The organism is Pseudomonas costantinii (assembly GCF_001870435.1).
In the GTDB taxonomy this organism is placed as follows: domain Bacteria; phylum Pseudomonadota; class Gammaproteobacteria; order Pseudomonadales; family Pseudomonadaceae; genus Aquipseudomonas; species Aquipseudomonas costantinii.
On the sequence record NZ_MDDR01000035.1, the window covers coordinates 110,547 to 165,674 of the forward strand.

The following is a 55,128-nucleotide window of genomic DNA, read 5'->3' on the forward strand; positions in this document are numbered from 1 at the left end:
TTTTATATGACGAACAAAGACGTAAGCAAAGTTAAGCGCAAAGGCACCTTCAAAAGCGCCCCGCTGCCGGTAGAAGCCCATGTTGGCCCTGAACTGGCCGGCGAAGAGCTGGTAAAAGTGGCCGTGGCTGCCCTGGAAGACGTTAAAGCCCAGGACATCCAGGTGCTGGACGTGCGCGACAAGCAAAGCATCACCGACTTCATGATCATCGCTACCGGTACTTCGAACCGCCAGATCGGCGCGATGCTGGACAAGGTTCGCGAAGCCGTCAAAGCCCAAGGCGTGAAGCCGCTGGGTGAAGAAGGCAAAGGCGACAGCGACTGGGTACTGCTGGACATGGACGACGTGATCGTTCACATGATGACCTCCAACGCCCGTCAGTTCTACGACCTGGAGCGTCTGTGGAAAGGCGCCGAGCAGAGCCGTGCGGCTGATGGCAAACACCACAGCCCGGAAGTGGGCCACGCGCACTTCGACAAGCTCAACAAAGACCAGGAATAAGGAACGGCTGTGCGCCTGCGTCTGATCGCTGTCGGTTCACGCATGCCCAAGTGGGTGGAAGAAGGCTGGCATGAATATGCCAAGCGTCTGCCCGCTGAGCTGTCGCTGGAATTGGTGGAAATACCGCTCAACACCCGAGGCAAGAATGCCGACGTGGCGCGCTTTATCCGTCAGGAAGGCGAAGCGATGCTGGCCAAGGTCGGCCCCAACGAGCGCATCGTCACTCTTGAAGTGCACGGCAAGCCCTGGAGCACCGAGCAACTGGCGGTGGAACTGGATCGCTGGCGCCTGGACTCGCGTACGGTCAACTTCATGGTCGGCGGCCCCGAAGGGCTGGCGCCGGAAGTCTGTGCACGGGCGGACCAGCGCTGGTCGCTGTCGGCGCTGACGTTGCCGCACCCGTTGGTAAGGATTCTGATCGGTGAACAGCTGTATCGCGCCTGGACAGTTCTGTCCGGGCACCCTTACCACAAATAGTCTGCGCCCCTCCCGATGACTCAGCCGATCCGCATCAAGGACCACGAGAAAGACGCACGTCTGGTACGCGCTCGAGTCGTGTTCGGCGCCTTTCTGGTGGTGGCTCTGATCGCGGTGCTGATTGCCCGCCTGTATTTCCTGCAGGTGATCCAGTACGACTATCACTCCACGTTGTCGGAGAACAATCGGGTGCATGTGCAGCCGATTCCGCCAACCCGTGGGCTGATTTTCGACCGTAATGGCGTGGTCGTTGCGGATAACCGGCCCAGCTTCAGCTTGAGCATGACCCGCGAGCGCTCCGGAGATTGGCAGCAGATCCTCGATGTGATCGTCGAAGTACTGCAGTTGACCCCGGAAGACCGGGTGATCTTCGAGAAGCGTATGAAGCAGGGGCGACGGCCGTTCGAGCCGGTGCCGATCCTGTTTGAGCTGACTGAAGAGCAGATCGCGCGGATCGCGGTGAATCAGTTCCGTTTGCCGGGTGTGGAAGTGGTGGCGCAGTTGGTGCGGCATTACCCGCAAGGGCCGCACTTTGCCCACTCCGTCGGCTACATGGGGCGGATCAACGAAAAAGAGCTGAAAACCCTCGATCCGGTGAATTACAGCGGCACCCACCATATCGGCAAAACCGGCATCGAACGTTTCTACGAGCCCCAGTTACACGGCCAAGTGGGTTACGAAGAGGTTGAGACCAACGCCCGTGGTCGCGTGCTGCGGGTGCTCAAACGGACCGATCCGGTGCCGGGCAAGGACATTGTGCTGAGCCTGGATATCAAGTTGCAGGAAGCCGCCGAGATGGCGCTGGGCGGGCGACGTGGTGCGGTGGTGGCGCTGGACCCGACGACGGGCGAAGTGCTGGCGATGGTCAGTCAGCCGAGCTTTGACCCCAACCTGTTCGTGACCGGCATCAGCTTCAAGGCCTACGCCGAGCTACGTGACTCCATCGATCGGCCGCTGTTCAACCGGGTGCTGCGCGGCCTGTATCCGCCGGGTTCGACCATCAAACCGGCAGTGGCGATTGCCGGCCTGGATGCGGGCGTGGTTACGGCTTCCAGTCGGGTATTCGACCCCGGCTACTACATGCTGCCTAACTACGATCACAAATACCGTAACTGGAACCGCACCGGTGACGGCTATGTCGATTTGGACACCGCAATCATGCGTTCCAACGACACCTATTTTTATGACCTGGCCCACAAGCTGGGTATCGACCGCCTTTCTGCCTATATGGGCAAGTTCGGCCTCGGTCAGAAAGTCTCCCTGGATATGTTCGAAGAATCCCCCGGCCTGATGCCGTCGCGGGAGTGGAAGCGCGCGACCCGTCGTCAGGCGTGGTTCCCGGGCGAAACCCTGATCCTGGGTATTGGCCAGGGCTATATGCAGGCCACACCACTGCAACTGGCCCAGGCTACGGCGTTGGTGGCCAACAAAGGCATCTGGAACCGTCCGCACTTGGCCAAGACCATCGAAGGCGAAAAGCCTGTGGATGAAAACCCGATCCCCGACATCGTACTGCGCGACCCGTCGGACTGGACCAAGGTCAACCACGGCATGCAGCAAGTGATGCACGGCGCCCGTGGCACCGCGCGCAAGGCGGCGGTCGGCGCGCAGTACCGGATTGCCGGCAAGAGCGGTACCGCCCAAGTCGTTGCGATCAAGCAGGGCGAGAAATACGACCGCTCCAAGGTTCAAGAACGTCACCGCGACCACGCCTTGTTTGTTGGCTTCGCACCGGCCGATGCCCCGAAAATCGTCGTGGCGGTAATGGTCGAAAACGGCGAGTCCGGCTCCGGCGTTGCGGCGCCCGTGGTGCGCCAGATCATGGACGCCTGGCTGTTGGCCGACGACGGCAGGCTCAAACCCGAATATGGCGGCCCCCCTTCAAGCACCGAGGTTACGGCCCGTGAAGAGTAATTTTGACCGCATCCTCTCCAGCGAAGATGTGATGCGTCGTCGTGCGACGTTGTTGCAGCGCATGCACATTGATGGCCCGCTGCTGATCCTGCTGCTGACCTTGGCAGCCGGCAGCCTGTTCGTCCTTTATTCGGCCAGCGGCAAGAACTGGGACTTGCTGATCAAGCAAGCGTCTTCGTTCGGCCTGGGCCTGTTGTCGATGGTGGTGATCGCCCAACTGGAGCCGCGCTTCATGGCGCGTTGGGTGCCGCTGGGTTATGTCGCCGGCGTGTTGCTGTTGGTGGTGGTGGACGTGATGGGTCACAACGCCATGGGCGCGACCCGCTGGATTAACATTCCGGGGGTGATTCGCTTCCAGCCGTCGGAATTCATGAAGATTCTGATGCCGGCGACGATCGCCTGGTACCTGTCCAAGCGCACCTTGCCGCCCCAGCTCAAGCATGTGGGGATCAGCCTGATCCTGATCGGCGTGCCGTTTATCCTGATCGTGCGCCAGCCCGACCTTGGTACTTCGCTGTTGATCCTCGCGGGCGGCGCGTTCGTGCTGTTTATGGGTGGTTTGCGCTGGCGCTGGATCCTCAGCGTACTGGCCGCAGCTGTGCCCGTGGCTGTGGCCATGTGGTTCTTCTTTATGCACGACTACCAGAAGCAGCGGATCCTGACCTTCCTCGACCCGGAGAGCGACCCGCTGGGCACCGGCTGGAACATTATTCAGTCGAAGGCGGCTATCGGTTCCGGCGGGGTATTTGGTAAGGGCTGGTTACTGGGCACCCAGTCGCACCTGGACTTTTTGCCCGAGAGCCACACCGATTTCATTATCGCGGTGATGGGCGAAGAGTTCGGCTTGGTGGGCATTTGCGCGCTGTTGCTGATTTATTTGCTGTTGATTGGTCGCGGCCTGGTAATTACCGCGCAGGCGCAGACGTTGTTCGGCAAATTGCTCGCCGGCAGCCTGACCATGACTTTTTTTGTTTATGTTTTCGTCAACATCGGTATGGTCAGTGGCCTGCTGCCGGTGGTTGGGGTGCCGTTGCCATTCATTAGCTACGGCGGAACTTCGCTGGTGACATTGCTGTCAGCGTTTGGGGTTTTGATGTCGATTCATACGCATCGCAAGTGGATCGCGCAGGTTTGAATAAGGTGAAGATGTCAATGCAAGTAATGCGCGGCTGGGTGACTCGGCATGCGTCCTGGATGGGCCTGATTGGGCTGCTGGGCGCGACGCAAGAGGCGCAGGCCGGTGACTACGATGGCTCGCCCCAGGTCGCCGAATTTGTCGGTGAAATGACCCGTGACTACGGTTTTGCGGGTGAGCAACTGATGGGCGTATTCCGTGAAGCCCAGCGCAAGCAGGCGATTCTCGACGCCATCTCCCGTCCAGCCGAACGTGTGAAACAGTGGAAGGAATATCGCCCGATGTTCCTCACCGACGCGCGTATTGCCCGTGGTGTGGACTTCTGGCGTCAGCATGAAGCAGTGCTGGCTCGCGCCGAGCAGGAATACGGCGTGCCGGCCCAGGTTATCGTCGCGATCATTGGCATTGAAACCTTTTATGGGCGCAATACCGGCAGTTACCGGGTGATCGACGCCTTGTCGACGCTGGGTTTCGATTACCCGCCGCGCGCCGAGTTCTTCCGCAAGGAACTGCGCGAATTCCTGTTGCTGGCCCGCGAAGAGCAGGTCGACCCGCTGACCCTCAAGGGCTCTTACGCCGGTGCGATGGGCTTGCCGCAGTTCATGCCGAGCAGCTTTCGCGCCTATGCGGTGGATTTCGACGGCGACGGCCACATCAATATCTGGAGCAATCCGGACGATGCCATCGGCAGCGTGGCCAGCTACTTCAAGCGCCATGGCTGGGTAGCCGGTGAGCCGGTGGTGGTGCGCGCCGATGTGACCGGGGATCGCGCCGACGAAGGCCTGACCCAGGGCATTGAGCCGGCCAAGACGGTCGGGGAGTTGCGGGCGCTGGGCTGGTCGAGTCAGAATGCGCCACGCGATGATATGCCGGTGACGGCGTTCCGCCTGGAAGGCGAAAACGGCCCGGAATACTGGATGGGCCTGAAGAACTTTTACGCAATCACGCGTTATAACCGCAGTGTGATGTACGCCATGGCCGTGCATCAGCTGTCAGACATGCTGGTCCAAGCACGGGGCAACAAGTAATGCGGGTATCGCCGTTCAATAAACCGCTCAAGCTGGTGGCGTTCGCCGCATTGTCCTTGCTGGTCGTCAGTTGCTCCACCAGTCGCGGTCCGGCGCAGAAGTCCGGCGGCGCTGTCGTCCGTTCTCAGCCGGGCCTGGACATCAACCGCGCGCACAAAGACGGCGCGCCGTGGTGGGACGTCGACGTTTCAAAAATCCCGGACGCCACGCCAACCTTGCACACTGGCCCATACAAGGCCAACCCGTATACGGTGCTGGGCAAGAATTACTTCCCGCTGCAAGAATCCAAGACCTACGTGCAATCGGGCACGGCGTCCTGGTACGGCACCAAATTCCATGGCCAGAACACCGCCAACGGCGAAGTGTATGACCTCTACGGCATGAGCGCGGCTCACAAAACCCTGCCGCTGCCCAGCTATGTGCGTGTCACCAACCTCGACAACAACCGCACGGTAATCCTGCGGGTCAACGACCGTGGGCCGTTCTATTCGGACCGGATCATCGACTTGTCCTACGCCGCCGCCAAGAAACTCGGCTATGCCGAAATCGGCACCGCGCGCGTGAAGGTTGAAGGTATCGACCCTGCGCAATACTGGGCCCAGCGTGGCAAACCGGCACCGTTGATGCTCAACGAGCCGCAAACGCAGCAGCCGCAAGTGACCGCGTCGGCCGGTAAAATTGAACAATGGACGCCACCACCGGCGCAGCACGCACCGGACACCGTGGTCGTGCCTCACGCCGCACCTGGGGCTTCGACCGTGGGAGGGCAGTACTTGCAAGTGGGCGCTTTCGCCAACCCGGATGCGGCAGAACTGTTAAGGTCCAAGCTCAGCGGCATGGTCAATGCGCCAGTGTTTATCAGCTCCATCGTGCGCAACCAACAGACCCTGCACCGTGTGCGCATGGGCCCGATCGGCTCGCCGAGTGAAGTGGCGCAAGTACAGAACAGCGTGCGCCTGGCCAACCTGGGGCAACCCAGCGTGGTCACCGCCGAATAAGTAATAAAGGATTGATGGTTCAGGTTCGAATACGGGCTTGAGCCTTGGTTGTTGGCTCGTTGAACAATAAAAACCCAGGGGCAAGGGGTGAGCAGGCAATCGAACACGCGACAGTCTGGCAACGGGCTGTCTGAATAAGTTTTGCCCGCGCGGGCAAGTTTCCATAAGTAATTTCGAGAGACGGATGAACATCACCACCTTAGCCAAACGCACGTGCCTGCTTATCTCGCTGATCATCACACCGGCCGCCTGGGCGGTTGAAATGGTGCCGGCTTCCCCGCAACTGGCCGCCAAGGCCTGGGTCCTCATGGATGCCGCCAGCGGCAACGTGCTGGTCGAGAACAACGGTGACCAGCGTCTGCCCCCAGCCAGCTTGACCAAGCTGATGACGGCTTACATCGCGACCCTGGAAATCCGTCGCGGCCAGATCGGCGAGAATGACCCGGTCACCGTCAGCGAAAACGCCTGGCGCACCGGCGGTTCGCGGATGTTCATCAAGGTTGGTTCGCAGGTGACTGTGAGCGACCTGTTGCACGGCATCATCATCCAGTCCGGTAACGACGCCAGCGTGGCTCTGTCCGAGCACATCGCCGGCAGCGAAGACGCGTTCGCCGACATGATGAACAAAACCGTGACTGACCTGGGCATGACCAACAGTCACTTCATGAACCCGACCGGTCTGCCGAACCCTGAGCACTACTCGTCTGCCCACGACATGGCGATCCTGGCGCGCGCGATCATTCGTGTCGACCCGGTGCACTACGCGATCTACTCCCAGAAGGAATTCTTCTGGAACAACATCAAACAGCCTAACCGTAACCTGTTGCTGTGGCGTGACAAGACCGTCGACGGTCTGAAAACCGGTCACACCGACGAAGCCGGCTACTGCATGGTGTCGTCCGCTGTACGTGATGGCCAGCGCCTGATCGCTGTCGTCTTCGGTACCAACAGCGAGCAGGCTCGTGCGGCCGAGACGCAAAAGTTGCTGACCTACGGTTTCCGTTTCTTCGAAACCCAGACCTTCTACCAGAAGGGCACTGAACTGGCGCAGGCGCCGGTATGGAAAGGCGCTACCCATCAAGTCAAGGCCGGCCTGGCTGAAGACCTGACCCTGACCATGCCTAAAGGCCAGCTGAAAAAGCTCGCGGCCAGCATGACCATGAACCCGCAATTGGTTGCGCCAATCGCCAAGGGTGACGTGATCGGTAAGGTCGAAGTGAAACTGGACGACAAGGTCGTGCACAGCGCTGACCTGATCGCCCTGGACGCCGTCGACGAAGGTGGTATCTTCCGCCGCGTGTGGGATAGCATCCGTCTATTCTTCTACAGCTTGTTCAACTGATAAGTGTGCACCTGCAAAGCCCCGTGTTGATCCGACACGGGGCTTTGCCCGTCGCCACGGCTTACGCTTACGAGGCCGTTACGCCATGACCGATACCGAAGTAAAGGCGCCAAAGATCGAATTCCCAGTGACGGATTATCCTGTCAAGGTGATCAGCGATACCGGCGTGGGCAACAAAGACAAGATCCTCGAGATCGTGCGCAAACACGCGACGATCAACGACAACCGTGTGGACGAGCGTTCCAGTACCAACGGTAAGTACACCACGATCCAGTTGCACATCGTTGCGACAGGTCAAGACCAGCTCTATGACATCAACAGCGAACTGCGGGCCACCGGCTTCGTGCACATGGTGCTGTGATGTCACAGGTTCTGGGCTTTCGCGAGCTCGGCCGGATGGCCTACGAGCCGGTCTGGCACGCCATGCAGCGGTTCACCAACGAGCGCGGTACTTCGGCCCCTGACGAGATCTGGCTGGTGGAGCACCCGCCGGTGTTCACCCAGGGCCAGGCCGGCAAGGCTGAGCACTTGCTGCTGCCGGGGGATATTCCGGTGGTGCAGGTCGACCGAGGTGGCCAAGTGACTTACCATGGCCCGGGTCAACTTGTCGCATACCTATTGCTGGATGTGCGCAAGCTGGGGTTTGGCGTACGCGACCTGGTCAGCCGCATGGAGACATGCCTGATCGAGCTGCTGGCCAGCTACGGCGTGACCGCCGCGGCCAAGCCCGATGCACCTGGCGTGTACGTGGATGGCGCGAAAATCGCCTCCCTGGGCCTGCGCATCCGCCACGGCTGTTCCTTTCACGGCCTGGCCCTGAACGTGGACATGGACCTGGCGCCGTTTCGTCGGATCAACCCGTGCGGCTATGCCGGGCTGGCGATGACCCAACTGAGCGACCACGCCACACCGATTAAATTTGCCGAGGTAAGTGCCCGGCTGCGTGCGCAGCTCGTCAAACACCTCGACTATGCTGAGCAGACGACCCTCACGGGCGGAATCGACTGATTATGACTACTGATGCAGTGCAAACCATGATCCCGACGGTGGACGTTACTGACCGTCCGGCCCCGGCCCCGCGTGCCAAGGTGGAAGCCGGCGTCAAGCTGCGCGGCGCCGAGAAGGTTGCACGCATCCCGGTGAAGATCATTCCGACCACCGAACTGCCGAAGAAACCTGACTGGATCCGCGTGCGCATCCCGGTTTCGCCGGAAGTTGACCGTATCAAGGCCTTGCTGCGTAAGCACAAGCTGCACAGCGTGTGCGAAGAGGCCTCCTGCCCGAACCTGGGCGAGTGTTTCTCCGGTGGCACCGCGACCTTCATGATCATGGGTGACATCTGCACCCGTCGTTGCCCGTTCTGTGACGTCGGCCATGGCCGGCCGAAGCCATTGGACGTCAACGAACCGGAAAGCCTGGCCATCGCCATCGCCGATTTGAAACTCAAATACGTGGTGATCACTTCGGTTGACCGCGACGACCTGCGTGACGGCGGTGCCCAGCACTTTGCCGACTGCATCCGCGAGATCCGCAAGCTGTCGCCGAACGTGATGCTCGAAACCCTGGTGCCCGACTACCGTGGCCGCATGGACGTCGCGCTGGAAATCACCGCGGCCGAGCCACCGGATGTGTTTAACCACAACCTGGAAACCGTGCCACGTCTGTACAAGGCCGCGCGTCCGGGTTCGGACTACCAGTGGTCGCTGACCCTGCTGCAGAAATTCAAGCAGATGATGCCGCACATTCCGACCAAATCCGGCCTGATGCTGGGCCTGGGTGAAACCGACGAAGAAGTCATCGAAGTCATGAAGCGCATGCGCGAACACGACATCGACATGCTCACCTTGGGCCAATACCTGCAACCGTCTCGCAGCCACTTGCCGGTACAGCGTTTTGTGCACCCGGACACCTTCGCCTGGTTCGCCGAGGAAGGTTACAAGATGGGCTTCAAGAACGTGGCGTCGGGCCCGCTGGTACGTTCCTCGTACCACGCGGACGAGCAGGCCAAGCTGGTTAAGGCGAGCCTGGTTTCCTAACGACGGCGCTGCTCAACTGTGGGAGCTGGCTTGCCTGCGATAGCATCACTTCGGTACAACTGATGTACCGAGGCGTCTGCATCGCAGGCAAGCCAGCTCCCACAGTTCGTTGTGCAACACCGATACGGAGAACATGGATGACGACTCAACTCGCGGCTGCCGTACCTGCCCTGCGCGCCGAAGGCGTGATCGGCCTGATCGCCCCCGCCGGCCCTGTCGCGTTGGACGTTGAAAAAGCCGGGCAATGGATGCGTGCCCGTGGCTACGAACTACGGATCTACCCTGGCGTGTACGAACGTGACGGCTATCTGGCCGGTAGCGACGACGTGCGCCTGCGCGATCTCCACGCCGCTTTTGCCGACCCCGAAATCGATGCCATCTTCTGCCTGCGCGGCGGCTATGGCACGCCGCGCTTGCTCGATCGCCTGGACTTCGACCTGCTGCGCGCCAATCCAAAGCCTTTCGTCGGTTACAGCGACCTCACCGCCGTACATCTGGCAATCAGCCGTTACGCCGGCTTTGTGACCTTTCACGGGCCGATGTTCAATGCCGACTTGCTCGGCGATAAGCAGCAACCCACCGAGTCATCACTGTTCAGCATGCTACGTGGGCAGCTTGGCGCGGGCAGCGTGCTGGCGCACCCGGCGGCTTATCCGTTGACTACGATCGAGCCTGGTATCGCCTGTGGACGCTTGTTGGGCGGCAATCTGTCGATGATTGCGGCGGTGATGGGCACGGCATACGAAATTGATGCCGAGGGCATCATCCTGCTGATTGAAGACGTCAACGAGCCGATCTACCGCATTGACCGCCTGCTGACCCATTTGCGCCTGGCAGGCAAGCTGGCCCAGGTTGCCGGTGTGCTGGTGGGGGACGTGGCGGGTGTGGATAACGTTGCGTTGGAGCGACTGCTCAAGCAGACCTTCGAGCCACTGCGTATCCCGGTGTTATCCGGTTGGCGCAGCGGGCATTGCGATCCGAACCTGACGCTGCCGATGGGCGCGTTGGTGCGGTTGGATGCGGGGGAGCAGCGGCTGGTGTTGGAGCAGGATGTGGTGTTCAAGTCCTGAGAAGTTGTCGCCTGTAATGCCGCCATCGCAGGCAAGCCAGCTCCCACAGGGGAAATGCATTCCAAATGTGGGAGCTGGCTTGCCTGCGATGGCGGTAGTTGCCATAAGCCGATTTATTGGCTCTGCAACGACTCCAGCAGTTTCACCGTCGGATAACCATCCGCCGGCCAGCCCAGCGACTGCTGTGCGGCTCGAATCGCCTTACGCGTATTGGCACCAATAATCCCGTCCGGGTTACCTGCGTCATACCCTTTAGCGCTGAGCGCTGTCTGCAAATCGATGCGCTGGGAGCGACTCAGCGGCAGTTCGTCTTTCGGCCAATCGCCACGAATCACACCACCCCCGCCAAACCGCTCCGACAGCAGGCCCACTGCCAACGCATAGGACGACGAGTTGTTGTACTTGAGGATCGCGCGGAAGTTGTCCAACACCAGGAAGGCCGGTCCCCGGTAGCCTGCCGGCAACAGCAGGGCGGCTGACAGTTGGTCGACATTGGCCGGCATGCTCGCGCCAGGCGGCAGTTGGATGCCCAGTTTCAACCAATCGGCGACGGTCTTGCGCACGCCGCCATCCGCCAGGGCGTAGTCGAAGTTCGTCGGCAGTTGTTTCACCTCAAAGCCCCACGGTTGGCCTTTCTGCCAGCCGGAGCTTTGCAGGTAGTGCGCGGTGGAGGCGAGGGCGTCGCCCGGGCTGTTCCAGATGTCGCGGCGGCCGTTGCCATCAAAGTCGACGGCGTGGGTGTTGTAGGTGGTCGGGATGAACTGGGTCTGGCCCATGGCCCCGGCCCAGGACCCTTTCATCTGGTCGGCGGAGATATCGCCATGCTGGATGATCTGCAGCGCCGCCAGCAGTTGCGCCTGGGCGAATGCCGGGCGACGGCCTTCGTAGGCCAAGGTCGCCAAGGAGCGGATCACCGAGTTATTGCCCTGGAACTGACCAAAGTTGCTTTCCATGCCCCACACCGAAACCAGCGCCTGGCGATCAACGCCGTAGCGGTCTTCAATGCGCTGCAGGATATCGGCGTACTTGATCAGCAAGGCTTGGCCATTACGCACGCGCACCGGTGACAGGGCGCCGTCGAGGTATTCCCAAACTGGCCGGGAAAATTCCGGTTGGCTGCGATCGGCGCGAATCACCGCCATATCGGGGGTGACGCCGGCAAAGGCGTTATCGAAGACGGCGGGCGTGATCCCGGCTTTGAGCGCTTCAACGCGAAAGCCCGCCATCCATTCGGCAAAGGTCTGGGTCGGTTGGATATCAAGATTGTCCACGGCCAATGGGGCAACCACGGCAGGCGCTACGGCCGGTGCGGTCTGGAGTTTTGGCAGAGGTTGGGCGTCCGCGGCGGTGGGTTTTTCCGCGCAGGCGACAAGCAGAATGAGGCTGGAGGCAGCGATCAATTGGCGAAGGTGCCAACGACGGGAAAGACTAGAGGGCATGCACAGGTCCAGGGATTACAAATCAGGTGCAGACCTTATCATGCCGGAGGGGCACTTGCCTTCAGGCAGCCAGAAAGTAAGAAGCCTCCCAGCTATTAGACTGGAAGGCTTCGCGGCGGTAGCTGCCTTTGCCCTTGCCGGCGCGTTCCTGACGGCTGCGGAACAGTGGCTGGGCGATGATGGATTTGGCCTTGTTGGGGCCATGCTTGGATGGCTTTTTGCTCATGATCGGTACTCTCGGTAGGGGATGGAGCGGTGCAAATCATCTGCCGAAGTTGCGCCGCTGTAAAGCCCGGCGAGAGGTAGGGCTATTCCGCAGGCAGTGACAGGCGCTGCCCAGACATCAAAAGTGACAAACGACTCAGGCTCATCCACGGCGAACCCGCCGCCTGGCCCTTGATCTGCGCATCGATGCGTTGCGCTTCCAGCAACAGTTGCGCCCAGCGTTGCGCGGAGTGTCGTTGCAAGGCTTTGCTCATCAGGGGTTTGCGCTTGTCCCACACAGGTGGCTTGGCCTGGCTGAAGGCTTTGTCCAGCGGCGTGCCCTGGCTGTATTGCAGGGCAATATTGGCCAGCACCCGCAACTCCCGAGCCAGCGCCCAGAGAATCACCGGTGGCTCAACACCTTCGCCACGCAGCCCTTCGAGCATGCGTAGCGCGTGGGCGGGTTCGCCATTGAGGATCGCATCCACCAACCCGAACACGTCAAAGCGAGCGCTGTCCGCCACTGCACCTTGAACGGTTTCGACGGTAATTTGTCCGTCTTCGGCCATCAGTTTGAGCTTTTCGATCTCCTGGGCGGCGGCCAGCAGGTTGCCTTCTACCCGGGCGGCGATCAGCTCTACGGCGTCTTGCGTCGCTGACAGCCCCGATTGGGACAGGCGCTGACGGATCCATTGCGGCAACTGGTTGCTGTCCACTGGCCAGATCTGGATGAACTGGGTGTGTGGGCCCTCGACCAACGCCTTGCCCCACTTGGTTTTCTGCGCGCTGCCGTCAAGCTTGGGCAGGCTGATCAGCAACACCGTGTCTTCAGCAGGCCGCGAGCAGTATTCCATCAAGGCCGCCGCGCCCTTGTCACCCGGTTTGCCCGAAGGCAGGCGCAGTTCCAGCAGGCGTTTCTCGGCGAACAGCGACATGCTCGCGCCGGCTTGCAACAGCGTACCCCAGTCGAAACTGGCATCGGCACTGAACACTTGGCGTTCATCGAAGCCTTGCTGGCGGGCGGCGGTGCGAATGGCATCGGCTGCTTCCTGGCACAGCAGCGGGTCATCACCGCTGACGATATAGACAGGCGCGAGGCCACCTTGCAGGTGTTTGGCGAGTTGGGCGGGGGCGAGTTTCATAGGCGGGTCGAACGGGGCGCTTGGGGCGCCCCGTCTGGCTTACTCGGCAGGGACTTCAACAGGCGATTGTTTCGGCGTGTTGTTTTCGTACTCTTGCGCGGCTTTCAGGGCGTCGGCGTCAGCCTTGGCCTTGTTGTCGGCGGTCTGCTGCAGTGTTTCCAGTTTTTCTGGAGTCAGTTGCTGCAGGCGGACCATCAGGCGCTGGATCAGCTCACGACGCATTTCCTTGCGGACCTGGGTGACTTCCGAGTCCGAACCCACGAGGTTGTTACCGTCGTGGCTGACGACCTTCTGCACTTCAACCTTGTCACCCATCAATGGCAATTGGTCGCGGCCACGCAGTTCATAGACAAGCTTCGTGTTCAGCTCAATGTCCGACGAACGGCCGGCACTGGCGTAGCTGAGGTTACGCTGGGTTTCTTGCTCGTCCGCCAGGAACAGTTTGTAGGTCGCGCCGGTGTAAACGTGCACTCCGCTGTTTTCCAGGGTCTGGCGCAGTTGAATCACCGTCTCGCCATAGGCGTTGCGGGCGCTGACGTCCAGTTCCTTGATAGTCAGTTCATTGGTGCCGGTACCGCGCAGCTGGAAGCCGCAAGCGCTCAGCAGCACAGCAAGGCCCATCACCAGCAAATTGCGTTTGATCATTTTGTTGCTCCCCTTGAAACCATGTCGGCCTTATCGAGGCCTTGGAGGTTTTGTTCGGCGCAGGGCTCAAGCCCTGCGCCCGATCCGATTTAGCTGGCGACGATGTTGACCAGTTTGCCGGGCACTACGATCACTTTGCGGATCGTCAGGCCTTCGGTAAAACGCAGCACGTTTTCGTTGATGCGCGCGGCGGCTTCGACGTCTTCACGGCTGGCACTGGCTGGCATGTCGATCTGGCCACGCAGTTTGCCGTTGACCTGGATCACCAGTTGCAGCGTGTCCTGTACCAGGGCGCTGTCATCCTGTACCGGCCAGCGGGCATCAATGACCGCGCCGCTGTGGCCCAAGCGGCTCCACAGGTCGTGGCTGATGTGCGGCGTGATCGGTGCCAGCAGCAAGGTGACCGTTTCCAGGCCTTCCTGTACCAGCGCGCGGTCCTGTTCGGAGGTTTGCGGTGCTTTTTCCAGCACGTTCATCAGCGTCATCACCTGGGCGATGGCGGTGTTGAATTTGTGGTTCTGCCCCACGTCCTGGCTGGCTTGGCGGATGGCCAGGTGAGTGCTGCGACGAATGGCTTTCTGCTCATCGTTCAGGCCTGCCACGTCCAGTTTGCCCGGCAGACCCTGGCTGACATGGGCGTGGGCCAGGCGCCAGACGCGCTTGAGGAAACGGTGCGAGCCTTCGACGCCGGAGTCGGACCATTCCGCGCTCATGTCAGGCGGCGAGGCAAACATCATGAACAGGCGGCAGGTGTCGGCACCGAACTGGTCGATCATCGACTGAGGGTCGACACCGTTGTTCTTCGACTTGGCCATCTTCTCGGTGCCGCCGATTTCCACCGGCAGGCCGTCGGCGATCAGCTTGGCGCTGATGACCTTGGCTTTGCTGTCACGCTCGAGCTCGACGTCGGCTGGGTTGAACCAGGTGTAGGCGCCATTGGCTTCGCGGCGATAGTAAGTCTCGGCGATCACCATGCCTTGGGTCAGCAGGTTCTTGAACGGCTCATCGGAGCTCACCAAGCCTTCGTCGCGCATCAGCTTGTGGAAGAAGCGCGCGTAGAGCAGGTGAAGAATGGCGTGTTCGATACCACCGATGTACTGATCCACCGGCAACCAATGGTCGGCCGCTGATTTTTCCACCAGGCCGCCCTCGTAGTGTGGCGAGGCGTAGCGGGCGTAGTACCACGAGGACTCGACGAAGGTGTCCATGGTGTCGGTTTCACGCTTGGCAGGCTGGCCGCATTTCGGGCAGCTGCATTCGTAGAACTCGGGCATGCGTGCCAGTGGCGAACCTGCGCCATCCGGTACCACATCTTCCGGCAGGACTACCGGCAATTGGTCTTCCGGCACCGGCACGTCACCGCAGGTTTTGCAGTGGATGATCGGGATCGGGCAGCCCCAGTAGCGCTGACGGCTGATGCCCCAGTCGCGCAGGCGGAACTGGGTGCGCGAGGCACCGAGGTTTTTCTTGATCAGCGCGACTTCGATGGCGTCAAAAGCGCCTTGGAAATCCAGTCCATCGAACTCACCGGAGTTGATCAGGGTGCCGTGCTCGCCGTAGGCGTCTTGCCACGGGGCCGGGTTGGTGTCACCTGAGCTGGTGCGTACCACGGACTTGATCGGCAGGCTGTACTTGGTGGCGAACTCGAAGTCGCGCTCGTCGTGGGCCGGTACTGCCATTACTGCGCCATCGCCGTAATGCATCAGCACGTAGTTGGCGACCCATACCGGCAACTTCTCGCCAGTCAGCGGGTGCTCGACGAACAGACCGGTCGGCAGGCCTTTTTTCTCTTGTGTGGCAACGTCGGCTTCGGCCACGCTGCCGCCTTTGCATTCGGCGATGAACGCCTGCAGCTCAGGGTTGTTCTGTGCGGCTTGGGTGGCCAGTGGGTGTTCGGCGGCCACGGCGACGTAAGTCGCTCCCATTAAAGTATCCGGACGGGTGGTAAAGACTTTCAGTGCGCCCGCTTCGCCGATCGAATCGACGTTGTACGGGAACTGCACTTCCATGCCCTTGGATTTACCAATCCAGTTACGCTGCATGGTCTTGACCTGTTCAGGCCAGCCCGGCAGGTCGTCGAGGCTCGACAAGAGTTCATCCGCGTAGGCGGTGATCTTGAAGTAGTACATCGGGATTTCGCGCTTTTCGATCAGCGCGCCGGAACGCCAGCCGCGACCGTCGATGACCTGTTCGTTGGCCAGAACGGTCTGGTCGATCGGGTCCCAGTTCACGGTGCCGCTCTTTTTGTAGATCACACCTTTTTCGAACAGGCGAGTGAACAGCCATTGTTCCCAGCGGTAGTAATCCGGCTTGCAGGTGGTCACTTCGCGGGACCAGTCAACCGCCAGGCCCAGGCTGCGCAGTTGGGTCTTCATGTAGGCGATGTTTTCGTAGGTCCACTTGGCGGGCGCTACGTTGTTTTTCATCGCGGCGTTTTCCGCCGGCATGCCGAAGGCGTCCCAACCCATAGGTTGCAGGACGTTCTTGCCGAGCATGCGCTGGTAGCGGGAAATCACGTCACCGATGGTGTAGTTACGCACGTGCCCCATGTGTAGCTTGCCGCTGGGGTAAGGGAACATCGATAGGCAATAGAAAGTCTCCTTGCCTGGCTGTTCACTGACTTCAAAGGACTTTTGCTCGTCCCAGAAGGTTTGGGCGGCATTTTCTATTTCACGGGGCTGATATTGTTCGTGCATGGCTACTTTTGAACTGAATAGGGGTGGCCTAATCCTCTTCGGTGCAGCGTTCAGGATGATCGACACCAAAAAGTGGCGCGTCCGTGCCCAAACCCTGCGGGAAGTGGAGTTACAGGAAGCGCCGTAGCATACATGACCCCACTCTATCGAGGGAAACCCTGATTACGCGGCCGAGGCCGTCTGTCGCGGCGTCAGGCAGGCGCAGCCACGGGGACTACGCTGTTTATTGGGGAGCAAGTCTTTCTTCAATGAGGTGAGGGGATGGTTGAATCGCAGCGAACTTTAACGAAACCGCAGTTGTACGAAGGACTGATCGACCGTTTGGGTCTGGCATTGGATGCAGCAAGAACCGCTGGCCGATTGCGTGATGAGCGGCCTGTGGAATTGGAGTTGCGAGGCTTGAGCCAGGCAGAACTTGAATTGATCAAGGGTTATCTGGCGTTGAATCACTACCGTGCCTCTTATGGGCAGGCTTCCCCGCCAGCCCAAGAGCTCTCGCGTTCGGCCAAGGTTATATGGCTGAAGGATGTGGCTGCTGGCCGCGGGCCTGAAAAACTTCGGGCCGTACGGTGCAAGTGAAGCACAGTGTTATCCATTAGCCTTCTCGATATGTGCTGGTAAAGATTGTCGCTAAATCACGTTGCATTTAGGCTTCGGGCATCTTTGGAGATGCCCGATGCCTTTTCGTTATTTCATTAAACAATTGCTGTTGCCGCCCGGCATTTTCTTGCTGTTGCTCGCGTTTGCCTGGTGGTTTCGTAAAAGCCGTCCCCGCCTGGCCGGGTTCTGCTTTGCCGCAGGCTTCGGTGGTATGTGGCTGATGAGCTTGCCGGTGATGGTGCAGTGGGGCGCGCATGCCCTGGAAACGGAGCCGCCCTTGACCCGCGAAGAGTGGGCAACGCTGGCTCAGCGTGCCGACGCGATTGTGGTGCTGGGCTCTGGGCGAGAGCGTGGTGACCCCGCGTGGGGCTCGGACCAACCCACCGGGGTTGGGCTTGAACGTCAGCGTTATGCCGCGCGACTGGCCAAGGCGTCTGGGTTGCCAGTGTTGACCAGCGGCGGCCTGCACTATGGCACCCCGCCGAGTGAGGCCGAACTGATGGCTGTGTCGATGCAGGATGACTTCGGCGTCACGGTGCGCTGGAAGGAAGAACGCAGCCGTACCACCTGGGAAAACGCGCAGATGAGTGCCGAGATTCTGTTGCCGCAAGGCATCAAGCGTGTGGTGGTGGTGACCCAGGCCTGGCATATGCCTCGCTCGGTGTGGAGCTTTGAAAAGGCCGGTTTCACCGTGGTGCCAGGGCCGGTGGGCTTTCTGGGCGTGGACAATGCCCGGCCATTGGGCGGCTGGATGCCCGAGTTCGTGTCGGTGTGGCGCAGCGGGCAACTGATCAATGAGGCGGTGGGGCAGGTGGGGTATCGGTTGTTTTACCGGTAAGTCGCAGCACAGTAGACCCAATGTGGAAGCAGGCAAGCCAGTTCCCACATTGGGTTTTGTGTTTGCCTGCTAGACGGTTTTAGACATCCGACCTGCCAGCAACGCCCAGCCAAACAACACCAGGCACACAATGATCAATGGCCACGAGCGCCATTGCAGGTACGGCGTCAGGTTGTGCATCGGTACGACTTCGCCGTAGAGAATTCCGCGCTCGAACTGCGGGATTTGCTCGGTGATCTGTCCAAACGGGTTGATCAGGCCAGTCACGCCATTGTTGGTCGCGCGGATCATCCAGCGGCCAGCTTCCAGCGCGCGCATTTGCGCCATTTGCAGGTGTTGCAGTGGGCCGATTGAACGGCCGAACCAGGTGTCGTTGCTGATGGTCAGCAACAGATCGCTCTGGGCCGACAGGCCGGCAGCGAATTCCGGGTACACCACTTCATAGCAAATGAACGGCGCAATCTGATAGCCCTTGGCCTGCAACATGGCTTGGTCGGCTGGGCCACGAGCGAAGTCCGACATCGGCAAGTCGAAGAAGGCAATCAGCCCGCGCAGCATGTCTTGCAGAGGTACATATTCGCCAAAGGGCACCAGCTTCTGCTTCAAGTAAGTGCCTTCGCCTTCACCCAGCACAGTGATGCCGTTGAAGTAGCGCTTCTGATGGTGCACTTCCTGGCGAATCGGTACGCCGGTGATCAGCGCGGTGTGCCGGTCGGCGGCAAACTTGCCCATCATGCCCAAATAGCCTTCGACGGAATCCTTGAGCACCGGTACTGCAGTTTCCGGCCACACCAGCAGGTCGACACGCTTGGAGCTGAAGCTCATGTCCCGGTACAGCGCCAACTGTGCATTGAGCTGCTCGGGGTCCCACTTCATGCTTTGTTCGACGTTGCCCTGAATCGCAGCCACGCTCAGTGGTGCGCCGGACGGTGCGGTCCAAGCGTGATGCTTGAGCGCAAGGCCAATGGCCCACGGCGCAACCAACAGCACCAGGCCAGCGCCGATAAAGCCGTTGCGCTTGGTTGCCAGCAGGCGCGGCAGGTTGCACAGCACCGCGGCGGTCAGCGCGAGGGCAAAGGAAATCAGCCACATTCCGCCCAGCGGCGCGAGGCCGGTCAGCGGGCCGTCCAGCTGGCTGTAGCCGGAGTACAGCCACGGGAAGCCGGTGAGGAACCAGCCACGAAACGCTTCCTGGCCGACCCACAACGCAGCAAAGGTCAGGGCATCGGCCAACGGCGCTTCATTGCGGCGCAGCCAGCGTGCCCACAGCCAGGCGGGTAGGGCAAAGAACCAGGCGATGGCGGCGGTAAACAACAGCATCAAAAAGCCAGCCAGCAGCACCGAAGCGCCGCCGAAGTGGTGGATGCTGTAGTAGATCCAGCTGGTGCCGGCGCCAAACAGGCCGAAGCCGAAACACCAGCCACGGCCCAGGGCCTGGCGTGGCGTCAAATCCCGCAGCCCGATATAGAACAATCCGACTGCCACCAGTGCAAACGGCCACAGATCGAACGGCGCCAGCGCCAGGGTAGTGATGGCGCCAGCCACCACGGCCAGCAAGTTACCGGGCCAGCCGGGTGCGATGAGACGGCGCATGTCAGTCCTTAGCGGGCAATAGGTGTCAGGCGAATCAAGTGAATCCGGCGGCTATCGGCATTCAAGATGCGAAAGCGATACGCGCCAATCTCGGTGATCTCGTTACGCTTAGGCAGATGGCCAAACGCACTCATCACCAAGCCGCCGACGGTGTCGAACTCATCGTCGGAGAACTCGCTGTCGAAGAACTCGTTGAAATTCTCGATCGGCGTCAGTGCCTTGATCAGGAAATCACCACTTGGCAGCGGCTTGATGTAGCTGTCTTCTTCAACGTCATGCTCGTCTTCGATGTCGCCGACGATCTGTTCCAGCACGTCTTCGATGGTCACAAGACCCGCTACGCCGCCGTATTCGTCAATCACAATGGCCATGTGATTGTGGTTGGCGCGGAATTCACGCAGCAGCACATTCAGGCGTTTGGATTCAGGCACGAAGGTGGCCGGGCGCAGCAGATCCTTGATGTTGAAGTTGTCGCCGTTCTCCTTGAGGATCAGCGGCAACAGGTCCTTGGCCAGCAGGACACCCATGACGTCGTCATGGCTTTCACCGATCACCGGGTAGCGCGAGTGCGCCGAGTCGATCACGGCCGGGAGGAATTCCCGTGGGGTCTGGGTCGCCTTGATGCTGATCATCTGCGAGCGCGGGACCATGATGTCCCGTACTTGCAGGTCAGCCACCTGGATGGCGCCTTCGACGATGGCCAGCGCTTCGCTGTCCAGCAACTTGTTCTGATGGGCCTCGCGCAGCAGCTCCAGCAGCTCCTGGCGGTTTTTCGGCTCGTGGGCAAAAGCCTGGGTCAGTTTACCCAGCCATGACTTCTGCCCGTTGCTCGATCGGTCTTCGCTCATAGCGATTACTCTAAATCCTTTGTTGTGTCAGTTAAGTGTTGATCAGTTTTCGTCATCTGCATAAGGATCACGGTGACCCAATTCTGCAAGCAACGTTTGTTCCAGTGTTTCCATTTCCCAGGCTTCGTCATCGTCTATATGGTCGTAACCCAAGAGATGCAAGCAGCCGTGGATGACCAGGTGGGCCCAATGGGCCTCAAGTTCCTTGCCTTGTTCCTTCGCTTCGCGCTCCACCACTTCGACGCAGATCACCAGGTCGCCCAACAGTGGGATATCCAGTAACTCGTCCGGTACGTCGGCGGGGAAGGACAGCACGTTGGTCGCGTAATCCTTTTGGCGCCAAGTGTGATTCAGCTCGCGGCCTTCGGGCTCATCCACCAGGCGGATGGTCAGTTCCGAGTCGGCGGTGCGCTGGCGCAGGGCCAGGGCGCACCATTGACGGAACTGCTCTTCACTGGGGGCGGGCGCTTGGGTGGCCAGTTGCAGGTCTAGCTCAAGCATCGCGGCGGGCATCCTTGGACAAACCATCGTCACGGTGTTCGAAGCGCTCGTAGGCTTCGACGATGCGCTGCACCAGCGGGTGACGCACCACGTCCTTGGGCGAGAAGTGCGTGAAACTGATGCCCGGCACGTCCTTGAGCACTTCGATCACGTGACTCAAACCCGACTTGGTGCCCTTGGGCAGGTCAACCTGGGTGATGTCGCCGGTGATGATGGCCGTGGAGCCGAACCCGATGCGGGTCAGGAACATCTTCATTTGCTCGACGGTGGTGTTCTGGCTTTCGTCGAGGATGATGAAACTGTTGCTCAAGGTACGGCCGCGCATGTAGGCCAGCGGGGCGATCTCGATCACCTGGCGCTCGATCAGCTTGGCGACGTATTCAAAGCCGAGCATTTCATAGAGCGCGTCGTAGAGCGGGCGCAGGTACGGGTCGATCTTCTGTGCGAGGTCGCCGGGCAGGAAACCGAGCTTTTCGCCCGCTTCGACCGCCGGGCGAACCAGCAGGATGCGGCGCACTTGCTCGCGCTCAAGGGCATCCACTGCGCAGGCCACGGCCAGGTAGGTCTTGCCGGTACCGGCGGGGCCGATGCCGAAATTGATGTCGTTGCCGAGGATTGCCTTGACGTACTTCTGCTGGTTCAAGCCCTTTGGGCGAATCATGCCTTTTTTGGTGCGCAAGGCCACGCTGGCTTCCGCCACCGGGTTGTTGGCCAAATCTTCTACGGCAGACTCCTGCAGGTACAGGTGTACGGTCTCCGGCGACAGCTCACTACCCTTGGTTTCGCGGTAGAGGCGGCGGAGCAGGTTTTCTGCAGACTTGGTGTGCGGGGCTTCACCGATGAGCTCGAACTGATTGCCGCGGTTGCGGATCTCGATGCTCATGCGTTGTTCGATCAGGCGCAGGTGCTCGTCGAACTGTCCGCACAGGTTGGCGAAACGGCGAGCCTCAAAGGGCTCGAGGAGAAAACGATGGGGTTCTACTATGGGTGCGTTCAAGGTCGCTTTTAGCCGCCCTTTGGCAGTTGAGGTAAAGAGAGGATAACGCCAGCCGCCGGTGTGCGAAAGCACTTATATAGCTAAGCCTACGGCTGGCGAATGATCACAAAACCGCTGTTACACCAGCGACCCGCGCAACGAGTGCGGTTGCGCCGCATCGATGTGCACATCAGCGAACTGGCCGATCAGGGTTGGAGTGTCGCAGCGGAAGTTGACGATTCGGTTGTTCTCGGTGCGGCCTTGCAGCTCGCCCGGATCTTTTTTCGAATAGTCGGTGACCAGGATGCGTTGGATCGAACCGACCATTTGTCGGCTGATCTCGAATCCTTGCTGGTTCAGTCGGTGTTGCAATGCGTTCAAACGTTCTTTTTTCAGCGCTTCCGGGGTGTCGTCCGCCAAGTCGGCGGCCGGGGTACCCGGGCGCTGGCTGTAAACGAAGGAGTAGGAGAAATCGAAGCCGACGTCTTCGATCAGCTTCATGGTTTGTTGGAAGTCTTTCTCGGTCTCGCCGGGGAAACCGACGATAAAGTCCGAGCTGATGCATATGCCTGGCACCGCTGCGCGCAATTTGCGCAGTTTGGATTTGTATTCCAGGGCGGTGTGGTTGCGCTTCATCGCCGAGAGAATGCGGTCCGAGCCCGATTGCACCGGCAAGTGCAGGTGCTTGACCAGCTCCGGCACTTCGGCGTGGGCCTGGATCAGGCTGTCGGAGAATTCCAGTGGGTGCGACGTGGTGTAGCGAATACGCTCGATGCCATCAACCGCGGCAACCACGCGGATCAACTCTGCCAAGTCTGCCAGGCGCCCGTCGTGGGTCTGGCCGCGATAGCCGTTGACGTTCTGGCCCAGCAGGGTGACTTCGCGCACGCCGTTTTCGGCCAAGTGGATGATTTCCGACAGCACGTCGTCAAACGGCCGGCTGACTTCTTCGCCACGAGTATAAGGCACGACGCAGAAGGTGCAGTACTTGCTGCAGCCCTCCATCACCGACACATAAGCACTCGGCCCATCGATACGTGGCTCGGGCAAATGGTCGAATTTTTCGATTTCCGGGAACGACACATCTACCTGCGGCAGCTTGGTGATGCGCGCGGCGTCGATCATTTCCGGCAGGCGGTGCAGGGTTTGTGGGCCGAAGACCACGTCGACATAGGGCGCGCGGTCGCGGATTGCGGCGCCTTCCTGGCTGGCCACGCAACCGCCGACGGCGATCACCATGTCCGGGTTGGCCAGTTTCAGTTCGCGCCAGCGGCCCAGCTGGGAGTACACACGGTCCTGGGCCCGCTCACGAATCGAGCAGGTATTGAGCAGGATTACGTCGGCATCTTCGGCGCGGGCGGTGACTTCCAGGGCCTGGTGTTCGCCCAGCAGGTCGACCATGCGCGAGCTGTCGTACTCGTTCATCTGGCAACCGTGGGTTTCGATGTAAAGCTTCTTGGCCATGGGAATCGTCAACTGGTGGTAAAGAACCGCGCATTATAGGGGGCATGCCCATTGGTTCCTAGCGTTGTGCATCGGGTGCCATGCTATAGTTCGCGCCCTCTTTTATATCCCCGATGTGTTGCTCGCCCACCATGACCAAACGTGAAGCTCCAATCTACAAGGTGATTTTCCTCAACCAGGGCCAGGTGTTCGAAATGTACGCCAAGCAGATCTATCAAAGTGATCTGTGGGGCTTCCTGGAAGTGGAAGAGTTCGTCTTTGGCGAGCGCACCCAGTTGGTCGTCGACCCGGGCGAAGAGAAACTCAAGGCGCAGTTTGAGGGTGTGGTGCGCAGTTTTGTGCCGATGCATTCGATTGTGCGTATTGATGAAGTCGAGCGCCTGGGCACGCCGAAGATCAGCGAGGCGCGTGGCACCAGCAATGTGATGCCATTTCCGATGCCGATGCCTGAGAAGTAACACACCTGATCGTTCCTACGCTCTGCGTGGGAATGCATCCAGTGACGCTCCGCGTCACCAGTGCGCAGGGCTTGAGTTGGGAGCTGGACGCGGAGCGTCCGGGGCGGCGTTCCCACGCGGAGCGTGGGAACGATCAAAGGCACTGAGGATTAGGGCAGGGGCGAAAAGGGCGAACGCCCATCGGCACTCTGCAATTCCTGCAAGTAATTGCGGAAGATCTGGCCCAGCACTTGGGTCGCCACTTCCAGCTCATCGCGTTGCATGTGTTCGGCGACTTCGTCGGCCGTGTCCAGCGCGTCTTCGGCGCCATTGACCGCCGCCATCTTCAACACGATATACGCCTGGACGTTATTGGCCGGCACGCCTTCACCGTGGAAGAACATGGTGCCCAACTGGAACTGCGCCTGGGCGTGGCCCTGCAACGACGCTTTCTCGAAGTAGCTCAAGGCCAGGTTGAGGTCGCGGGCGGGGTTTTTACTGTCGTGGTAGTACTCGCCCAACTCGTATTGCGCCTGCGCATCCCCGCCGTCGGCCTGTTTCTGGCACGCGCTCAGGGCTTCGGCCTGGCTGTCTGGCTGGGTATTGAGGGTGCAACGACCCATCGCTGGGATTAACAACGAGTTGCCGCCTGCTTGTGCATGTGCCAGCAGCGGCTGAAGGAGCAACAGGCAGCCCAGAACCAGGGTGCGGCCGGTGCGTTTCATGGGAATCGACTTACCTCTGACGGGGCACGCGGACCCTCGGGGGTCCAATAAGCGCGCATTATGAAATAAGCAGGCCTCTGCTTACAAAGTCTTTACTCGTTTTTCTGCTGCGTGGGCAAGTTATCTGCCGGATTGCAGGTGATTTCTCGAAAAATGCAGGAAATCTCTGTAAGCAAAGTAGCAAATCTGACGTCGCCGGGGGCAACGTCAGATTTTTGCGTCACTTATTTCAGGGCCGCGAAAGCACGCTCGGCAGCATCCAGGGTCAGTTTCAACTCGGCTTCGCCATGGGCGATCGAGGTGAAGCCGGCTTCGAATGCGCTCGGTGCCAGGTAAACGCCGCCTTCCAGCATCAGGTGGAAGAAGCGTTTGAACAGGTTGGCATCGCTGCTCATCACGTCATCAAAGGTGACGATATCGTCGGCAGCGCTGAAGTACAGGCCGAACATGCCACCCGCTTGCGTGGTGACAAACGGGATGCCAGCCGCATCGGCGCGCTGTTGCAGGCCGTCCAGCAGGCGGGTGGTGTAGTCGGTCAGTTCGGCATGAAAACCCGGGCGGCTGATCAGGCGCAGGGTGGTCAGGCCGGCGGCCATCGCCAATGGGTTGCCCGACAAAGTACCCGCCTGGTACACAGGGCCCAGCGGCGCGATGTGCTGCATGATTTCGCGCTTGCCCCCGAAGCAGCCCACCGGCATACCGCCACCGATGATCTTGCCGAAGGTGCTCAGGTCCGGTGTGACACCGTAGTAAGCCTGGGCGCCGCCGAGGGCGACACGGAAACCGGTCATCACCTCGTCAAAAATCAGCACCACGCCGTGCTTGTCGCACTGCTCGCGCAGGCCTTCGAGGAAGCCCGGTGCGGGTGGCACGCAGTTCATGTTGCCGGCCACCGGCTCGACGATGATGCACGCCACGTCCTGGCCCACTTCATTGAGCATTTGCTCGACGGCGGCGATGTCGTTGAACGGCAGGGTCAGGGTGTGTTTGGCAAATGCGGCCGGCACACCCGCCGAGCTTGGCACGCCCTGGGTCAGCAGGCCGGAGCCGGCTTTCACCAGCAGGCTGTCGGAGTGGCCGTGGTAGCAACCTTCGAACTTGATGATGCTGTCGCGGCCGGTGAATCCACGGGCCAGGCGAATGGCGCTCATGGTGGCCTCGGTGCCGGAGCTGACCATGCGCACCATTTCCATCGACGGCACGATCGAGCACACCAGGTCGGCCATCTCGGTTTCCATGGCGGTCGGGGCGCCGTAGGACAGGCCGTGTTGCAACTGCTGGCGCACCGCGTCCAGCACGTCCGGGTGGCTGTGGCCGAGGATCATCGGGCCCCAGGAACCGACGTAGTCCACATAACGCTTGTCATCTTCGTCGGTGACGTAGGCGCCTTCTGCATGCTTGAAGAACAACGGTGTGCCGCCCACGCTCTTGAACGCACGCACGGGGGAGTTCACACCGCCGGGGATGTGTTTCTGGGCATTGGCAAACAGAGTTTCGGAACGGGACATGATTGAGCTCTCTGAAATCAAATCTTAAGAAGGGCGTTGAACGCGCGGGCGCGGCGCGTGACTTCCTGGGTGTTCTCGGCACCAAACAGGCCGTGGACCACCGCCAACAGGTCGGCACCGTGCGCCACCAATGGCTCGGCATTTTCCAGGGTGATGCCTCCAATCACGCAGATCGGCAGCTGCAACCGCGCGCGGGCCTGGGCCAGCATTTCGACGGTGGCGGCGGGGGCGCCGGGCTTGGTGTTGGAGTTGAAGAAGCGGCCGAAGGCGACATAGCTGGCGCCTTCTTTAGCGGCCTGCTCTGCCAGTTCTATTTGGCTGTGGCAGGTGGAACCAATGATCGCCTTGGAACCGAGCAACGCGCGGGCCGGGGTGAGTGGGCCGTCGGTTTGCCCAAGATGCACGCCGACGCCCAGGCGCGCGGCCAATTCGGCGTCATCGTTGATGATCAGTTGGGTCTTGTAGCGCGAGCACAGCTCGCGCAGCTTCTCGGCTTCACGCAGGCGGCGGGCTTCGTCGCTGCTTTTGTCGCGGTACTGCAGCAGGGTCACACCACCGTCCAGCGCTGCTTCGACATAGTCGAGGAATTTGCCGGCCAACAGTTGGCTGTCGGTAATGGCGTAAAGGCCACGTAGTTTCATCGGGCAGGCCTCTTGGTTTTACGAGCAGAAATCCAGCGGCAGACGGCGCGGTACGAACTGGCCCTGGCCGAGTTGTTCGGCGTCACGCAGGGTGCGCCAAGTGTAGTTGAGCGCCGATTGCACAGCACTGACCAGGCCTTCGCCTTGAGCGATTCGACCGGCCAGCGCACTGGCGAGTGTGCAGCCTGAACCGTGATAGCTGCCGGGCAGGCGCTGGCAGGTAAAGGTCTGGGATGTGCCGTCGCGGCTGTACAGGCGGTTGTGCACTTCATGCTCGTCGCCATGGCCACCGGTGATCAGCAGGTGCTTGATAAACGGCAGCAGCTTCTCGGCGCATTCGTCCGCCGTGCCTTCAGGCAGCTCGGCGAGGATGCGTGCTTCAGGCAGGTTAGGCGTGGCGATCAGCGACAGCGGCAACAACCGCTCGCGCATCGCATAGCCGACTTCGTCCTTGCCCAGGCTGCCACCGCCACCGGCACGCAACACCGGGTCGCAGACCACCGGCAGGTGCGGGTGCGCCTGCAGCAGTTCGACCACGGTGTCGACCATCGCGGTGGAGCCGAGCATGCCCAGCTTGACTGCCGCCACTTCGGAATCGCCGAGCACGGCATTGGCCTGGGCCAGTACCCACTCGCGGTCGAGTACGCGGAAATCGCTGACATTGACGGTGTTCTGCACGGTCAAGGCGGTGACGGCCGGAGCCGCATGACAGCCTTGGGCGAGCAGGGCTTCTATATCTGCCTGCAAGCCGGCGCCACCACTGGGATCATGGCCGGAGAGACAGAGGACAACGGGGCGAGAGCTGTAGATATTCATGGTGCGCGAGCTTACCACCAAACGCTTTTTGCGTGGCTGTCTGGCGAAGGGGGAATTTTGCCCCCTGCCGGTGGGTTTTTCAGGCGCTTGGTTAACCGAAAAAATGCACTGAAAGCCGCGTCCTAGAGCCTTTCAAAAAATTATTTCAATAGTGTCCAATGGCCTTTACCGGCTATGCTAGAGTGGATCGAAACAACTTACTGTATCGCCGGTGTACGTCATCTCAAAAGGAATGGGGGGCTTTTGGCATAACCGGACAGGCCACGCTGGGGCTCTATGCGCTATTTGCTGATTTTAATATTGTGCGGGCTGCCGATGCTCGCCAGCGCCGTCGAGTTTAATCAGGACACTCGAAGTCTGCCGCTGGGTCGGGTCATGCAAGTACTCGAAGATCCAACCGACGCCCTCACCATCGCCGATGTCAGTTCCCCCGCCTACGCTGCACAGTTCAAACCTCACAACAAAGCCACCCTCAATGCGGGCTATTCGCGCTCGGTGTTCTGGCTCAAGGTGGACCTGCATTACGCTGCCAAAGGCCCGCGCGCACCCCGCATCTGGTTCCTGGAGCTGGCGTACCCACCCCTCAATCGTCTGGATCTGTATCAGCGTGACGATACCGGTAACTACCGGCTGACCACCCGCACCGGCAGCACGCTGCCGTTTTCCAGCCGCGAAGTGCGCCAGAGCAACTACCTGTTCAAACTCAACTTTGTGCCCGATCAGCAGAATACGATCTACCTGCGCCTGCAAAGTGAAGGCTCGATCCAGGCGCCGCTGACGCTCTGGGCCAGCACCGCCTACCTGGAAGAACAACCGCTGCGCCTGTATGTGCTGGGGGCGATCTATGGCGTGTTGTTGGGGATGCTGATCTACAACCTGTTTATCTACCTGAGCGTGCGCGACACCAGCTACCTCTATTACATCTTCTATATCGCCTCGTTTGGCCTGTACCAACTGTCGGTCAATGGCGTGGCGATGGAGTATTTCTGGCCGAATAACCCGTGGTGGGCGAATGCGGCGGTGCCGTTCCTGATCGGTTCGGCGGCGCTGTTCGGTAGTTTGTTCGCCCGCAGCTTTCTGCACACCGCACAACACAGCCGCTGGCTCGACTGGATATTGTTGGGGCTTGCTGCCTGCGGCGGGGCGGTGATGGTGTTGGCGCTGCTGACCAGCTACGCCGTGGCCCTGCGCCTGGCCACCGGTTTGGCGCTGGTGTTTACCGTGACCATCTTCATCGCCGCGATTAAGGCCTGGTACAGCGGCCAGCGCATGGCGCGCTATTTCATCATCGCCTGGTCGGCGTTCCTGTTGGGCGGGGTCGTCAACACGATGATGGTGCTGGGCTACCTGCCCAACGTCTTCCTTACCATGTATGCCAGCCAGCTCGGCTCGGCCATCGAAGTGGCGCTGTTGTCCCTGGCCCTGGCGGACCGCATCAACGGCATGCGTGAGCAGCAGGCGCAAATCCTGTTTGATGCCAGTCAGAAACTCGAAGTGCTCAACCAACAACTGGCTCGCAGTAACCGTCTCAAGGATGAATTCCTCGCCACCCTGACCCACGAGTTGCGCACCCCGATGAACGGGGTGATTGGCTCGCTGGAGCTTATGCAAACCGTGCCCCTGGACGATGACCTGGCGCAGTACCAGCAAACCGCCGCCGGTTCTGCGCGGGACATGATGCGCATGGTCAACGGCATCCTCACGCTGACCGAACTTCAAGCGGGGCGCCTGACTGCCCAGCCTCAGGTATTCAGCCTGCGCGGTACGTTAGACACCTTGCGCCAGCAATTCACCGCCAGCGCCCAAAGCAAGGGGCTGGCGTTTTCCATCGACGTGGCGGATGAGCTGCCGGATCGGGTGGTCGGAGATGCCGGCAAACTTATTCAGTGCCTGGATTGCCTGCTGGACAATGCGTTTAAGTTCACCCACGAAGGTTCCGTGCGCGTGCGTGTAGTGGGCGTGCCGCACAGTGATGGCAGCGTGCGCTTGAGTTTCATCGTGACCGACACCGGTATCGGTTTTGCTTTCCTCGACGAGGCCACGTTGTACCAACGCTTCTTCCAGCTCGATGGCTCGATGACCCGTGAATACGGCGGCCTGGGTATCGGCTTGGCGATTTGTCGGCAGTTGATCGAACTGCTGGGAGGGCGCTTGACCCATCATTCAGAGCCGCGCAAGGGCAGTCGTTTCCAGTTGGAACTACACGTCAGCCCGGTGCCTCAAGAGCCCAAATCGACGGAGCAAATTCCGCGTATGCAACGTGCGCCGCAAAATTGCGCAGTGTTGTTGGTGGACGACAACAGCGTGGGCCAACTGGCGGTGCGCGGCATGCTGCTCAAGCTCGGTTACCGGGTGAAAACGGTGGACAACGGTCCGTTCGCGTTGGCGACCTTGCAGGCTGAAACCTTCGACGCCGTGCTGCTGGATGTGCCTGAGGGTGGTTTCTCGTTGTGTTGTCAGATTCGTGCGCTGCCCGGTTGCGGTGAGCTGCCGGTGATCGCTTTGAGTGCATCGTTGCAAGCCTCTGACCGAGAGCGCTGTCATGGCGTGGGCGTCACTGATCGTCTAGCCAAACCGGTGCGTTTCGAGGCGTTAAAGGCGGTATTGGAGCGCCACTTGTTATGTTCGTTAGAGGGTGAAAGCGCCGTGCATTCGGCGCGTATGCCACTTTTTTAAGCCGGGTGACGGTGCTTAACTGAAATTCAGGCCTCAACTGCACGCGGCCTTTTTCCAGGAGGCCCGTCATGAACCTGCACCCGTTCGCCGAAACCCACGACGTCACCAACCAGCCGCCGTCCCTGGACGGCACCAACCTGTACCGCATCGACTTGCCATTGCAAGAATGGTCGCGACGCTTTGGCGCCGGTTGGGCGCAGGCGCGTATCGATGTTTACGGCGCGCTGGCTGGCGGGCCGTTAATGGCGGCTGGGTTTCTGGCGAATCAGAACAAACCGGTGTTCAGCAGCCATGACCGTTATGGTCATCGGATTGACCTCGTGGAGTTTCATCCGGCCTACCACGAACTGATGCGCACGGCCGTCGAACACGGTTTGCCATCGCTGCCGTGGGCTCACCCGCAGCCCGGTGCCCATGTGGCCCGCGCCGCCATGACCTACCTACACAGCCAGGCTGAAGCCGGCACCGGTTGCCCGCTGACCATGACCTTTGCCAGCGTCCCAGCGCTACGCCTGCAACCGGACCTGGCGCAGACCTGGCTGCCGAAAATCCTCAGCACCGAATACGACCCGCGCAACGTTGGCATCGCCCACAAGGCCGGCGCCACCATCGGCATGGCCATGACTGAGAAACAGGGCGGCACCGACGTGCGCGCCAACACCACGCGTGCTTACCCCGTGGGCCCGGGCGGCCCTGGGCAGGCCTATGAACTGGTGGGGCACAAATGGTTCTGCTCGGCACCGATGTGCGATGCGTTCCTGACCCTGGCCCAGACCGACAAGGGCCTGACCTGTTTCCTGCTGCCCCGGCACCGCCCGGATGACACGCGCAACGAGTTCTACATTCAGCGTCTGAAAAACAAACTCGGCAACTGCTCCAATGCATCCAGCGAAGTGGAGTTTCGCGGCGCCCTGGCCTGGATGATTGGCGAAGAAGGCCGTGGCGTACCGACCATCATCGAGATGGTCGCCATGACCCGTTTTGATTGCATGGTCGGCTCCAGCGCCTTGATGCGCCAGGCGCTGACCCAGGCCAGCCATCATTGCGCCCATCGCTCGGTAGGTGGCCGCGTACTCAGCGAGCAGCCGCTGATGCAAAACGTGTTGGCCGACCTGGCCCTGGAAAGCGAAGCCTCCCTGGCCTTGAGCATGCGCATGGGCCGGGCGCTGGATCACCTCGATGATGAGCAAGAAGCCAAGTTCGCCCGGCTGGTGACGGCGGTGGGTAAGTATTGGATCTGCAAACGCGCGCCGGCAATGATCAACGAAGCCGCCGAGTGCATGGGCGGTGCTGGGTATGTCGAGGACAGTATCTTGCCGCGCCTGTACCGTGAAGCACCGGTGAACTCGACGTGGGAAGGTTCCGGCAATGTGCAGTGCCTGGACGTGTTACGCGCACTGTCGAAAGAGCCGGGTGTGCTGGAAACGTTGTTTGTCGAACTGGGCGACGGGCATGGCGACAAGCGGCTGGCGCAGCATATCGAGCAGCTCAAGTCAGCGTTTATGGACACCCAGGATATCCAGTACCGCGCGCGTCAGTTGACCGAAGATATTGCCGTAGCGTTGCAGGCCAAGCTGTTGCTGGAGGCGGGTAATGCGTCGGTCAGTGATGGGTTTATAGCCAGCCGACTGGGTGAGTTGTCCGGCCGGGTGTACGGCACTTTGCCGCGTGGGGTGGATGTGGCGGCGATTGTCGCTCGATCTACACCTAATCCATCTGCGTAGACGCTCCCACATTATTAACCGCATTCCAATCCTACTGTTTCAGTGAGCCCGGGATACAGGCAAGATAAAGGTCTGCACGTCAGAACACAGGATGCTTACCGTGACCGAAGCTTTTGTTGTCGTTCAAACCGCTGAAGAAGCCGTGGATCGGCTGGCGGCTCTGCATGAGCGTGCCACCGGCGCACTCAACCAAGCCCTCAAGCAATACCTCAAGGACCGCGTCGAGCCCGACGCCGAACAACGCGCGATGTTTCGCTACCCGGAACTGCGCCTGACTTACCTGGTGCAGGGCGAAGTCCCGCAGACCACCCGGGCGTATGCCAAGGTCCAGTTGCCGGGGACCTACAGCGTTACCGTTACTCATCCCGCTGCGTTCCGTAAGTATTTGCTGGAGCAACTGGTGCCGCTGATGCACGACTTCACCGTGACGGTGGAAGTGGGCGTCAGCAAGCAGAACATTCCGTACCCGTATGTGGTGGAGCAGGGCGACGAACTGGCGGGTTCCGGCGTGACCGCTGCGACCCTGGCGCGCGTGTTCCCCAGCACTGACCTGTCGGCCGCCACCGACGGCATCGCCGATGGCCTCTACGATTGGGAAAACACTGACCCGCTGCCTCTCGCGTTGTTCGACGCGGCTCGCGTGGACTTTTCCCTGCGCCGTCTGGTGCATTACACCGGCAGCGACTGGCGCCATGTGCAGCCGTGGATTTTGCTGACCAACTACCACCGCTATGTCGACCAGTTCATCCTGCATGGCCTGGAGCAACTGCGCAGTGACCCACGGTTTATCCGCATGGTGCTGCCGGGCAACGTGGTGATCGATAAGAGCATGGACCACGGCGAAGCGTCGGCGATTGCCGCAGGCGTGGTCTGGCACCGCTATCAGATGCCGGCGTATCACTTGCAGGCCACCGACGGCCACGGCGTGACCTTGGTGAACATCGGTGTTGGCCCGTCCAACGCGAAGAACATCACCGACCACCTGGCCGTGCTGCGTCCGCATTGCTGGCTGATGATCGGCCACTGCGGTGGCCTGCGCCAATCCCAGACCATCGGCGACTACGTACTGGCCCACGCCTATATGCGCCGCGACGGGATTCTCGACCGCGTGGTGCCGCCGAACATTCCGATCCCGGCCCTGGCTGAAGTACAGATGGCCTTGCAGCAAGCGGCGGCCAACGTCACCGGCGAAAAAGGCGAAGAACTGAAAAAACGCCTGCGCACTGGCACCGTGTTGACCTACGACGACCGCAACTGGGAACTGCGTTGGGCTCAGGAGCGACCGCTGATCAACCTGTCCCGCGCCGTGGCCGTGGACATGGAAAGTGGCACCATCGCCGCTCAAGGTTACCGGCTGCGAGTGCCATACGGCACGTTGTTGTGCGTGTCGGATAAACCGCTGCACAGCGAGATCAAATTGCCGGGTTCGGCCAACGCGTTCTATGAGCGTGCGGTCAGCCAGCATTTGAAAATCGGCATCGAGGCGGTGGACCTGTTACGCACCGAACTCAACTCGCTGCACTCGCGCAAGCTGCGCAGTTTCGACGAACCGCCGTTCCGCTAAGCGGTTGGGATGGTTATTTAACGGTCAGGCCACTAGCATTGTCGGTCCTGACCGTTAGATGTTCCTTTGCCATGTCCCGTCCCACTCGTCCCGATTCCCGCCGCCCTGGCGTGAAACCTGTGCACTGCGCTGCTCGTCGCGTCGCCAAGGCGCCACCGGCTGAGCCGAAGCTGATCCTGTTCAACAAGCCGTTCGACGTGCTGACCCAGTTCAGCGACGAAGGCGGGCGGGCGACCCTCAAGGATTTTATCGACATCCCCGGCATCTACCCGGCTGGCCGCCTGGACCGTGACAGCGAAGGCCTGTTGTTGCTGACCAACGATGGCCAGTTGCAGGCGCGGATCGCCGACCCCAAGCACAAGCTGGCGAAAACCTATTGGGTGCAAGTGGAAGGCGAGCCGACCGAAGAGCAGCTGCAACGCCTGCGTGACGGCGTGGAGCTTAACGACGGCATGACCTTGCCCGCCGAAGCGCGGCAGCTGGACGAGCCCGAGTTATGGCCGCGTATCCCGCCGGTACGGTTTCGCAAAAGCGTGCCGACTCATTGGCTGGAGCTGGTGATTCGTGAGGGGCGTAACCGTCAGGTGCGGCGCATGACTGCTGCGGTGGGCTTGCCGACCTTGCGCCTGGTGCGTGTGCGGATTGGCAATTGGTCGATCGACGGCCTGGATCAGGGCCAGTGGAAGGAAGTGCCGGCGCGCTTATAGAGCGCCGGACTCGATCAGGCCGATCACCACGCTCTTGATGATGAATGCGGCCACGCCCAGCCCTAACACAAAAAACAGGATGAACGAGCCAAAGCGTCCGGCCTTGGACTTCTTCGCCAGGTCCCAGACGATAAAGCCCATGAAAATGATCAGGATGGTGACCAGGCCGGTCATCATCCATTCTTCAAACAGGGCGGGGTCTATGGAGTTCATTGCGTGTTTTTCCGACAGGGCAGGCGGGCAGTATAAAGCAGCGTCAACAGCGCAACATTGACCTGAGTCGGTCGCGGCCAATGTGGGAGCTGGCTTGTCGGGTCGCCGCATCGCTGCGATGCAGGCAACTCGGTCTTTCAGTCACACCGCGCTGATGCTATCGCAGGCAAGCCAGCTCCCACATTTGATCTCCAATGATCTTAGGTGCGCAGGTGGGTCAGCGGCAACTCGGTGCTGTTCAGTACCTGGTTCAGCACAAAGCTCGACCGCACGCTGGTCACGCCTTCAATGCGGGTCAGATGACCCAACAGCAGTTTCTGATAGTGATCCATGTCCGGCACCACCACTTTCAACTGGTAGTCCGCATCCATCCCGGTGACCAAACTGCATTCCAGCACTTGCGGCAGGGTGCGGATTGCCGCTTCGAAATTCTCGAAACGTTCGGGGGTGTGGCGGTCCATGCCGATCAGCACATACGCGGTCAGGCTCAAACCCAGCATCTTGCGGTCGAGCAACGCGACTTGGCGTGCGATGTAGCCATCGTCCTCCAGCTGCTTGACCCGGCGTGAGCAGGGCGACGGCGACAGGCCGATGCGCTCGGCCAACTCTTGGTTGGAGATCCTCGCATCGCGCTGCAATTCCGCCAAAATACTCAGGTCGTATCGGTCAAGCTTGCTCATTGGGTTGGCCTTTGTCGTAACTATTGCGGCGAATTATCTATGAAGGGTTAAAAATTGCGCAAGCACTGTTTATTGACGCAATCTTCGCAATCATCTGTCGGGCGCGGGCCTGTATGTTTATCAACAGAATCACCGCCTGGACAACAGTCCACTGCAGCTCGCCCAATCAGGCCTGCTGCGGCCGCCGCCCCAGTAGGGTTGAGCCGGCCTCCAGGCTGCACACTGTCCACAAGACGGCGTGAGGTGAGCCAACGTCATAAGCGTTGAGCCAGGACGAAATTCTCAAGGGGTGGCCGACGGGTCACCCCTTTTCTTTGCGCGCGTCTTTTACCTACGAAAATAGTGAGCGACTGATAACCTGTTTCAGAACCGGGCGAGGCTTTTCCAGTCTCATGTTATGAGGCCGGACACTCTAGGCCCTAATCCGCAGTGAGGAATAGCATGAAGCGCATCTGGCGTATGGCAGGTGTAGGTTTGCTGATGGTCAGCGTCGGCACGCAAGTGATGGCCGACGACCCGCGCTCTGAAGGCGGTGGTCAGCATGAAAGAGGGCAGGAAGGCGGGCGGCAAGGTAACGAGCAGCCGCGGCCGCAAAATAACCAACAGCGCCCGCAGAACAATCAACCGCGTCAGGAAAACAATCAACCGCGTCCTGAAAATAATCAGCCGCGTCCGCAGAACCAGCATTTCGAGAATAACCAGCCGCGCCCGCAAAACGAGCATTTTGACCGTGCGGAGCAGCGGGGGGGCGGGCAATGGCAAGGTCGTCCGCAAGGCGCCGAGCAACCTCGGCCGGCGCCGCAACCGCAGCCGGCGAATAACCTGCCGATCCAGGGCCGTCCGGATACGGTTCGCCAAACCCAGGAACCGCGCCAGGGCAACTATCAGGACATCCCGCGCCGCAATGATGGCAATCAGCATTGGCAAGCCGGGGGTGGCCCAGGCCCACGGCCAGGTGGCGGTTTCAATGGACATCCCAATGATACCCGCTGGCCTGGCCGTCCCGATGGACACGGCAACGGCTGGGGCCCAGGCCCGCAATATCGCCCAGGTTATAGCGTCGACCGCTTCACCGACCGCAATTACCGTGTGCCTTACCGTGGCCAGGACTATTTCTTCTCCGGTGGTTATTGGTATCGCCCGCAGGGCCCGCGCTATGTAGTGGTGACGCCGCCCTACGGCATTCGCGTGCAATACCTGCCGGACTACGCACGGGAAGTGTGGATAGGCAGTGCGCTGTTCTTCGTCGCGGCCGGCGCCTATTACACCTACGAAAGCAGCTCCCAGCAGTACGTAGTCGTACAACAGCCAACGGAAGCGCCTGCGCCCCAGGGTAATAGCTATGACGTTGTCGCTTATCCTGCCAACGGCCAATCACCGGCCCAAGTGCAGCAGGACGGTTACGATTGTTATCGCTGGGCTGTGCAACAAAGTGGTTTCGATCCTCGGACCGTCACCTACGCCCCTGACCCGGCAGTGGTGCAAACCTATCGCCAGGCCCAGGGCAACTGCCTGACCAGTCGCGGGTATCAGGTGCAGTACTAGGCCTTGTTGCCCGTGACCACTTCCCGTGGGTCGGCGTGCACCAGCACTTCGGCGCGCGGGTAGACGTTGTGAATGGCATCGGCGGCCTGGTCGCTGATGCCATGGGCCACTGACAGCGTCAACTCCCCCGGTAACTCCAGGTGCAATTGCACAAACCAGTGGCTGCCGGATATTCGCGTGCGCAAGTCATGCGCACCCAGCACGCCCGGTACACCCCGAGCCAGTTCCAACATGTGTTGGCTGACCTCCGGCGGCAGTTCCTCATCCATCAGCACCGCAAAGCTCTCGCGGGCGATCTGGATCGCACTCCACAGGATGTAAGCGGCAATCCCCAGGCCGAACCAGGCGTCTACCTGATGAAAACCCATGCCCGCCAATACCAGCGCCACCAGGATGCTGCCGTTAAGCATCAAGTCCGAGCGGTAATGCAGTGAGTCCGCACGCACCGCGTTGGAGCCGGTTTCGCGGATTACCCGGTGTTGCAGCATCAGCAGCGCCACGGTCATTACCAGCGAAAACACAATCACGCCGATGCTCAGCCATGGTGCACCGACCGGTTCCGGGTGCTGCAAGCGCTGATACGCCTGAAAGGCGATCAACACCGCACTGCCGGCGATAAACAAAGCCTGGGCCATGCCCGACAGCGACTCGGCCTTGCCATGCCCGTAACGGTGATCATCATCGGCCGGACGCAGTGCGTAATGCACCGCCAGCAAATTCAGCAGTGAGGTCACGCCGTCAAGCAGCGAGTCAGTCAACCCGGCGAGCATGCTCACCGAGCCACTGAGCCACCAGGCGATGGCCTTGGTGATAATCAGCGCACAGGCCACGCCCACCGAAGCGCGGGTGGCCAGGCGCAAGAGCCTGGCGTGTTCGGGACTGCTGGTCATAGGCGGGTCGAATCCTTAAGCGGCAGGTTGCAGGCCCAGGGACGCGAGTTGTTGCACGCTGCCCTTGAACTGGATCATGCGTGGGTCGTCCAGCGGCAGGCTGCGGCCGGTTTCTTTCTGGATGATGGTTTGCAACTTGGCGTTGTCGACCTTGCCGTCGGCGCCGATGGCTTCTTGCAGTTTCTCTGGCGCAACCTGGGCGGTCTTGCCCGGTTCGAAATAGATGGCGCCGGTGGCGAAGTCGACGCCGAACGCGATCAGGCCGGGGATCACGTAGAACAGCAGGCCCACAGCGTCGAGCACGGCAATCGTCGGGTCAATCTTGCCGTCGATCTGGCCACGGCGGTCCGGGTAGAAAATCGAACCGCAGGCCGTCAGTTGGCTCAGCAGGGTGACGGCGAGGACACCGCCGATGACACGGGAAGCGATACGCATGAAGACTCTCCTGAATACGGTTGATACGAGACTATATAGCACTGCCCTTGAGACCAGCGTCGGCATCCATCAGTTCGCCGTTATACTCGCCGCTCTGCTTTGGAGCCAGTATGAATTCGTTGCCGATCGATGATGTTTTACCCGCGTTGCGTGACGCCTTGGCGAATCGCCATGAAGCCGTGCTGGAAGCGCCGCCCGGCGCCGGTAAAACCACCCGCGTGCCCTTGGCGTTGTTGAACGAGCCTTGGCTGGCCGGGCAAACCATCCTGATGCTCGAACCCCGGCGCCTCGCCGCGCGCGCTGCCGCGGAGCGACTGGCCAGTGAGCTGGGGGAAAAGGTCGGTGAAACCGTCGGCTATCGCATTCGCCTCGACAGCAAGGTCGGCCCCAACACCCGTATCGAAGTGGTCACCGAAGGTATCCTCACCCGTCGCCTGCAAGACGACCCGGCGCTCGATGGCGTGGGCCTGCTGATCTTCGACGAATTCCACGAACGCAGTCTCGACGCCGACCTGGCGTTGGCCCTGAGCCTCAACGGCCGCGACCTGTTTCGCGATGAGCAACCCCTGAAAATCCTGCTGATGTCCGCCACCCTCGAAGGCGAGCGCCTGGCCAGCCTGCTGGATAACGCGCCGATCCTGCGCAGTGAAGGGCGCATGTTCCCGGTGCAGATGCGCTGGGGGCGACCGTATCAGGCGGGTGAATTTATCGAGCCGCGCGTGGTGCAAACCATCCTTGAAGCCCTGCACGACCAAACCGGCAGCGTGCTGGTGTTTCTGCCGGGGCAGGCCGAGATTCGCCGGGTCAACCAGCAACTGGCCGACGCCTTGGGCGATCGCAGCGATGTGCTGTTATGCCCGCTGCATGGCGAGCTGGACCTCAACGCCCAACGCGCCGCCATCGACCCGGCCCCGGCCGGTAAACGTAAAGTGGTGCTGGCGACCAACATCGCCGAGACCAGCCTGACCATCAACGGCGTGCGCGTGGTGATCGACGCCGGGCTGGCGCGGGTACCGCGTTTCGACCCCGGCAGCGGCATGACCCGCCTCGACACCCAGCGCATCTCCCGCGCCAGCGCCACCCAGCGCGCCGGTCGGGCCGGGCGGTTGGAGCCGGGCGTGTGCTATCGGTTGTGGTCCGAGGACCAGCATGAAGGCCTGGCCGCCTATGGCAGTGCGGAAATTCTTGCGGCAGACCTCGCAGGTCTGGCCTTGCAACTGGCGCGCTGGGGCGTCACGCCTACGCAACTGGTTTGGCTGGATGTGCCGCCGGCCGCCGCGTATGCCCAGGCCCAGGATTTGCTGGTGCGCCTCGGTGCCTTGAATGAAGAAAAATTGACCGCCCATGGCCAGAAGATGGCCGAACTGCCGGCCCATCCGCGTATCGCCCATCTGCTGTTGCGCGGGCAAGACCTGGGGCTGGCGACCACCGCCTGTGATGTCGCCGCTCTGTTGGGTGAGCGCGATATCTTGCGCGGCGGCGGTGCGGATTTGCACAGTCGCTTGGCCTTGCTCAGCGGCGAAGAACGCGCGCGCGGCACCCAAGGTGGCGTGCAGCGGGCCAAGCAACTGGCGCGGCAATACCGTGGCTATTTAAGGGGCAAGGCGACTCAAACGGTGGGCGACCCCGACCATCCGCGCTGGCTCGGCGCCTTGCTGGCGCTGGCCTACCCGGACCGTGTCGCCCAACAACGTCGCCCCGGTGGCGCTGAATATCGCCTGGCTAATGGCCGCGCCGCTCTGTTCGCCGAAGCCGACAGCCTGATGAAGCAACCGTGGTTGGTGATCGCCGACCTGGGCAGTCGCCAGGGTCAGCGCGAAGAACGCATCTACCTCGCAGCGGATTTTGATCCGGCGCTGTTCGATACTGTGCTTGCCGAGCAAGTGCGCAACGTCGACCAGCTTGATTGGGACGAACGCGAAGGTGTCCTGCGCGCCGAGCGCCAGCGCAAAGTCGGTGAACTGGTGCTCAGCCGCGAACCGCTGACCGGCCTCGACGAGTCCGCGCGAAGCCAAGCGCTGGTCAACCTGGTACGCCGCAAAGGCCTGGAGCTACTGCCCTGGACGCCCGAACTGCGTCAATGGCAAGCCCGCGTCATGTTGCTGCGCCACCTGGACGCCGGCAAAACCAGCGAATGGCCCGACATCAGTGACAGCGCCTTGCTCGCAAGTCTGGAGCACTGGCTGATGCCTTACCTGGGCAAAGTCTCGCGCCTCAGTCATTTCGCCAACCTGGATATCTCCAGCTTCCTGCACAACTTGTTGCCTTGGCCGCTGCCCCAGCGCCTGGACGAACTGGCGCCGCAGCATGTGAAAGTGCCGTCGGGCTCGTCGGTGCGTTTGGATTACAGCGAACAGCCGCCGATTCTGGCGGTGCGCTTGCAGGAATTGTTCGGGCTGGCGGACACACCACGTATTGCCGGCGGGCGTCAGGTGGTCAAGTTGCACCTGCTGTCCCCGGCGCGGCGGCCGGTGCAGGTGACGCAGGATCTGGCGAACTTCTGGCGCAGTACTTACGCCGAGGTGAAGAAGGATTTGAAGGGACGGTATCCGAAGCATTACTGGCCGGATGATCCACTGGTGGCAGAGGCAACCGCCAGGATAAAACCCCGTAAATAGCCACGACAGAGATCAATTGTGGGCGCTGGCTTGAGACAGATGCGGTCTGTCAGTGATTTCGCAGCGATGCGATCGCAGGCAAGCCAGCTCCTACAGGATTTTACGGTGCTTGTTATTGCGCGGCGGGCAGTAAAAACCGCGCAATCACCGGTAAATGATTGGAGATACGCAATGTATCCTCCTGTCGCACCTTCGCCTCGATCCGCTTGATGCGTGGGCTGTAGAACAGGTAATCCAAGGTGCGATCCGGGCCATCGAGGCTTGGGTCATTCGGGAAATTCGTCAGCCATTGCTCACGGTCGATTCCACTGGATTGATTGTTGCTCGGGATCATCGGGTATTTGTCCCACAGCAGATGCAGCTCGCTGTCCGGCGAATACTGCCCGCGCTTACTGGCATCCAGGCGCAGGAATTGCCCCAGCGGCAGCAAGTTGAAATCCCCGCCGATCAGCCATGGCGTGCCACGGCCTTCGAACTTATCCAGCAGTTTCACTGTGGTTTTGACTTGCTCTTGCACCGCGCTGCGCCCAGGGATATCACCGTCCAGGCGGGTGTTGAGCACGGCCAGTTGGCCGCCATCGCTCAACGGTAAATAGGTGAGCAACAAGGCAGGTTTGGGTTGGAACTGGCGGCTGATGAAGTTGGCCGGGGACGCGGGCAGTTGCAGGCGTTCGGCGTGTTCGATCTGGTAGCGGCTCAGGGTCACCAGTTTGCGGCCGACGCTGCCGAAAATATGCAGGCTGGGCACAAAGTCGGCTTTCCAGTCGAAGGCCTGGGCGCTGCAAGGGTAGAGGTCGACCAAGCGTTCCTGAAGCAACGCCACCTGGTCTTGGTAGTGGGACGATTTGGCGCCTTCGTCGAGCTCCTGCAACAACAGGATGTCGGGCTGTTCGTCACGAATCACCCGCGCGACTTCGTCCAGGCTTGAGGCCATGTCTTCAATGGTGGGGCGGTCGTCCGGGCCGCTGCCGTCGGCAGTGTCGTACCAGAACACATAGTTCTTGCCGGCCAGGTATTGCACGTTCCAAGTCATGACCTTAAGCGCCTGCCCGGGCAGCAAGGTCGGCGCGCGCGGCGCGACGCAGCTCACGGGCAGGATTTGCTTCTCGTCGGGGCGCCAGGTCAGGCTGTAGATCAGGGCTGTGAGCAGGCCCGCGATGATCAACAGGCCCAACAGGGTCATGCGCAATAAACGGGTCATTGGCTCGGCTTATAGCGTTTCAGAAGTGGCACGGAGCATATCACCGCGCGTCGGCATCGCCACCGATCAGCATGAATAAACGGAACAGCACCACGCTGGTAAACAGTTGCAGGAAACTGTGGGCGCTGTCGATCAACACCCCCAGCAGCGGCGCCGGCGTTGGATAAGCCGCGACGCTCGCGCCCTTGAGTAGCCACAGCGGCGTCATCACGCACAGCAGGCACACCAGGATTCGCCAGAAATGCCCACGGGTCAGTCGAAAGCTTTCCTTCATTGCCTCCAGCGCCGACATGCCGCGCAACACCAACAGGTACTCGGCAAAGGCCAGCACCACCATCAGCCACAGGCCCGGCAGGAAATACAACGACAGCCCGAGCAGGATCAGCAAGGTGCTGATGGCTGTCAGCAGGGCGAAGCGCGGCCACAGGGTGAGGGCCATGGCCCACACATCTTTCGTGCGCGGCGACTCGCCACGGGTGCGGGCGTCGAGAAACAGGATCAAGGCGCCGGTGTACAGCGGGTACACCAACAGCCCAACCACCACGCTGTAACCGGGGAACGCATCCGGGCCCAGCGTGTGGTCGAGCACCTGTTGCAGCAGGGCTTCGAGAATCACCAGCGGCAGGCATAGCTGGACGATGGCGCCCAGGTTGCGTTGGGTGAAACGAAAGGAGTCGCGCAGTATGTCTAACGGATTCATCAGGTTCATCGCAGGCCAGAAAGCAAGGACAACACTTTAACCGATCAACACTTGCCGTAAGCAAACGTAAACCTTACGTAAAGACCATTGAAACGTCTGGTAGCACCCCCATAACTAGGGTGCACCTTGCCTGATCTCAGGCGGGCCCCTGATTTTTACCGGCAATCTAACGAGGTCGCCATGAACAGCGAAGAGCAAACCCTGATCGATGGACTGTTTTCACGGTTGCAGCAAGCCGAAACGGACTCAGCCCCCCGCGACGCCCTGGCCGAAGCGCGGATCAAGGAGCACCTGACTCGCCAACCAGCCGCCGGGTATTACATGACCCAGTCGATCCTGGTGCAAGAGCACGCGATCAAGAGCCTCGACGCGCAAAACAAGCAGCAGGCGCAGCAGATCCAGCAATTGCAGGATGAGTTGCAACAAGCCCGTTCCCAGGCAGCACAGCCTGCGCCGAGCAGTGGTGGCTTCCTGTCGAGCATCTTTGGCGGCGGTTCCCGTGACTCGCAACCCGCGCAAAGCGCTCCGGCCTCTTCCGGTGGCGGCTGGCGCGAACCGGCTCGGCCTTCGTTTGGCCAGCCTGCGCCGCAGCAAAACTACGGTGCTCCGCAACAGAGCTACGGCGCCCCGCAGCAGAACTACCAACAGCCGCAGCAAGCGCCCGCTGCCCCGATTGGCAGTGGCTTCCTCGGTGGCGCGCTGAAAACCGCCGCAGGCGTGGCCGGTGGTGTGATGCTGGCTGAAGGCATCAGCAGCCTGTTCAACCACAACTCGCAACAGCCGCAAGTTGTGGAAGAAATCATCCGCGAAGAGCCGGCGCCGGCCAGTGACAATGGCAACTGGGGCAACGATGACCAGAAGTTTGCCGGCAATGACAGCTGGGGCAGTGACAACGCCTCGGACAACTTCGCTGACAACGACGATTCCTCGTTCGGCGACGACGACTCCTTCGTCTGACACACCCAAGCCCGGGGCGCTTCGTCACCCTGGGCTGATTTTTCGCTGAAACTTTCCCATGGCTGGCATACTGGCGCCTTTGCGGACCTTCGCGTCCGAGGTCCAAGCGGCAGCCATGGGGAAGTGCGGTGAAGAAAATTGCGGTGTTCGCCGATGTACAAAACCTCTACTACACCGTGCGCCAGGCGTATGGCTGCCACTTCAACTATGCCGCCCTGTGGGCTGACATCAGCTCGCGCGGGCAGATCGTCGAGGCGTATGCGTATGCCATCGACCGTGGCGACAGCAAGCAGCAGCAATTCCAGCAGATCCTGCGCAACCTGGGCTTTACGGTAAAACTCAAACCCTATATCCAGCGCGCTGATGGTTCGGCCAAGGGCGACTGGGACGTGGGCATCACCCTCGACATCATGGACGCCGCCGACCACGTCGACGAAGTGGTGCTGGCTTCCGGTGACGGTGATTTCGACATGCTGCTCGAGCGCATCATCCAAAAGCATGGCGTTCAAGCCGTGGCCTACGGCGTGCCGGGGCTGACGGCCAACTCGCTGATACGCGCTGCCAGCCGCTACGTGCCGATCGAAGGCGCGCTGCTGCTCAAATAAGCGCTGCGGCTTAATACATTGTTAGACGGAGTTGGAACAGGTTTGGAACGTATAGCGGTCATCGACTTTGAAACCACCGGCATCACCCCAAGCAACCACTGCCGAGCCACGGAAATCGCGGTGGTCATCCTTGAGCGTGGCCAGATCGTGGACCGCTACCAGAGCCTGATGAATGCCGGCGTGCGCGTGCCGGGGTTTATCGAACAACTCACCGGCATCAGCAACGCCATGCTGCGCAGCGCGCCACCGGCTGAGCGGGTGATGAATGAAGTCAACGAGTTTGTCGGTACCACGCCGTTGCTGGCGCACAACGCGGCGTTTGACCAGAAGTTCTGGGATTACGAACTGGGCCTGATCCGCCGCACCCGCCTGCAGAAATTTGCTTGTTCTTTGCTGCTGGCGCGCCGGTTGATGCCTTCGGCGCCCAACCACAAGCTCGGCACCCTGAATGCGTTCGCCCAACTGCCCCACACCGGCAAGGCTCACCGGGCGATGGCGGATGCCGAGATGGCGGCCAACCTGACGGCGCATCTGGCCCAGGAACTGCGCGGTACTCATGGGTTGCGTGAGTTGTCCCACGATTTGCTGTGCACTTTGCAGAAAGTACCGGCGGCGAAGATCAACGAGCATCTGAAGAAACATCGCGGGTTCTAAAGCCTGGCGCTGATCGTTCCCACGCTCCGCGTGGGAATGCATCCTGTGACGCTCCGCGTCACGCCTCTAAAAGCGGACGCAGAGCGTCCAGGGCGGCATTCCCACGCAGAGCGTGGGAACGATCAGTGGTGTGTTATCGAGGCTTTACACACTCCAACGCCCGATCCACCACCTCCTTCGCCATCCCCACCAAATGCATCACCGCCCGCTGCTGCGGGTTCGCCGCCTCATCCAGCGAAGGCGCCGTCTCCACCGCGCAATGCAGCAAATCCGCCGCGTGGGCCAGGGCATCTTCGAAACTCAGGTTGTCGTTCAGAGCGAAATTGGGCGCATCCGGGGCGCAGGCTTTGAGGTAGTAGTCGATGGCTCGGCGATTGAGCAGGGCGTCTTCGCTGAGGAACTCAGGTGGATCGGGGGTTACTTTGACCATGGTGAAACTCCTTTTGTATTGTAAGGAGCTGCACCCGTTCGCTTGCACGCGAATAGGGTGGCAGCAGTACGCGGGTGTGCAAGACCGGGACAAAAGATAAACCCAGCAGATCCGAAGATCTCCCGCGCACGACTGCCATAACAAATCGACGCCACGTTTCAAAAAACGGTATCGATGGATTAAGACATCTGAGCGGCTTTTGTTTGGTCGGACTTGCACGTCCGGTCATCAAGTGATCGATCACTGAGCGAGACTAGCTACCGAATCCGACGGAAACAAGGCCGTGGAATTCTCTAGGAAACGTCCCGCAAATGAAAGGGATCGGTCTTGCTGGCCACTGAAACATCAGCTTTTTTGGGCGGCTTTTACCTGTTTTCTGAATAGTCAGTAGGCTGGGCTCTGTTGCCTCGTCAGACCTTTCTGCTTTTTCCCTTCGCCCCTCAATCGCCCATCGCAGCGACCTACCATCGCGCCTGTCATTTACGTACAGGACGACGTCATGCAGGAAAGCGACCTCCACACAGCAATCATGCGAAGCCAGTTCGAACTCGAACGCAATGGCATCAATTTCGGCTCAACTTCAAGCATGGCGTTTCATTTGGGAAGCGCGATGACAAGCTGTCCAGCCGTCATGGTTTTGCCCGATTCACTGGGCCTTATCAATCGCGCCAATTACCGGTTACTTAGGCCTATTCATGCTGATTCCACGGTTCCGAGCACTACGCTTGATGAACTCTGGAAATGTACACAGCAGCACTACGGTTTGACGGCGGCAACGGTGATCACTGGCGCGGCAGGCATACCGATCAGCAAAATTGCCGTAGGTACTTGGGTTCACGTTGGTTCCAGCAAGACGACGAACCTGGCAAGTCTCATCGGAATGCGCTTTTTCCCTCGTACATTGATCAGGCAGCCGACAATGGCCAGGATGGCAAAAGCAACGTTTGGCACCGTCCGGGTATTTGGCATTATTGGGCGAGGCATTCCCTTCGTTGCTGCGGGGTTGGCTGTCTTTGACCTGGTCAGTATTGGTAAGTGTGCCTATGAGGCAAGAAATGGAAGGTAGCCATGCTAGAGCTGAGATCAGCGAAAAAGTTATCCAACTATTCGTCGATATCATTGGCTTTATCGATCGAAGCCAGGTGACGGAGCAAACGGATTTCATCCATGACTTTAAGATCATTGATGATGATTTGACCTGCTTTGTCATGCAGGTCAAATGGCAATTCAACCTGCAAGCGACTCAGGAGGATTGGGATCACATCACCACCATCAAGCAGGTTGTGGACTTGATTGTTGAGCGCCGAGCTCTACGTTGAAGCCACTGCAGGCAAGCTCCACATTTGATCGTTCCCACGCTCCGCGTGGGAATGCATCCTGTGACGCTCTGCGTCACGCCTCTAAAAGCGGACGCAGAGCGTCCAGGGCGGCATTCCCACGCAGAGCGTGGGAACGATCGGGGTCAGGTGATTTTGCCATTGCTTTCCAACTGCCCCAACGGCACCCGCCGCTCTATCGCGCTCGACAGAACAATCGAGGTCTTGCTGAACCCGAACTTCGCCACTCGATTGATCAGATTTTCCAGCTCCGGCATCGAACCCACCGCCGCTTGCATGATTACGCACGGATCACCCGTCACCCGGTGGCATTCCGTCAGTTCAGGAATTTCCACCAACGCGTCGTACACCTTCTGGCTGCCATGGTTGGTCAGGCGCAGTTCAATCACACACTGAATCGGCAAGCCCACTTTGGACAGATCCACCTTGGCCTGATACCCGGTGATTACGCCGCTGGCCTCCAGCTTGGCCACGCGTTCAGCCACGGCGGGGGCGGAGAGGTTTACCGTGCGGGCCAGTTGCGCGTAGGAGGCGCGGCCGTCTTCGAGCAGGGCGCTGAGGAGCATGCGGTCGTATTTGTCCATGATAAGGCTCCAATTGCGCAGGGCTTTCGAAAGCATGGTTTATAGCCTTCACAACCATGCTTTGAAAAGTGTACGGGCGCTTTAAACAGGTTTTGTAACTTATGTTTACCGAGCTGCTTTTCTAGAATAAGCGTCCCGTCCCCTGCCGCAGAGCTACCCAATGCCTGGCCCACGTCGCTTCCCCTTACCGTTGATCGCCGCCTTTTTTGCGTTGTATGTGATTTGGGGTTCCACCTACCTGGTGATCCGTATCGGCGTTGAGTACTGGCCGCCGTTGATGCTGGGCGGGATTCGTTTTCTGGCGGCGGGTGCGGTGATGTATGGCTTTTTGCGCTGGCGTGGGGCGCCTGCGCCGACGTGGGAGCAGTGGAAGGCCGCCGCCAAGATCGGCGTTTTGCTGCTCACCTTCGGTAATGGCGCGGTGAGTGTGGCTGAGCACACGGGCGTAGCGTCGGGCGTTGCCGCGCTGGCGGTGGCGACGGTGCCGTTGTTCACCTTGCTGTGCGGGTATTTCTGGGGTGCGCGTAATACGCGTCTGGAGTGGGCTGGCGTGATCCTGGGGATTATTGGGATCGCCATGCTCAACATGGGCTCCAACCTGCAATCAAGCCCGACCGGTGCATTGTTGTTGCTGTTTGCCGCCGCCTCTTGGGCCTTCGGTTCGGTATGGAGCCGGCATTTGCCGCTGCCGCCGGGCGCTATGGCGAGTGCGGCGGAAATGCTGATCGCCGGTGTGTTGCTGTTGGTGGGCAGCGCGCTGACAGGTGAGCGCCTGCACGAGATTCCGCCGGTTGAGGGTTGGCTTGCCTTGGCTTACTTGGCCGTGTTCGGCTCGATCATTGCCTTCAACGCTTATATGTACCTGCTCAAGCATGTGCGACCGGCGGCGGCGACCAGCTATGCCTATGTGAACCCGGCGGTGGCGGTGTTGCTGGGCATTGTGTTCGTCGGCGAGACCATCGGCATGGAAGAAGCGCTGGCGATGCTGGTGATCATCAGCGCTGTACTGCTGATCAGCCTGCCCCAGTGGCGTAAGCCGAAGCCGGAAATAAGGTAAACTGCGGCGCATTACGCCTTTGCGCTGAATTTTTCCTACGGTAAACACATGACTTTCGCCACCCTTGGCCTGATCGAACCCTTGCTGCGCGCCCTTGAGACGCTTGGCTACCAGACCCCGACGCCGGTGCAGGCGCAAGCCATTCCGGCGGTGCTGGCCGGTCGCGACCTGATGGCTGCGGCCCAGACCGGCACCGGCAAGACCGCCGGTTTCGCCTTGCCGCTGTTGCAACTGCTGACCATGGAAGGGCCGAAAGTCGCCGCCAACTCGGCGCGTGCGCTGATCCTTTGCCCGACCCGCGAGCTGGCCGAGCAGGTTCACGCCAGCGTCGCCGAGTACGCACAAAACCTGCCGCTGACCACTTACGCGGTGTACGGCGGCGTGAGCATCAACCCGCAGATGATGAAGCTGCGCAAGGGCGTCGACATTCTGGTCGCCACGCCTGGCCGCCTGATCGACCTGTTCCGCCAGAACGCGCTGAAACTCAACCAGCTGCAAACCCTGGTGCTGGATGAAGCCGACCGGATGCTCGACCTGGGCTTCTCTGAAGAGCTGGCGAACATCTACCGCATGCTGCCGAAAAAGCGCCAGACCCTGTTGTTCTCCGCGACCTTCTCCGATGACATCCGCCTGCTGGCCGGGCAGATGCTCAACGACCCGCTGAGCATTGAAGTCAGCCCGCGCAACGTCGCCGCCAACACCGTGAAGCAGTGGGTGGTGCCGGTGGACAAGAAGCGCAAGGCGGAGCTGTTTGTGCACCTGATGCGCAAAGGCCGCTGGAAGCAGGTGCTGGTGTTCGCCAAAACCCGCAACGGTGTGGACGCGTTGGTGGATAAGTTGCAGGGCCTGGGCATCAATGCCGACGGCATCCATGGCGACAAACCGCAAGCGACTCGCCAACGTGCGCTGGACCGTTTCAAGGCCAGTGAAGTGCAGATCCTGGTGGCCACTGATGTAGCGGCCCGTGGCTTGGATATCGAAGATTTGCCGATGGTGGTCAACTTTGACCTGCCGATCGTGGCCGAGGATTACATCCACCGTATCGGCCGTACCGGGCGTGCGGGTAACACCGGTGAGGCGATTTCCCTGGTGTGTGCCGATGAAGTGAACATGCTGTCGGCCATCGAGATGCTGACGCGTCAGACGCTGACCCGGCATATGGAGCAGGATTTCGAACCGGAACACCGGGTGCCGGATACCGATGCCAGTGGGCAGGTGGTGAAGAAGCCGAAAAAGCCGAAGAAGCCTAAGGCGTCGGGTGGTGGCGGTGGTAAGCGCAACCTGGGCAAGTGGGTGGACAGCGGGGACGCGGCGCCGGTGGAGCCTTCGATCAAGCCGGTGCGTAAGGTGCCGGTATTCAACACAGGCCCGCGTAAGAAGAAGTAACCCGATCGTTCCCACCCTCTGCGTGGGAACGCATCCTGTGACGCTCCGCGTCACGACTTTAAGGGCGGACGCGGAGCGTCCAGGGCGGCATTCCCACGCAGAGCGTGGGAACGATCAATGATCAGTGTTGGAGCCACTCCAGCACACCACGCCCAGCCACCCGCCCGCTGGCAAAACACCCGGTCAACAAATACCCACCGGTCGGCGCTTCCCAATCCAGCATCTCTCCCGCACAAAACACCCCCGGCAATTGCTTGAGCATCAACTGCTCATCCAACGCCTCAAACGGCACGCCACCCGCCGTACTAATCGCCTCATCCATCGGACGGGTTTTCACCAGGGTCAGCGGTAGCGCCTTGATATCCACCGCCAACAGCGTCGGATCATTGAAGTGCTCAGCGGGCGCCAGCTCACGCAACAGCGCCGCTTTCACCCCATCCAACCCCAACTGGCTGTGCAAATGCTTGCTCATCGACCGCGAGCCGCGTGGCTTGGCCAAGGCAGCCTGCACCTTGTCCAACGGCTTGCTCGGCAGCAGGTCGATATGCACCGTGGCCGAGCCATTACGGTTGATCGCCTCCCGAATCGGCGCCGACAGCGCGTAGATCAAGCTGCCTTCGATACCGGTGGCGGTGACCACGCATTCCCCCAGCCGAGGTTTGTCATCGCTCAACCCGATGGCGACGTTTTTCAACGGTGCGCCTGCGAATTTGCTGACCAACAATTCGCTCCAGGCTGACACCTCGAAGCCACAGTTGCTCGGTTGCAGCGAGGCGCAGGGCACGCCTTTGTCGTCCAGCAGTTTGAGCCAGGCACCGTCGGAACCCAGGCGCGACCAGCTGCCACCACCGAGCGCGAGCAACACCGCATCGCTGTGGACCGTTTTCTCGCCTTCCGGGCTGTGGATAAGTAGGCCACCGTCGGCATTCCAGCCCAGCCATCGATGGCGCGTGTGGATAACCACGCCTTGGTCCCGCAGGCGCTTGAGCCAGGCGCGCAGCAGCGGTGCGGCTTTCATGTCCGTAGGAAATACCCGGCCGGAGGTGCCGACAAAGGTTTCAATGCCCAGGCCATGAATCCATTCGCACAACGCCTCGGCACCAAACGCCCGTAGCAACGGCGCCATCTGCGGCGCGCGTTCGGCGTAGCGCGACAGGAACGCCGGGTACGCTTCGGAGTGGGTGATGTTCATGCCGCCCACACCCGCCAGCAGGAACTTGCGCCCCACCGACGGCATGCCGTCATACAGGTCCACCCGCACGCCCGCCTGGCTCAAGACTTCAGCGGCCATCAGCCCGGCAGGGCCGCCGCCGATAATGGTGACGTGTTGAGTTGGGGTGTCAGGCATGGGCAGGGCTACGGTTGCTTGAATAGGCCGAGCATTCTACCCGAGGACGACGCAGCTGCCTGATCAAAAAACGTACAGCTTCCCGCAGGCTATACAGTTGTTGGCTTGCAGACGCTTACGCTCAAGTTATCCACAGGCCGTTCCACAGGCATTGTGGGTAAAGCCCACAGATCAATGACAACCTGATGACGTCCACACCCGTTGTGCGCTGTGGTGCAGGATGCCGTGGCGACGGGCCAGGGCCGGGCGGTCTTTGCTGTAGCCGCCACCGATCACGCCCATCACCGGAATGTCACGACCTAGGCAATGGCGCATCACGCTCTCATCACGGGCGGCGACGCCTTCGTCTGTCAGCTTGAGGTAGCCGAGGGCGTCGTCTTTGTGCACATCGACACCGGCGTCATACAGCACCAGGTCGGGTTGGTAGAGCGGCAGCAGGTAGTTGAGTGCGTCGTCCACCACCTTGAGGTAGTCGGCATCGCCCATGCCCATGGGTAACGGGATGTCCCAGTCGCTCTGGGCTTTGCGTGCCGGGAAGTTCTTTTCGCAGTGCAACGACACAGTGATTGCATCCGGCGTGTCGTGGAGGATGCGGGCGGTGCCGTCGCCCTGGTGCACGTCGCAGTCGAAGATCAGCACGCGGTTGACCTGGCCGCTGGCCAACAGGTAATGGCTGATCACCGCCAGGTCATTGAAGATGCAAAAGCCCGCCGGGTAATCGTAGTGGGCATGGTGGGTTCCGCCCGCCAAATGGCAGGCCAGGCCATGTTCCAAGGCCTGCTCGGCCGCGAGGATAGAGCCACCCACGGCGCGCACCGTGCGCCGGGCCAGGGCTTCGTTCCAGGGCAGGCCGAGGCGCCGTTGGTCTTCGCGGGATAATTCGCCGCCCATGTAGCGTTCGATATACCCAGCGTCATGGGCCAGGGCCAGAATCTCAGATGGGCACAGTTGCGGGCGCAGCAGTTGGCTGTCCTGGGTCAGGCCGCTGTCCACCAAGTGGTCGCGTAACAGGCGAAATTTGTCCATGGGGAACCGGTGGTCCGCCGGGAATTCGGGGCTGTAGTCATCGTGGTAGATCAAGGGCAGTGGCATGGCATTTTCTGACGGGAACCTGCGACGGATCTTACCCGCGTTGTACACTCATGCACATGGCAAGGGAGGGGACCCATGGAGCCGATACTGGAATTGGAAAGCGCACGCCTGGTGCTGCGCCAATGGCGCGACAGTGACCTGCCGGAATTTGCGCGCATGTGCGCCGACCCGCAGGTGATGCGTTATTTTCCGGCCAAGTTGAGTCACCTGGAAAGCGCTGCGCTGATCGGCCGAATTCGTGGCCATTTTGCCGAGTATGGCTTTGGCTTTTGGGCCTTGCAGCGCAAGGACACCCGCGAGTTTATCGGCCTGACCGGGCTGTTGAATGTCAGTTTCGAAGCCGACTTTACCCCGGCGGTAGAAATCGGTTGGCGCCTGGCCCGTGAGCATTGGGGCCTGGGTTACGCCAGCGAGGCGGCATGGACCGCGCTGCGCTGTGGTTTCGACCGGTTGCAGTTGGATGAAGTCCTGGCCTTCACCACCGAAGCCAATCTGCCTTCACAAAAAGTCATGCAGGCCATCGGTATGCATTACGATCCCCAGGCAGATTTTGAACACCCCAAGGTCGCAGCCGATGATGCGCTGCGCCATCATGTTTTGTACCGCATCACCCGCGCCCAATGGTTGGACACACTGCACGGATAAGCAGCCCGGAATGCCCCATCGTTTGTAGGAGTTGCTTTATGAGCCAAGTATTGGAAGATCTGGTGGACTTGCTGACCCTGGAGCCGATCGAGGAAAACCTCTTTCGCGGCCGCAGCCAGGACCTGGGTTTTCGACAACTGTTCGGCGGCCAGGTGCTCGGCCAGTCGCTGTCGGCGGCCAGCCAGACCGTAGAAGAAGCGCGCCACGTGCATTCGTTGCATGGTTATTTCCTGCGCCCTGGTGATGCCTCGTTGCCAGTGGTGTATTCGGTGGACCGTGTGCGCGATGGCGGCAGTTTCAGCACCCGTCGCGTGACGGCGATTCAGAAGGGCAACCCGATTTTTACCTGCAGCGCCTCGTTCCAATACGACGAAGAGGGCTTCGAGCACCAGACCACCATGCCCGTGGTGGTTGGCCCGGAAAACCTGCCGTCGGAGCTGGAGCTGACCAAGCTGCGTGCGCACCTGATCCCCGAGCACATGCGCGACAAGTTGCTGTGCCCCAAGCCGATCGAAGTGCGCCCGGTGACTGAAAAGGACCCGTACAACCCGCAGCCGTCCGACCCGGTCAAGTACGTGTGGTTTCGCGCCGACGGCGCCCTGGCAGACTCGCCGGCGCTGCACAAATACCTGCTGGCCTACGCGTCGGACTTTGGTTTGCTGACTACGTCTCTGCTGCCCCATGGCAAGACCGTGTGGCAGAAAGACATGCAGGTCGCCAGCCTCGACCACGCGCTGTGGTTTCACGCCGACTTGCGCGCCGATGACTGGCTGCTTTATGCGATGGACAGCCCGTGGGCCGGCAATTCCCGTGGTTTCTCGCGCGGCAGTGTGTTCAACCGCGCCGGGCAGTTGGTGGCGTCGGTGACCCAGGAAGGGTTGATTCGCCATCGCAAGGATTGGGCATGAGTCTGTCGCAAGTTAAGCATTGGGTGTTTGACATGGACGGCACCTTGACGGTGGCCGTGCATGACTTTGCAGCCATTCGCGTGGCCCTGGAGATTCCGCCTGAGGACGACATCCTCACTCATCTGGCGGCGTTGCCGGCGGAGGTTGCGGCGGCCAAGCATGCCTGGTTGTTGGAACATGAGCGGGAGCTGGCGCTGGGCTCAGTCGCGGCCGAAGGTGCGGTGGAGTTGGTGCGGGAACTGGCTGGGCGTGGCTATCGCCTGGGCATCCTGACCCGCAATGCGCGGGAGTTGGCGCATGTCACGCTGGAGGCGATTGGCCTGGCGGACTGCTTTGCCATCGAGGACGTGCTGGGGCGTGATGATGCGCCGCCCAAGCCGGACCCGGGTGGCTTGTTGAAGCTCGCCTCAGCCTGGGATGTGTCGCCGAGCGAGATGGTGATGGTGGGGGATTACCGCTTTGACCTGGATTGCGGCCGGGCGGCCGGGACGCGGACGGTGTTGGTTAATTTGCCGGAGAATCCGTGGCCTGAGTTGGCGGATTGGCATGCTGAAGACTGCGCGGTTTTGCGCCGGATGATCTAAATCGCCCACTGAATATCAAATGTGGGAGCCGGCAAGCCAGCTCCCACATTTTTTATTGGATGTCGTCAGTTATTGCGTGAAGAGCACTTTCTGCCCTTCAGGCGAGGTAAACATCCGATCCCCGTCATGCCCAACCCCCGGCACTTCCACCAGCGTGTGGCTCAACTGCGGATGCCGCTGCTTGAGGTAATCAAAGTAGTTGTGCCCACGAATCAGGCGATACGCGCCCTGGGTCTCGGCCTCACAGCTTTTATCCAGCGCCGGGTGGTTCGGGTCGGTGTCCTGCTGGCCCAGCAGATAGGTAATGTTGCGTGATACGTAAGCCTGCTCAAGCTGCTCGGCGTTTTGGCCTTTGGCGTAGGCCGGCAGATTTTGCATGCCGTATTTCCAGTCGTTGAAGCCTGGGCAACTGGCGACATCGAACTTCACCGGACGCTGCGGGCTGAAGTAGGCGTAGGACGATGGGTTGGCCACCACGTAACGCAGGCTGATGCCTTCGGTTTGCAGGGTAGGGTGGTCGTGGCCGGTGAGGGCAAAACGCTGCACCACTTGGCCACCACCGGAGTGCCCGGCGACCACGATTTCTTTCAGCGCCGGGAACAGCTTGCGGTTGCCCAGGTGCTTGATGATCTGGTCGATAGCACCATACGAGCTGATCTGGCCCGGGCTGACGGAGGGCTCGCCGGCCATCCAGTCATTGCCCTTCCAGCGCAGCACCTGGTTGTCCAGGTGGTTGCGCTTCACGTCGGACGCGTTAAGAAACTGCGGCGCGATCACCAACGTAGTGGCGGCAAGCCCGGCGTGCTCGGCGGAATCTTCACCGCTTTTCAGGTAGGTCTGCGCGTTACGCAGGCGACCATGCACGATGATCAGCGCGCGGGTGACCTGGGGCAGGGGCTTGCTCCAGTCCTGGCTCAAGCCGAGGCTGAGGTCGCCGGCCTCCAGGTGAAAACGATCGGGGCTGACTTCCTTCACGCCATGTTCTTTCTCGGCGGCCCAGGTGAAAGAAGAACA

General features: G+C 60.6%; 55 protein-coding genes (1 of these 55 cut by a window edge). 30 read left to right on the forward strand and 25 right to left on the reverse strand.

Annotation, left to right across the window (positions count from 1 at the left end):
* Window positions 1-6: 6 nt before the first annotated feature.
* The 11 genes from rsfS (at window position 7) to BFL40_RS19310 (ending at window position 10,501) form a co-directional block, all read left to right on the forward strand.
* A complete protein-coding gene (gene rsfS, locus BFL40_RS19260; protein ID WP_003176298.1) occupies window positions 7-501 on the forward strand; it encodes a ribosome silencing factor in 495 nt (164 codons plus the stop codon).
* 9 nt (window positions 502-510) lie between these two features.
* Window positions 511-978, forward strand: a complete 468-nt coding sequence (gene rlmH, locus BFL40_RS19265) for a 23S rRNA (pseudouridine(1915)-N(3))-methyltransferase RlmH (RefSeq protein ID WP_003176297.1) — start codon at window positions 511-513, stop codon at window positions 976-978.
* 15 nt (window positions 979-993) lie between these two features.
* The gene (mrdA, locus tag BFL40_RS19270; protein ID WP_071485437.1) at window positions 994-2,892 is read left to right on the forward strand and encodes a penicillin-binding protein 2; all 1,899 of its coding nucleotides are present in this window, start codon (window positions 994-996) and stop codon (window positions 2,890-2,892) included.
* 31 nt (window positions 2,893-2,923) lie between these two features.
* Window positions 2,924-4,027 (forward strand): rod shape-determining protein RodA, encoded by a 1,104-nt coding sequence (rodA, locus tag BFL40_RS19275; protein ID WP_050442794.1) that lies wholly within the window; start codon window positions 2,924-2,926, stop codon window positions 4,025-4,027.
* Between the two features lie 17 nt (window positions 4,028-4,044).
* Window positions 4,045-5,055 (forward strand): lytic murein transglycosylase B, encoded by a 1,011-nt coding sequence (gene mltB / locus BFL40_RS19280; protein WP_071485438.1) that lies wholly within the window; start codon window positions 4,045-4,047, stop codon window positions 5,053-5,055.
* Window positions 5,055-6,053, forward strand: coding sequence for a septal ring lytic transglycosylase RlpA family protein (locus BFL40_RS19285; RefSeq protein ID WP_071485439.1), 999 nt, complete (start codon window positions 5,055-5,057; stop codon window positions 6,051-6,053). The genes mltB and BFL40_RS19285 overlap by 1 nt, the downstream gene beginning before the upstream one ends.
* Window positions 6,054-6,237: 184 nt before the next feature.
* Complete coding sequence (locus tag BFL40_RS19290) at window positions 6,238-7,395, forward strand: D-alanyl-D-alanine carboxypeptidase family protein (RefSeq protein WP_071485440.1); 1,158 nt, start codon at window positions 6,238-6,240, stop codon at window positions 7,393-7,395.
* A gap of 85 nt (window positions 7,396-7,480) precedes the next feature.
* Window positions 7,481-7,756, forward strand: coding sequence for a DUF493 domain-containing protein (locus BFL40_RS19295; protein WP_071485441.1), 276 nt, complete (start codon window positions 7,481-7,483; stop codon window positions 7,754-7,756).
* Window positions 7,756-8,403, forward strand: coding sequence for a lipoyl(octanoyl) transferase LipB (gene lipB / locus BFL40_RS19300; protein WP_071485442.1), 648 nt, complete (start codon window positions 7,756-7,758; stop codon window positions 8,401-8,403). Before BFL40_RS19295 ends, lipB begins: the two co-directional genes overlap by 1 nt.
* Before the next feature lie 26 nt (window positions 8,404-8,429).
* Window positions 8,430-9,431 (forward strand): lipoyl synthase, encoded by a 1,002-nt coding sequence (gene lipA / locus BFL40_RS19305; RefSeq protein WP_162493887.1) that lies wholly within the window; start codon window positions 8,430-8,432, stop codon window positions 9,429-9,431.
* Between the two features lie 137 nt (window positions 9,432-9,568).
* On the forward strand, window positions 9,569-10,501 hold the full coding sequence (locus BFL40_RS19310; protein WP_071485443.1) for a S66 peptidase family protein: 933 nt from the start codon (window positions 9,569-9,571) through the stop codon (window positions 10,499-10,501).
* 113 nt (window positions 10,502-10,614) lie between these two features.
* Here BFL40_RS19310 and BFL40_RS19315 read toward each other — a convergent pair whose 3' ends face one another.
* The 5 genes from BFL40_RS19315 to leuS form a co-directional block, all read right to left on the reverse strand.
* The gene (locus tag BFL40_RS19315; protein ID WP_071485444.1) at window positions 10,615-11,940 is read right to left on the reverse strand and encodes a lytic murein transglycosylase; all 1,326 of its coding nucleotides are present in this window, start codon (window positions 11,938-11,940) and stop codon (window positions 10,615-10,617) included.
* A 61-nt stretch (window positions 11,941-12,001) separates the two neighbouring features.
* Window positions 12,002-12,166, reverse strand: coding sequence for an alternative ribosome rescue factor ArfA (arfA, locus tag BFL40_RS19320; RefSeq protein ID WP_003176285.1), 165 nt, complete (start codon window positions 12,164-12,166; stop codon window positions 12,002-12,004).
* 82 nt (window positions 12,167-12,248) lie between these two features.
* Window positions 12,249-13,286: a DNA polymerase III subunit delta gene (gene holA / locus BFL40_RS19325; RefSeq protein WP_071485445.1), complete on the reverse strand. Its 1,038-nt coding sequence runs from the start codon at window positions 13,284-13,286 to the stop codon at window positions 12,249-12,251.
* 39 nt (window positions 13,287-13,325) lie between these two features.
* Window positions 13,326-13,931: an LPS-assembly lipoprotein LptE gene (locus tag BFL40_RS19330; RefSeq protein WP_071485446.1), complete on the reverse strand. Its 606-nt coding sequence runs from the start codon at window positions 13,929-13,931 to the stop codon at window positions 13,326-13,328.
* 89 nt (window positions 13,932-14,020) lie between these two features.
* Window positions 14,021-16,627: a leucine--tRNA ligase gene (gene leuS / locus BFL40_RS19335; protein ID WP_071485447.1), complete on the reverse strand. Its 2,607-nt coding sequence runs from the start codon at window positions 16,625-16,627 to the stop codon at window positions 14,021-14,023.
* A 261-nt stretch (window positions 16,628-16,888) separates the two neighbouring features.
* Here leuS and BFL40_RS19340 point away from each other — a divergent pair, with 261 nt between their 5' ends.
* Together BFL40_RS19340 and BFL40_RS19345 are read left to right on the forward strand one after the other, a co-directional pair.
* Entirely contained in the window at window positions 16,889-17,206 is a 318-nt protein-coding gene (locus BFL40_RS19340; RefSeq protein WP_071485448.1) for a hypothetical protein, read from the forward strand.
* A 97-nt stretch (window positions 17,207-17,303) separates the two neighbouring features.
* Entirely contained in the window at window positions 17,304-18,065 is a 762-nt protein-coding gene (locus tag BFL40_RS19345) for a YdcF family protein (protein WP_071485449.1), read from the forward strand.
* Window positions 18,066-18,134: 69 nt separating this feature from the next.
* On the opposite strand, the gene lnt is transcribed toward BFL40_RS19345, so the two are convergent.
* From lnt to miaB, 5 genes are all read right to left on the reverse strand, one after another.
* The gene (gene lnt, locus BFL40_RS19350) at window positions 18,135-19,658 is read right to left on the reverse strand and encodes an apolipoprotein N-acyltransferase (RefSeq protein ID WP_071485450.1); all 1,524 of its coding nucleotides are present in this window, start codon (window positions 19,656-19,658) and stop codon (window positions 18,135-18,137) included.
* 8 nt (window positions 19,659-19,666) lie between these two features.
* On the reverse strand, window positions 19,667-20,506 hold the full coding sequence (locus BFL40_RS19355) for a CorC family transporter (protein ID WP_071485451.1): 840 nt from the start codon (window positions 20,504-20,506) through the stop codon (window positions 19,667-19,669).
* Between the two features lie 42 nt (window positions 20,507-20,548).
* Window positions 20,549-21,007: an rRNA maturation RNase YbeY gene (gene ybeY, locus BFL40_RS19360; RefSeq protein WP_071485452.1), complete on the reverse strand. Its 459-nt coding sequence runs from the start codon at window positions 21,005-21,007 to the stop codon at window positions 20,549-20,551.
* On the reverse strand, window positions 21,000-22,004 hold the full coding sequence (locus tag BFL40_RS19365; RefSeq protein ID WP_071485453.1) for a PhoH family protein: 1,005 nt from the start codon (window positions 22,002-22,004) through the stop codon (window positions 21,000-21,002). Before BFL40_RS19365 ends, ybeY begins: the two co-directional genes overlap by 8 nt.
* Window positions 22,005-22,121: 117 nt before the next feature.
* Window positions 22,122-23,447 (reverse strand): tRNA (N6-isopentenyl adenosine(37)-C2)-methylthiotransferase MiaB, encoded by a 1,326-nt coding sequence (gene miaB, locus BFL40_RS19370; RefSeq protein ID WP_071485454.1) that lies wholly within the window; start codon window positions 23,445-23,447, stop codon window positions 22,122-22,124.
* A 131-nt stretch (window positions 23,448-23,578) separates the two neighbouring features.
* Between miaB and BFL40_RS19375 the strand changes: the two genes are divergently transcribed.
* Window positions 23,579-23,905, forward strand: a complete 327-nt coding sequence (locus tag BFL40_RS19375; protein WP_003194436.1) for a DUF1820 family protein — start codon at window positions 23,579-23,581, stop codon at window positions 23,903-23,905.
* 149 nt (window positions 23,906-24,054) lie between these two features.
* On the opposite strand, the gene BFL40_RS19380 is transcribed toward BFL40_RS19375, so the two are convergent.
* The 4 genes from BFL40_RS19380 to BFL40_RS19395 all read right to left on the reverse strand — a co-directional run bounded on the left by BFL40_RS19380 (window position 24,055) and on the right by BFL40_RS19395 (window position 27,574).
* Complete coding sequence (locus BFL40_RS19380; protein WP_071485455.1) at window positions 24,055-24,609, reverse strand: tetratricopeptide repeat protein; 555 nt, start codon at window positions 24,607-24,609, stop codon at window positions 24,055-24,057.
* Window positions 24,610-24,833: 224 nt separating this feature from the next.
* A complete protein-coding gene (gene hemL, locus BFL40_RS19385; protein WP_071485456.1) occupies window positions 24,834-26,117 on the reverse strand; it encodes a glutamate-1-semialdehyde 2,1-aminomutase in 1,284 nt (427 codons plus the stop codon).
* A gap of 17 nt (window positions 26,118-26,134) precedes the next feature.
* Window positions 26,135-26,758: a thiamine phosphate synthase gene (thiE, locus tag BFL40_RS19390; protein WP_071485457.1), complete on the reverse strand. Its 624-nt coding sequence runs from the start codon at window positions 26,756-26,758 to the stop codon at window positions 26,135-26,137.
* 18 nt (window positions 26,759-26,776) lie between these two features.
* Complete coding sequence (locus BFL40_RS19395; RefSeq protein WP_071485458.1) at window positions 26,777-27,574, reverse strand: hydroxymethylpyrimidine/phosphomethylpyrimidine kinase; 798 nt, start codon at window positions 27,572-27,574, stop codon at window positions 26,777-26,779.
* 276 nt (window positions 27,575-27,850) lie between these two features.
* Here BFL40_RS19395 and BFL40_RS19400 point away from each other — a divergent pair, with 276 nt between their 5' ends.
* From BFL40_RS19400 to BFL40_RS19415, 4 genes are all read left to right on the forward strand, one after another.
* On the forward strand, window positions 27,851-30,250 hold the full coding sequence (locus BFL40_RS19400; protein ID WP_071485459.1) for a hybrid sensor histidine kinase/response regulator: 2,400 nt from the start codon (window positions 27,851-27,853) through the stop codon (window positions 30,248-30,250).
* A gap of 68 nt (window positions 30,251-30,318) precedes the next feature.
* Window positions 30,319-31,974, forward strand: coding sequence for an acyl-CoA dehydrogenase family protein (locus tag BFL40_RS19405; protein WP_071485460.1), 1,656 nt, complete (start codon window positions 30,319-30,321; stop codon window positions 31,972-31,974).
* A gap of 91 nt (window positions 31,975-32,065) precedes the next feature.
* Complete coding sequence (gene amn / locus BFL40_RS19410; protein ID WP_162493876.1) at window positions 32,066-33,538, forward strand: AMP nucleosidase; 1,473 nt, start codon at window positions 32,066-32,068, stop codon at window positions 33,536-33,538.
* 71 nt (window positions 33,539-33,609) lie between these two features.
* Window positions 33,610-34,245: a pseudouridine synthase gene (locus BFL40_RS19415; RefSeq protein ID WP_071485462.1), complete on the forward strand. Its 636-nt coding sequence runs from the start codon at window positions 33,610-33,612 to the stop codon at window positions 34,243-34,245.
* Here the strand turns inward: BFL40_RS19415 and BFL40_RS19420 are convergent.
* Both BFL40_RS19420 and BFL40_RS19425 read right to left on the reverse strand, forming a co-directional pair.
* Entirely contained in the window at window positions 34,240-34,449 is a 210-nt protein-coding gene (locus BFL40_RS19420; RefSeq protein ID WP_025999909.1) for a DUF2788 domain-containing protein, read from the reverse strand. The genes BFL40_RS19415 and BFL40_RS19420 overlap by 6 nt on opposite strands.
* 209 nt (window positions 34,450-34,658) lie before the next feature.
* Window positions 34,659-35,138: an Lrp/AsnC family transcriptional regulator gene (locus BFL40_RS19425; RefSeq protein ID WP_003194418.1), complete on the reverse strand. Its 480-nt coding sequence runs from the start codon at window positions 35,136-35,138 to the stop codon at window positions 34,659-34,661.
* A 441-nt stretch (window positions 35,139-35,579) separates the two neighbouring features.
* Here BFL40_RS19425 and BFL40_RS19430 point away from each other — a divergent pair, with 441 nt between their 5' ends.
* Window positions 35,580-36,683, forward strand: coding sequence for a DUF6515 family protein (locus BFL40_RS19430; protein WP_071485463.1), 1,104 nt, complete (start codon window positions 35,580-35,582; stop codon window positions 36,681-36,683).
* Here the strand turns inward: BFL40_RS19430 and BFL40_RS19435 are convergent.
* Entirely contained in the window at window positions 36,680-37,573 is an 894-nt protein-coding gene (locus BFL40_RS19435) for a cation diffusion facilitator family transporter (protein ID WP_071485464.1), read from the reverse strand. The two genes, BFL40_RS19430 and BFL40_RS19435, sit on opposite strands and share 4 nt — an antisense overlap.
* Window positions 37,574-37,588: 15 nt before the next feature.
* Window positions 37,589-38,008, reverse strand: coding sequence for a periplasmic Zn2+ metallochaperone PmcY (gene pmcY / locus BFL40_RS19440; RefSeq protein WP_071485465.1), 420 nt, complete (start codon window positions 38,006-38,008; stop codon window positions 37,589-37,591).
* A gap of 110 nt (window positions 38,009-38,118) precedes the next feature.
* Between pmcY and hrpB the strand changes: the two genes are divergently transcribed.
* Window positions 38,119-40,626 carry an ATP-dependent helicase HrpB gene (hrpB, locus tag BFL40_RS19445; protein ID WP_071485466.1) on the forward strand — a complete coding sequence of 836 codons (2,508 nt, stop codon included), beginning with the start codon at window positions 38,119-38,121 and terminating at the stop codon, window positions 40,624-40,626.
* Window positions 40,627-40,738: 112 nt separating this feature from the next.
* Here hrpB and BFL40_RS19450 read toward each other — a convergent pair whose 3' ends face one another.
* Window positions 40,739-41,827, reverse strand: a complete 1,089-nt coding sequence (locus BFL40_RS19450; RefSeq protein ID WP_071485467.1) for an endonuclease/exonuclease/phosphatase family protein — start codon at window positions 41,825-41,827, stop codon at window positions 40,739-40,741.
* A gap of 40 nt (window positions 41,828-41,867) precedes the next feature.
* Window positions 41,868-42,527: a YciC family protein gene (locus tag BFL40_RS19455; protein ID WP_071485596.1), complete on the reverse strand. Its 660-nt coding sequence runs from the start codon at window positions 42,525-42,527 to the stop codon at window positions 41,868-41,870.
* A 180-nt stretch (window positions 42,528-42,707) separates the two neighbouring features.
* Here BFL40_RS19455 and BFL40_RS19460 point away from each other — a divergent pair, with 180 nt between their 5' ends.
* The 3 genes from BFL40_RS19460 (at window position 42,708) to BFL40_RS19470 (ending at window position 44,743) form a co-directional block, all read left to right on the forward strand.
* Entirely contained in the window at window positions 42,708-43,484 is a 777-nt protein-coding gene (locus BFL40_RS19460; protein ID WP_071485468.1) for a DUF2076 domain-containing protein, read from the forward strand.
* A 128-nt stretch (window positions 43,485-43,612) separates the two neighbouring features.
* Complete coding sequence (locus BFL40_RS19465) at window positions 43,613-44,089, forward strand: LabA-like NYN domain-containing protein (protein WP_071485469.1); 477 nt, start codon at window positions 43,613-43,615, stop codon at window positions 44,087-44,089.
* A gap of 42 nt (window positions 44,090-44,131) precedes the next feature.
* On the forward strand, window positions 44,132-44,743 hold the full coding sequence (locus BFL40_RS19470; RefSeq protein WP_071485470.1) for a 3'-5' exonuclease: 612 nt from the start codon (window positions 44,132-44,134) through the stop codon (window positions 44,741-44,743).
* 133 nt (window positions 44,744-44,876) lie between these two features.
* Here BFL40_RS19470 and BFL40_RS19475 read toward each other — a convergent pair whose 3' ends face one another.
* Window positions 44,877-45,173: a DUF3077 domain-containing protein gene (locus tag BFL40_RS19475; RefSeq protein ID WP_071485471.1), complete on the reverse strand. Its 297-nt coding sequence runs from the start codon at window positions 45,171-45,173 to the stop codon at window positions 44,877-44,879.
* A gap of 499 nt (window positions 45,174-45,672) precedes the next feature.
* On the opposite strand from BFL40_RS19475, the gene BFL40_RS19480 reads away from it, so the two are divergent.
* Window positions 45,673-46,239, forward strand: coding sequence for a hypothetical protein (locus BFL40_RS19480; RefSeq protein ID WP_071485472.1), 567 nt, complete (start codon window positions 45,673-45,675; stop codon window positions 46,237-46,239).
* The gene (locus BFL40_RS19485) at window positions 46,229-46,492 is read left to right on the forward strand and encodes an acyl carrier protein (RefSeq protein ID WP_071485473.1); all 264 of its coding nucleotides are present in this window, start codon (window positions 46,229-46,231) and stop codon (window positions 46,490-46,492) included. Before BFL40_RS19480 ends, BFL40_RS19485 begins: the two co-directional genes overlap by 11 nt.
* A gap of 143 nt (window positions 46,493-46,635) precedes the next feature.
* Here BFL40_RS19485 and BFL40_RS19490 read toward each other — a convergent pair whose 3' ends face one another.
* Window positions 46,636-47,094: an Lrp/AsnC family transcriptional regulator gene (locus BFL40_RS19490; RefSeq protein WP_071485597.1), complete on the reverse strand. Its 459-nt coding sequence runs from the start codon at window positions 47,092-47,094 to the stop codon at window positions 46,636-46,638.
* Between the two features lie 160 nt (window positions 47,095-47,254).
* Here BFL40_RS19490 and yedA point away from each other — a divergent pair, with 160 nt between their 5' ends.
* The gene (yedA, locus tag BFL40_RS19495; protein ID WP_071485474.1) at window positions 47,255-48,151 is read left to right on the forward strand and encodes a drug/metabolite exporter YedA; all 897 of its coding nucleotides are present in this window, start codon (window positions 47,255-47,257) and stop codon (window positions 48,149-48,151) included.
* 48 nt (window positions 48,152-48,199) lie between these two features.
* The gene (rhlE1, locus tag BFL40_RS19500) at window positions 48,200-49,537 is read left to right on the forward strand and encodes an RNA helicase RhlE1 (protein WP_071485475.1); all 1,338 of its coding nucleotides are present in this window, start codon (window positions 48,200-48,202) and stop codon (window positions 49,535-49,537) included.
* A gap of 121 nt (window positions 49,538-49,658) precedes the next feature.
* Here rhlE1 and BFL40_RS19505 read toward each other — a convergent pair whose 3' ends face one another.
* Together BFL40_RS19505 and BFL40_RS19510 are read right to left on the reverse strand one after the other, a co-directional pair.
* Window positions 49,659-50,885, reverse strand: a complete 1,227-nt coding sequence (locus BFL40_RS19505) for a TIGR03862 family flavoprotein (protein ID WP_071485476.1) — start codon at window positions 50,883-50,885, stop codon at window positions 49,659-49,661.
* A gap of 171 nt (window positions 50,886-51,056) precedes the next feature.
* A complete protein-coding gene (locus tag BFL40_RS19510) occupies window positions 51,057-51,977 on the reverse strand; it encodes a histone deacetylase family protein (RefSeq protein WP_071485477.1) in 921 nt (306 codons plus the stop codon).
* Between the two features lie 75 nt (window positions 51,978-52,052).
* Between BFL40_RS19510 and BFL40_RS19515 the strand changes: the two genes are divergently transcribed.
* From BFL40_RS19515 to BFL40_RS19525, 3 genes are read left to right on the forward strand one after another with little or no spacing between them, the layout of a single operon-like run.
* Window positions 52,053-52,622, forward strand: coding sequence for a GNAT family N-acetyltransferase (locus BFL40_RS19515; protein ID WP_071485478.1), 570 nt, complete (start codon window positions 52,053-52,055; stop codon window positions 52,620-52,622).
* Between the two features lie 38 nt (window positions 52,623-52,660).
* The gene (tesB, locus tag BFL40_RS19520) at window positions 52,661-53,530 is read left to right on the forward strand and encodes an acyl-CoA thioesterase II (RefSeq protein ID WP_071485479.1); all 870 of its coding nucleotides are present in this window, start codon (window positions 52,661-52,663) and stop codon (window positions 53,528-53,530) included.
* Complete coding sequence (locus BFL40_RS19525; RefSeq protein ID WP_071485480.1) at window positions 53,527-54,114, forward strand: HAD family hydrolase; 588 nt, start codon at window positions 53,527-53,529, stop codon at window positions 54,112-54,114. The genes tesB and BFL40_RS19525 overlap by 4 nt, the downstream gene beginning before the upstream one ends.
* 69 nt (window positions 54,115-54,183) lie before the next feature.
* On the opposite strand, the gene BFL40_RS19530 is transcribed toward BFL40_RS19525, so the two are convergent.
* Window positions 54,184-55,128 carry the 3' portion of a hypothetical protein gene (locus BFL40_RS19530; protein ID WP_071485481.1) on the reverse strand. Its footprint extends 42 nt past the window's final position, so 945 of the gene's 987 nt are visible here — the last part of the coding sequence; its start codon lies off the right edge, out of view — the gene reads right to left on this strand; its stop codon occupies window positions 54,184-54,186.

What these genes read in the sequence shown, in the direction of transcription:
- rsfS (WP_003176298.1), top strand. Translation starts at nt 7, where the DNA reads ATGACGAACAAAGACGTAAGCAAAGTTAAGCGCAAAGGCACCTTCAAA.
- mrdA (WP_071485437.1), top strand. Translation starts at nt 994, where the DNA reads ATGACTCAGCCGATCCGCATCAAGGACCACGAGAAAGACGCACGTCTG.
- rodA (WP_050442794.1), top strand. Translation starts at nt 2,924, where the DNA reads ATGCGTCGTCGTGCGACGTTGTTGCAGCGCATGCACATTGATGGCCCG.
- mltB (WP_071485438.1), top strand. Translation starts at nt 4,045, where the DNA reads ATGCAAGTAATGCGCGGCTGGGTGACTCGGCATGCGTCCTGGATGGGC.
- BFL40_RS19285 (WP_071485439.1), top strand. Translation starts at nt 5,055, where the DNA reads ATGCGGGTATCGCCGTTCAATAAACCGCTCAAGCTGGTGGCGTTCGCC.
- BFL40_RS19290 (WP_071485440.1), top strand. Translation starts at nt 6,238, where the DNA reads ATGAACATCACCACCTTAGCCAAACGCACGTGCCTGCTTATCTCGCTG.
- BFL40_RS19295 (WP_071485441.1), top strand. Translation starts at nt 7,481, where the DNA reads ATGACCGATACCGAAGTAAAGGCGCCAAAGATCGAATTCCCAGTGACG.
- lipB (WP_071485442.1), top strand. Translation starts at nt 7,756, where the DNA reads ATGTCACAGGTTCTGGGCTTTCGCGAGCTCGGCCGGATGGCCTACGAG.
- lipA (WP_162493887.1), top strand. Translation starts at nt 8,430, where the DNA reads ATGATCCCGACGGTGGACGTTACTGACCGTCCGGCCCCGGCCCCGCGT.
- BFL40_RS19310 (WP_071485443.1), top strand. Translation starts at nt 9,569, where the DNA reads ATGACGACTCAACTCGCGGCTGCCGTACCTGCCCTGCGCGCCGAAGGC.
- BFL40_RS19315 (WP_071485444.1), bottom strand. Translation starts at nt 11,940, where the DNA reads ATGCCCTCTAGTCTTTCCCGTCGTTGGCACCTTCGCCAATTGATCGCT.
- arfA (WP_003176285.1), bottom strand. Translation starts at nt 12,166, where the DNA reads ATGAGCAAAAAGCCATCCAAGCATGGCCCCAACAAGGCCAAATCCATC.
- holA (WP_071485445.1), bottom strand. Translation starts at nt 13,286, where the DNA reads ATGAAACTCGCCCCCGCCCAACTCGCCAAACACCTGCAAGGTGGCCTC.
- BFL40_RS19330 (WP_071485446.1), bottom strand. Translation starts at nt 13,931, where the DNA reads ATGATCAAACGCAATTTGCTGGTGATGGGCCTTGCTGTGCTGCTGAGC.
- leuS (WP_071485447.1), bottom strand. Translation starts at nt 16,627, where the DNA reads ATGCACGAACAATATCAGCCCCGTGAAATAGAAAATGCCGCCCAAACC.
- BFL40_RS19340 (WP_071485448.1), top strand. Translation starts at nt 16,889, where the DNA reads ATGGTTGAATCGCAGCGAACTTTAACGAAACCGCAGTTGTACGAAGGA.
- BFL40_RS19345 (WP_071485449.1), top strand. Translation starts at nt 17,304, where the DNA reads ATGCCTTTTCGTTATTTCATTAAACAATTGCTGTTGCCGCCCGGCATT.
- lnt (WP_071485450.1), bottom strand. Translation starts at nt 19,658, where the DNA reads ATGCGCCGTCTCATCGCACCCGGCTGGCCCGGTAACTTGCTGGCCGTG.
- BFL40_RS19355 (WP_071485451.1), bottom strand. Translation starts at nt 20,506, where the DNA reads ATGAGCGAAGACCGATCGAGCAACGGGCAGAAGTCATGGCTGGGTAAA.
- ybeY (WP_071485452.1), bottom strand. Translation starts at nt 21,007, where the DNA reads ATGCTTGAGCTAGACCTGCAACTGGCCACCCAAGCGCCCGCCCCCAGT.
- miaB (WP_071485454.1), bottom strand. Translation starts at nt 23,447, where the DNA reads ATGGCCAAGAAGCTTTACATCGAAACCCACGGTTGCCAGATGAACGAG.
- BFL40_RS19375 (WP_003194436.1), top strand. Translation starts at nt 23,579, where the DNA reads ATGACCAAACGTGAAGCTCCAATCTACAAGGTGATTTTCCTCAACCAG.
- BFL40_RS19380 (WP_071485455.1), bottom strand. Translation starts at nt 24,609, where the DNA reads ATGAAACGCACCGGCCGCACCCTGGTTCTGGGCTGCCTGTTGCTCCTT.
- hemL (WP_071485456.1), bottom strand. Translation starts at nt 26,117, where the DNA reads ATGTCCCGTTCCGAAACTCTGTTTGCCAATGCCCAGAAACACATCCCC.
- thiE (WP_071485457.1), bottom strand. Translation starts at nt 26,758, where the DNA reads ATGAAACTACGTGGCCTTTACGCCATTACCGACAGCCAACTGTTGGCC.
- BFL40_RS19395 (WP_071485458.1), bottom strand. Translation starts at nt 27,574, where the DNA reads ATGAATATCTACAGCTCTCGCCCCGTTGTCCTCTGTCTCTCCGGCCAT.
- BFL40_RS19400 (WP_071485459.1), top strand. Translation starts at nt 27,851, where the DNA reads ATGCGCTATTTGCTGATTTTAATATTGTGCGGGCTGCCGATGCTCGCC.
- BFL40_RS19405 (WP_071485460.1), top strand. Translation starts at nt 30,319, where the DNA reads ATGAACCTGCACCCGTTCGCCGAAACCCACGACGTCACCAACCAGCCG.
- amn (WP_162493876.1), top strand. Translation starts at nt 32,066, where the DNA reads ATGCTTACCGTGACCGAAGCTTTTGTTGTCGTTCAAACCGCTGAAGAA.
- BFL40_RS19415 (WP_071485462.1), top strand. Translation starts at nt 33,610, where the DNA reads ATGTCCCGTCCCACTCGTCCCGATTCCCGCCGCCCTGGCGTGAAACCT.
- BFL40_RS19425 (WP_003194418.1), bottom strand. Translation starts at nt 35,138, where the DNA reads ATGAGCAAGCTTGACCGATACGACCTGAGTATTTTGGCGGAATTGCAG.
- BFL40_RS19430 (WP_071485463.1), top strand. Translation starts at nt 35,580, where the DNA reads ATGAAGCGCATCTGGCGTATGGCAGGTGTAGGTTTGCTGATGGTCAGC.
- BFL40_RS19435 (WP_071485464.1), bottom strand. Translation starts at nt 37,573, where the DNA reads ATGACCAGCAGTCCCGAACACGCCAGGCTCTTGCGCCTGGCCACCCGC.
- pmcY (WP_071485465.1), bottom strand. Translation starts at nt 38,008, where the DNA reads ATGCGTATCGCTTCCCGTGTCATCGGCGGTGTCCTCGCCGTCACCCTG.
- hrpB (WP_071485466.1), top strand. Translation starts at nt 38,119, where the DNA reads ATGAATTCGTTGCCGATCGATGATGTTTTACCCGCGTTGCGTGACGCC.
- BFL40_RS19450 (WP_071485467.1), bottom strand. Translation starts at nt 41,827, where the DNA reads ATGACCCGTTTATTGCGCATGACCCTGTTGGGCCTGTTGATCATCGCG.
- BFL40_RS19455 (WP_071485596.1), bottom strand. Translation starts at nt 42,527, where the DNA reads ATGAATCCGTTAGACATACTGCGCGACTCCTTTCGTTTCACCCAACGC.
- BFL40_RS19460 (WP_071485468.1), top strand. Translation starts at nt 42,708, where the DNA reads ATGAACAGCGAAGAGCAAACCCTGATCGATGGACTGTTTTCACGGTTG.
- BFL40_RS19475 (WP_071485471.1), bottom strand. Translation starts at nt 45,173, where the DNA reads ATGGTCAAAGTAACCCCCGATCCACCTGAGTTCCTCAGCGAAGACGCC.
- BFL40_RS19480 (WP_071485472.1), top strand. Translation starts at nt 45,673, where the DNA reads ATGCAGGAAAGCGACCTCCACACAGCAATCATGCGAAGCCAGTTCGAA.
- BFL40_RS19485 (WP_071485473.1), top strand. Translation starts at nt 46,229, where the DNA reads ATGGAAGGTAGCCATGCTAGAGCTGAGATCAGCGAAAAAGTTATCCAA.
- BFL40_RS19490 (WP_071485597.1), bottom strand. Translation starts at nt 47,094, where the DNA reads ATGGACAAATACGACCGCATGCTCCTCAGCGCCCTGCTCGAAGACGGC.
- yedA (WP_071485474.1), top strand. Translation starts at nt 47,255, where the DNA reads ATGCCTGGCCCACGTCGCTTCCCCTTACCGTTGATCGCCGCCTTTTTT.
- rhlE1 (WP_071485475.1), top strand. Translation starts at nt 48,200, where the DNA reads ATGACTTTCGCCACCCTTGGCCTGATCGAACCCTTGCTGCGCGCCCTT.
- BFL40_RS19505 (WP_071485476.1), bottom strand. Translation starts at nt 50,885, where the DNA reads ATGCCTGACACCCCAACTCAACACGTCACCATTATCGGCGGCGGCCCT.
- BFL40_RS19510 (WP_071485477.1), bottom strand. Translation starts at nt 51,977, where the DNA reads ATGCCACTGCCCTTGATCTACCACGATGACTACAGCCCCGAATTCCCG.
- BFL40_RS19515 (WP_071485478.1), top strand. Translation starts at nt 52,053, where the DNA reads ATGGAGCCGATACTGGAATTGGAAAGCGCACGCCTGGTGCTGCGCCAA.
- tesB (WP_071485479.1), top strand. Translation starts at nt 52,661, where the DNA reads ATGAGCCAAGTATTGGAAGATCTGGTGGACTTGCTGACCCTGGAGCCG.
- BFL40_RS19525 (WP_071485480.1), top strand. Translation starts at nt 53,527, where the DNA reads ATGAGTCTGTCGCAAGTTAAGCATTGGGTGTTTGACATGGACGGCACC.